The sequence below is a fragment of the Winogradskyella thalassocola genome (assembly GCF_900099995.1).
Classification (GTDB): Bacteria; Bacteroidota; Bacteroidia; order Flavobacteriales; family Flavobacteriaceae; genus Winogradskyella; species Winogradskyella thalassocola.
On the sequence record NZ_FNCZ01000001.1, the window covers coordinates 230,686 to 288,356 of the forward strand.

The 57,671-nt window shown below is 33.7% G+C and carries 51 protein-coding genes and 1 tRNA gene (2 of these 52 only partly in view); 36 read left to right on the forward strand and 16 right to left on the reverse strand.

The annotated features are described in order from the left end of the window. The 22 genes from BLT80_RS00950 to BLT80_RS01055 form a co-directional block, all read left to right on the forward strand. On the forward strand, nt 1–1,289 hold the 3' portion of the coding sequence (locus BLT80_RS00950) for a flexirubin biosynthesis tyrosine ammonia-lyase FlxA (protein ID WP_092465716.1). The gene continues 250 nt to the left of window position 1, outside the view; only the last 1,289 of its 1,539 coding nucleotides appear in the window; its start codon lies off the left edge, out of view; the stop codon is at nt 1,287–1,289. A gap of 24 nt (nt 1,290–1,313) precedes the next feature. Then, nucleotides 1,314–2,045, forward strand: coding sequence for a flexirubin biosynthesis SDR family reductase FlxB (gene fabG, locus BLT80_RS00955; RefSeq protein ID WP_092465717.1), 732 nt, complete (start codon nt 1,314–1,316; stop codon nt 2,043–2,045). 12 nt (nt 2,046–2,057) lie between these two features. After that, nucleotides 2,058–3,275, forward strand: a complete 1,218-nt coding sequence (locus tag BLT80_RS00960; RefSeq protein WP_092465718.1) for a beta-ketoacyl-[acyl-carrier-protein] synthase family protein — start codon at nt 2,058–2,060, stop codon at nt 3,273–3,275. Nucleotides 3,276–3,283: 8 nt separating this feature from the next. Next, nucleotides 3,284–3,526: an acyl carrier protein gene (locus BLT80_RS00965; protein ID WP_092465719.1), complete on the forward strand. Its 243-nt coding sequence runs from the start codon at nt 3,284–3,286 to the stop codon at nt 3,524–3,526. 16 nt (nt 3,527–3,542) lie between these two features. Continuing rightward, a complete protein-coding gene (locus tag BLT80_RS00970; protein WP_092465720.1) occupies nt 3,543–4,427 on the forward strand; it encodes an LpxL/LpxP family acyltransferase in 885 nt (294 codons plus the stop codon). 6 nt (nt 4,428–4,433) lie between these two features. After that, complete coding sequence (locus BLT80_RS00975; RefSeq protein ID WP_092465721.1) at nt 4,434–4,871, forward strand: hotdog family protein; 438 nt, start codon at nt 4,434–4,436, stop codon at nt 4,869–4,871. 7 nt (nt 4,872–4,878) lie between these two features. Continuing rightward, the gene (locus BLT80_RS00980; RefSeq protein WP_092465722.1) at nt 4,879–5,325 is read left to right on the forward strand and encodes an acyl-CoA thioesterase; all 447 of its coding nucleotides are present in this window, start codon (nt 4,879–4,881) and stop codon (nt 5,323–5,325) included. A gap of 6 nt (nt 5,326–5,331) precedes the next feature. Next, complete coding sequence (locus tag BLT80_RS00985) at nt 5,332–6,462, forward strand: beta-ketoacyl synthase N-terminal-like domain-containing protein (RefSeq protein ID WP_092465723.1); 1,131 nt, start codon at nt 5,332–5,334, stop codon at nt 6,460–6,462. Then, on the forward strand, nt 6,459–7,082 hold the full coding sequence (locus BLT80_RS00990; protein ID WP_092465724.1) for a 3-oxoacyl-ACP synthase: 624 nt from the start codon (nt 6,459–6,461) through the stop codon (nt 7,080–7,082). Before BLT80_RS00985 ends, BLT80_RS00990 begins: the two co-directional genes overlap by 4 nt. Next, complete coding sequence (locus tag BLT80_RS00995; RefSeq protein WP_092465725.1) at nt 7,082–7,339, forward strand: phosphopantetheine-binding protein; 258 nt, start codon at nt 7,082–7,084, stop codon at nt 7,337–7,339. Before BLT80_RS00990 ends, BLT80_RS00995 begins: the two co-directional genes overlap by 1 nt. 1 nt (nt 7,340) lies before the next feature. Continuing rightward, on the forward strand, nt 7,341–8,534 hold the full coding sequence (locus tag BLT80_RS01000) for a beta-ketoacyl-[acyl-carrier-protein] synthase family protein (protein ID WP_092465726.1): 1,194 nt from the start codon (nt 7,341–7,343) through the stop codon (nt 8,532–8,534). Beyond that, the gene (locus BLT80_RS01005) at nt 8,534–9,562 is read left to right on the forward strand and encodes a beta-ketoacyl synthase chain length factor (RefSeq protein WP_092465727.1); all 1,029 of its coding nucleotides are present in this window, start codon (nt 8,534–8,536) and stop codon (nt 9,560–9,562) included. Before BLT80_RS01000 ends, BLT80_RS01005 begins: the two co-directional genes overlap by 1 nt. After that, complete coding sequence (locus BLT80_RS01010) at nt 9,556–10,332, forward strand: polysaccharide deacetylase family protein (protein ID WP_092465728.1); 777 nt, start codon at nt 9,556–9,558, stop codon at nt 10,330–10,332. The genes BLT80_RS01005 and BLT80_RS01010 overlap by 7 nt, the downstream gene beginning before the upstream one ends. Beyond that, on the forward strand, nt 10,325–10,951 hold the full coding sequence (locus tag BLT80_RS01015) for a flexirubin biosynthesis/transport protein LolA2 (protein ID WP_092465729.1): 627 nt from the start codon (nt 10,325–10,327) through the stop codon (nt 10,949–10,951). Before BLT80_RS01010 ends, BLT80_RS01015 begins: the two co-directional genes overlap by 8 nt. Then, nucleotides 10,929–11,561, forward strand: coding sequence for a flexirubin biosynthesis protein LolB2 (locus BLT80_RS01020; RefSeq protein WP_092465730.1), 633 nt, complete (start codon nt 10,929–10,931; stop codon nt 11,559–11,561). Before BLT80_RS01015 ends, BLT80_RS01020 begins: the two co-directional genes overlap by 23 nt. 70 nt (nt 11,562–11,631) lie before the next feature. Then, the gene (locus BLT80_RS01025; protein WP_092465731.1) at nt 11,632–12,234 is read left to right on the forward strand and encodes a porin family protein; all 603 of its coding nucleotides are present in this window, start codon (nt 11,632–11,634) and stop codon (nt 12,232–12,234) included. A 4-nt stretch (nt 12,235–12,238) separates the two neighbouring features. Next, nucleotides 12,239–12,610, forward strand: coding sequence for an ApeI family dehydratase (locus BLT80_RS01030; protein ID WP_092465732.1), 372 nt, complete (start codon nt 12,239–12,241; stop codon nt 12,608–12,610). Between the two features lie 39 nt (nt 12,611–12,649). After that, nucleotides 12,650–13,846, forward strand: coding sequence for a DUF2062 domain-containing protein (locus BLT80_RS01035; RefSeq protein ID WP_092465733.1), 1,197 nt, complete (start codon nt 12,650–12,652; stop codon nt 13,844–13,846). Beyond that, entirely contained in the window at nt 13,839–17,519 is a 3,681-nt protein-coding gene (locus tag BLT80_RS01040; protein WP_092465734.1) for an MMPL family transporter, read from the forward strand. Before BLT80_RS01035 ends, BLT80_RS01040 begins: the two co-directional genes overlap by 8 nt. A 2-nt stretch (nt 17,520–17,521) precedes the next feature. Beyond that, a complete protein-coding gene (locus BLT80_RS01045; RefSeq protein WP_092465735.1) occupies nt 17,522–19,066 on the forward strand; it encodes a phytoene desaturase family protein in 1,545 nt (514 codons plus the stop codon). A gap of 5 nt (nt 19,067–19,071) precedes the next feature. Beyond that, nucleotides 19,072–20,739 carry a C45 family autoproteolytic acyltransferase/hydrolase gene (locus BLT80_RS01050; protein WP_092465736.1) on the forward strand — a complete coding sequence of 556 codons (1,668 nt, stop codon included), beginning with the start codon at nt 19,072–19,074 and terminating at the stop codon, nt 20,737–20,739. Further along, nucleotides 20,736–22,025, forward strand: coding sequence for a flexirubin biosynthesis putative acyl-CoA ligase FlxY (locus tag BLT80_RS01055; protein ID WP_092465737.1), 1,290 nt, complete (start codon nt 20,736–20,738; stop codon nt 22,023–22,025). The genes BLT80_RS01050 and BLT80_RS01055 overlap by 4 nt, the downstream gene beginning before the upstream one ends. Nucleotides 22,026–22,102: 77 nt before the next feature. Here BLT80_RS01055 and BLT80_RS01060 read toward each other — a convergent pair. Further along, nucleotides 22,103–22,184 (reverse strand) — tRNA-Leu (locus tag BLT80_RS01060). 143 nt (nt 22,185–22,327) lie between these two features. Between BLT80_RS01060 and BLT80_RS01065 the strand changes: the two genes are divergently transcribed. Then, nucleotides 22,328–23,269 (forward strand): ribose-phosphate pyrophosphokinase, encoded by a 942-nt coding sequence (locus BLT80_RS01065; RefSeq protein WP_092465738.1) that lies wholly within the window; start codon nt 22,328–22,330, stop codon nt 23,267–23,269. Between the two features lie 165 nt (nt 23,270–23,434). Beyond that, complete coding sequence (locus BLT80_RS01070) at nt 23,435–24,073, forward strand: 50S ribosomal protein L25/general stress protein Ctc (RefSeq protein ID WP_092465739.1); 639 nt, start codon at nt 23,435–23,437, stop codon at nt 24,071–24,073. 79 nt (nt 24,074–24,152) lie between these two features. Here BLT80_RS01070 and BLT80_RS01075 read toward each other — a convergent pair whose 3' ends face one another. Continuing rightward, nucleotides 24,153–26,390 carry a patatin-like phospholipase family protein gene (locus BLT80_RS01075; RefSeq protein ID WP_092465740.1) on the reverse strand — a complete coding sequence of 746 codons (2,238 nt, stop codon included), beginning with the start codon at nt 26,388–26,390 and terminating at the stop codon, nt 24,153–24,155. 24 nt (nt 26,391–26,414) lie between these two features. Continuing rightward, nucleotides 26,415–28,208 (reverse strand): excinuclease ABC subunit UvrC, encoded by a 1,794-nt coding sequence (gene uvrC, locus BLT80_RS01080; RefSeq protein ID WP_092465741.1) that lies wholly within the window; start codon nt 28,206–28,208, stop codon nt 26,415–26,417. A 90-nt stretch (nt 28,209–28,298) separates the two neighbouring features. Here uvrC and BLT80_RS01085 point away from each other — a divergent pair, with 90 nt between their 5' ends. The 4 genes from BLT80_RS01085 to BLT80_RS01100 are packed head-to-tail and all read left to right on the forward strand — an operon-like array spanning nt 28,299 to nt 31,131. Next, entirely contained in the window at nt 28,299–28,724 is a 426-nt protein-coding gene (locus BLT80_RS01085) for an ATP-dependent zinc protease family protein (RefSeq protein WP_092465742.1), read from the forward strand. After that, on the forward strand, nt 28,724–29,599 hold the full coding sequence (rimK, locus tag BLT80_RS01090; protein ID WP_092465743.1) for a 30S ribosomal protein S6--L-glutamate ligase: 876 nt from the start codon (nt 28,724–28,726) through the stop codon (nt 29,597–29,599). The genes BLT80_RS01085 and rimK overlap by 1 nt, the downstream gene beginning before the upstream one ends. Nucleotides 29,600–29,602: 3 nt before the next feature. Next, nucleotides 29,603–30,571, forward strand: a complete 969-nt coding sequence (locus BLT80_RS01095; RefSeq protein ID WP_092465744.1) for a succinylglutamate desuccinylase/aspartoacylase family protein — start codon at nt 29,603–29,605, stop codon at nt 30,569–30,571. Further along, nucleotides 30,568–31,131, forward strand: coding sequence for a 5-formyltetrahydrofolate cyclo-ligase (locus tag BLT80_RS01100; protein ID WP_092465745.1), 564 nt, complete (start codon nt 30,568–30,570; stop codon nt 31,129–31,131). The genes BLT80_RS01095 and BLT80_RS01100 overlap by 4 nt, the downstream gene beginning before the upstream one ends. Here BLT80_RS01100 and BLT80_RS01105 read toward each other — a convergent pair. The 11 genes from BLT80_RS01105 to panC all read right to left on the reverse strand — a co-directional run bounded on the left by BLT80_RS01105 (nt 31,085) and on the right by panC (nt 42,602). Next, nucleotides 31,085–31,750, reverse strand: coding sequence for a lipoprotein signal peptidase (locus BLT80_RS01105; RefSeq protein WP_092465746.1), 666 nt, complete (start codon nt 31,748–31,750; stop codon nt 31,085–31,087). The two genes, BLT80_RS01100 and BLT80_RS01105, sit on opposite strands and share 47 nt — an antisense overlap. Before the next feature lie 27 nt (nt 31,751–31,777). Then, nucleotides 31,778–32,386, reverse strand: a complete 609-nt coding sequence (locus BLT80_RS01110) for a hypothetical protein (RefSeq protein ID WP_092465747.1) — start codon at nt 32,384–32,386, stop codon at nt 31,778–31,780. Nucleotides 32,387–32,483: 97 nt separating this feature from the next. Further along, nucleotides 32,484–32,864, reverse strand: coding sequence for a TraR/DksA family transcriptional regulator (locus BLT80_RS01115; protein ID WP_092466847.1), 381 nt, complete (start codon nt 32,862–32,864; stop codon nt 32,484–32,486). 4 nt (nt 32,865–32,868) lie between these two features. Continuing rightward, a complete protein-coding gene (gene ileS / locus BLT80_RS01120) occupies nt 32,869–36,270 on the reverse strand; it encodes an isoleucine--tRNA ligase (RefSeq protein ID WP_092465748.1) in 3,402 nt (1,133 codons plus the stop codon). Between the two features lie 135 nt (nt 36,271–36,405). Then, nucleotides 36,406–37,764 (reverse strand): DNA repair protein RadA, encoded by a 1,359-nt coding sequence (gene radA / locus BLT80_RS01125; protein WP_092465749.1) that lies wholly within the window; start codon nt 37,762–37,764, stop codon nt 36,406–36,408. A 62-nt stretch (nt 37,765–37,826) separates the two neighbouring features. Next, the gene (locus tag BLT80_RS19950) at nt 37,827–37,982 is read right to left on the reverse strand and encodes a hypothetical protein (protein WP_175455519.1); all 156 of its coding nucleotides are present in this window, start codon (nt 37,980–37,982) and stop codon (nt 37,827–37,829) included. After that, nucleotides 37,966–39,153, reverse strand: coding sequence for an alpha/beta hydrolase (locus BLT80_RS01130; RefSeq protein WP_175455520.1), 1,188 nt, complete (start codon nt 39,151–39,153; stop codon nt 37,966–37,968). The genes BLT80_RS19950 and BLT80_RS01130 overlap by 17 nt, the downstream gene beginning before the upstream one ends. Nucleotides 39,154–39,229: 76 nt before the next feature. Continuing rightward, nucleotides 39,230–40,378, reverse strand: coding sequence for an alpha/beta hydrolase (locus BLT80_RS01135; RefSeq protein ID WP_092465751.1), 1,149 nt, complete (start codon nt 40,376–40,378; stop codon nt 39,230–39,232). Nucleotides 40,379–40,421: 43 nt separating this feature from the next. After that, nucleotides 40,422–41,381: a lysylphosphatidylglycerol synthase transmembrane domain-containing protein gene (locus BLT80_RS01140; protein ID WP_092465752.1), complete on the reverse strand. Its 960-nt coding sequence runs from the start codon at nt 41,379–41,381 to the stop codon at nt 40,422–40,424. A 5-nt stretch (nt 41,382–41,386) separates the two neighbouring features. Continuing rightward, the gene (panD, locus tag BLT80_RS01145; protein ID WP_092465753.1) at nt 41,387–41,737 is read right to left on the reverse strand and encodes an aspartate 1-decarboxylase; all 351 of its coding nucleotides are present in this window, start codon (nt 41,735–41,737) and stop codon (nt 41,387–41,389) included. A 13-nt stretch (nt 41,738–41,750) separates the two neighbouring features. Continuing rightward, the gene (panC, locus tag BLT80_RS01150; protein WP_092465754.1) at nt 41,751–42,602 is read right to left on the reverse strand and encodes a pantoate--beta-alanine ligase; all 852 of its coding nucleotides are present in this window, start codon (nt 42,600–42,602) and stop codon (nt 41,751–41,753) included. Between the two features lie 109 nt (nt 42,603–42,711). Here panC and BLT80_RS01155 point away from each other — a divergent pair, with 109 nt between their 5' ends. The 7 genes from BLT80_RS01155 (at nt 42,712) to BLT80_RS01185 (ending at nt 53,766) form a co-directional block, all read left to right on the forward strand. Next, the gene (locus BLT80_RS01155; RefSeq protein WP_092465755.1) at nt 42,712–43,524 is read left to right on the forward strand and encodes a glycogen/starch synthase; all 813 of its coding nucleotides are present in this window, start codon (nt 42,712–42,714) and stop codon (nt 43,522–43,524) included. Between the two features lie 8 nt (nt 43,525–43,532). Continuing rightward, a complete protein-coding gene (locus tag BLT80_RS01160; RefSeq protein WP_092465756.1) occupies nt 43,533–45,269 on the forward strand; it encodes a BamH family beta-barrel-assembly machinery protein in 1,737 nt (578 codons plus the stop codon). A 12-nt stretch (nt 45,270–45,281) separates the two neighbouring features. Continuing rightward, the gene (gene glmS, locus BLT80_RS01165; RefSeq protein WP_092465757.1) at nt 45,282–47,129 is read left to right on the forward strand and encodes a glutamine--fructose-6-phosphate transaminase (isomerizing); all 1,848 of its coding nucleotides are present in this window, start codon (nt 45,282–45,284) and stop codon (nt 47,127–47,129) included. A gap of 173 nt (nt 47,130–47,302) precedes the next feature. Next, nucleotides 47,303–50,065, forward strand: coding sequence for a TonB-dependent receptor (locus tag BLT80_RS01170; protein ID WP_092465758.1), 2,763 nt, complete (start codon nt 47,303–47,305; stop codon nt 50,063–50,065). A 12-nt stretch (nt 50,066–50,077) separates the two neighbouring features. Beyond that, on the forward strand, nt 50,078–51,730 hold the full coding sequence (locus BLT80_RS01175) for an SGNH/GDSL hydrolase family protein (protein WP_092465759.1): 1,653 nt from the start codon (nt 50,078–50,080) through the stop codon (nt 51,728–51,730). A gap of 180 nt (nt 51,731–51,910) precedes the next feature. After that, on the forward strand, nt 51,911–53,419 hold the full coding sequence (gene atpD / locus BLT80_RS01180; protein ID WP_092465760.1) for a F0F1 ATP synthase subunit beta: 1,509 nt from the start codon (nt 51,911–51,913) through the stop codon (nt 53,417–53,419). A gap of 68 nt (nt 53,420–53,487) precedes the next feature. Beyond that, a complete protein-coding gene (locus BLT80_RS01185; RefSeq protein ID WP_092465761.1) occupies nt 53,488–53,766 on the forward strand; it encodes a F0F1 ATP synthase subunit delta/epsilon in 279 nt (92 codons plus the stop codon). Between the two features lie 35 nt (nt 53,767–53,801). Here the strand turns inward: BLT80_RS01185 and BLT80_RS01190 are convergent, their stop codons facing one another. Next, entirely contained in the window at nt 53,802–54,797 is a 996-nt protein-coding gene (locus BLT80_RS01190) for a Gfo/Idh/MocA family protein (RefSeq protein WP_092465762.1), read from the reverse strand. A gap of 6 nt (nt 54,798–54,803) precedes the next feature. Continuing rightward, on the reverse strand, nt 54,804–55,571 hold the full coding sequence (locus BLT80_RS01195; RefSeq protein WP_092465763.1) for an XRE family transcriptional regulator: 768 nt from the start codon (nt 55,569–55,571) through the stop codon (nt 54,804–54,806). A gap of 259 nt (nt 55,572–55,830) precedes the next feature. Between BLT80_RS01195 and BLT80_RS01200 the strand changes: the two genes are divergently transcribed. Then, nucleotides 55,831–57,671, forward strand: the 5' portion of a protein-coding gene (locus BLT80_RS01200; RefSeq protein WP_092465764.1) for a DNA polymerase III subunit alpha. It continues 1,180 nt past the right edge of the window; 1,841 of the gene's 3,021 nt are visible here — the first part of the coding sequence; its start codon is at nt 55,831–55,833; its stop codon lies beyond the right edge, outside the window.

The window sequence follows — 57,671 nt, forward strand, 5'->3', positions numbered from 1 at the left end:
CAGGAAACCCAATTCACCCTTTATATGTAAAATCCGCGATGCTTGCAAGACTCAACACGCTGTCTTTAGGAAATTCTGGTGTACATAAATCGGTTATAGAACTTATGACTCAATTAATAAACCGTGATATCATTCCTTTAATTTATGAACATGGTGGTGTTGGTGCAAGTGGTGATTTAGTACAACTAGCACATTTAGCATTAGTATTAATTGGTGAAGGAGAAGTCTTTTATAAAAATGAATTAAGATCAACAAAAGAGGTTTTTGAAATTGAAAACTTAAAACCAATAACTGTAGTTTTAAGAGAAGGATTAGCTTTAATGAATGGCACTTCTGTAATGACAGGTATTGGCATTGTAAATACAATTAAAGCTAGACAGTTACTGAATTGGACTATTTTATGTTCCTCTGCTATTAATGAAATTGTAGAAGCTTACGACGATCACTTATCATCAGAATTAAACAACGCAAAAAGACATAAAGGTCAACGTGAAATCGCTAAGCAAATGCGAGCAAATTTAAGCGATAGCAAACTCACAAAAAAACGTGAAGATCACTTATACAACAAAGCGCAAGATGCTACTGTTTTTGAAGAAAAAGTACAAGAATATTACTCTTTACGATGCGTACCTCAAATCTTAGGACCTGTTTTAGATACTTTAGATAGCGTTGAAAACATTTTAATTGAAGAAGTAAACTCTGCAAATGACAATCCTATTGTTAATGTAGAAAAGCAGCATGTATATCATGGTGGGAATTTTCATGGAGACTATATATCCCTAGAAATGGATAAACTAAAATTAGTCGTTACAAAAATGAGTATGTTGGCAGAACGTCAATTAAATTATTTACTCAACCCTAGTCTTAATAATATCCTTCCTGCATTTGTTAACCTTGGTACATTAGGGTTAAATTTTGGTATGCAAGGTGTTCAGTTTACAGCGACCTCAACTACCGCCGAAAACCAAATGCTATCTAACCCAATGTATGTGCATAGCATTCCCAATAATAATGACAATCAAGATATTGTAAGTATGGGAACAAACGCGGCTTTAATCACAAAAAAAGTAATTGAAAATACATACGAGGTTGTTGCCATAGAAATGATTACTATTATACAAGCTATTGAATATCTCGAAATACAAGACAAGGTATCTTCAAAAACTAAAAAAATGTATGATGCTATTAGAAATATAGTTCCTGCTTTCAAAGACGATGTCGTAATGTATCCTTATGTGAATCAGGTAAAAGATTTCATTATGAATCATGACAACAACCTTTTAAAATAAATCTCAACTAAAAAATCGATATACATGAAGTGCGCACTAATAACAGGTGGCTCTAGAGGCATCGGAAAATCAATTTGCATACAACTTGCAACGGATTCAGATTATCATATTTTAATTAATTACCAAAGCAATAAAGCAGCTGCCTTAGAAACTTTACATGCAGTTGAGGAAGCTGGTGGAACTGGTGAGTTGTTACCATTCAATGTTGTAGACATAGAAGATGTACAATCTACATTAGATACATGGCAAGACAAAAATAAAGATGCTATTATTGAAGTCATAGTAAACAATGCCGGCATCACAAAAGATGGCTTGTTTATGTGGATGAAACCTGAGGATTGGAATAACGTTATCAATACAAGTCTTAATGGCTTTTTTAATGTTACTAACCACTTAATTCAGAAAATGCTAGTCCAAAAATATGGTCGAATTATAAACATCGTATCATTATCGGGTTTAAAAGGCACACCTGGACAGACCAATTACTCTGCAGCAAAAGGTGCCGTAATTGCTGCAACTAAAGCTTTGGCTCAAGAAATTGCAAAACGTAATATAACGGTCAATGCAGTTGCTCCTGGATTTATTAAAACGGACATGACAAGCGATTTAAACGAAAAAGAACTTAAAAAATTAGTACCTGCAAATCGCTTTGGAGATCCTGAAGAAGTCGCACATCTAGTCTCTTTTTTAGCATCAAAAAAAGCATCTTATATTACAGGTGAAGTTATTAATATTAATGGAGGTATTTACTCTTAAATAAATTACCAAATGGGAAGAGTTGTAATAACAGGTATGGGTATATATTCCTGCATAGGCGAAAATTTAGAAGAAGTCAAAACATCGCTATATAATGGAACGTCTGGAATTGTTTTCGATGAAAAACGCAAACCTTTTGGTTATCGCTCTTGCCTAACAGGCATGGTAAAAGAGCCGCAACTAAAAAAGCTTTTAACGAGAAGGCAGCGTATTAGCTTAGGAGAAGAAGGCACTTACGCCTACATGGCAACGATAGAAGCCTTAAAAAACGCTAACATTACACAAGAATTTTTAGACGTTAATGAAGTTGGTATTATTTACGGAAATGACAGTACTGCAAAATCTGTAATTGAAGCTGTTGATATTATCAGAGAGAAAAAAGATACCACATTAGTAGGTTCAGGATCTATTTTTAAAGGCATGAACTCTTCAATCACCATGAATCTCTCAACCATATTTAAACTTAAAGGTATTAATTTTACTATTAGCGCTGCTTGCGCAAGTGGGTCTCATGCTATTGGAATGGCCTATCAGCTTATAAAAAGCGGCCTTCAAGATTGTATAATCTGTGGTGGAGCACAAGAAATTAACGAATTAGCTATGGGAAGTTTCGATGGTTTGGGTGTGTTTTCAGCAAATGAAGCGCAACCCGGAAAAGCCTCTAAACCTTTTGACAAAAATCGTGATGGTCTTATTCCAAGTGGTGGTGGAGCCACACTTGTATTAGAGAGCTATGAATCTGCTGTAAAACGTGGAGCACCAATTTTAGGTGAAGTCATCGGTTATGGTTTTTCATCTAATGGAGAACATATTTCTACACCTAATGTAGATGGTCCGTCTAGAGCAATGAAAAAAGCAATAGAACAAGCTAATATTCCTCTTAGCAGTATAGATTACGTAAACGCACATGCTACCTCTACTCCCGTTGGAGATGCCAATGAGGCAAAAGCCATATTTGATGTTTTTGGAGAAAACGGACCCTATGTAAGTTCTACAAAATCCATGACTGGCCATGAGTGTTGGATGGCAGGAGCGAGTGAAGTTATCTATTCTATGTTAATGATGCAACATTCATTTATTGCACCAAATATCAATTTAGAAAACCCTGATGAAGATGCCATTAAATTAAATTTAGTCAGCAAAACTCTAGATAAAAAAATTGATGTATTTTTGTCCAATTCCTTCGGATTTGGAGGAACAAATTCAGCCCTAATAATAAAAAAATTATAGTCCCCATTATGAATAAAGAGGTTATTATTGAAAAAATAAACGACTTTCTTATAGACGAATTTGAAGTTGAAGCAGAAGATCTTTCACCTGAAGCTAATTTAAAAGAAGCACTAGAACTAGATAGTTTAGATTTTGTTGATTTGGTAGTTGCTGTTGAGGCTAATTTTGGTGTAAAACTAGTTGGTGAAGATTTCATTAATATCCTTACACTTCAAGATTTCTACGATCTTATCGAAAATAAATTAAGCTAAATTTTACTAAAATTGAATGGCTACGGAATGGGAAGGCAAGTCTAGAGGTTCAGTTTTAGGATATAAAATTTTTGTTTTTTGTATCAAAAAGCTTGGTTTACGAACTGCTTATTTTGTACTAATTTTTGTAGCTTTTTATTTCTGCTTTTTTGCTAAGAACAGCACAAAGTCTATTTATTATTATTTCCGAAAAAGACGTGAATATTCAAGATTTAAAAGCATTGTAAGTATCTATAAAAGTTATTTTGTTTTCGGACAAACGATTATAGATAAGATTGCTATTTCTTCAGGATTAAGAAATAAATTCACTTATAATTTTGATGGTATTGATCATTTAGACACGGTTTTAAAATCTAAAAATGGAGGTATTTTAATTAGTGCTCACGTTGGTAATTTTGAAATTGCTGAGTATTTTTTAAATGAATTGGAAGAAGATGTTACCATCAGTTTGTTAACAACAGATTCCGAACACGGAGACATTAAAGCTTATTTAGAAAGTGTTACAACAAAATCTAACATTAAATTTATAATCATTAAAGATGATTTATCGCATATCTTTGAAATAAACGCAGCCTTATCTCGAAATGAAATCATTTGCATTACTGGAGATCGTTACGTAAAGCCATCAAAATCATTATCACATAATTTATTTGGCCAAGAAGCACTATTTCCAGCAGGCCCTTTTCTTTTAGGATCACGACTAAAAGTACCAGTGATTTTTGTGTATGTAATGAAAGAAACCACAACACGTTATCACCTATACGCTAGAATAGCAGATGTAAAACAACGTGACCAAATGGCATTGCTAAAATCCTATACCGAAAGCTTAGAGTGGATGCTAAAAAAATATCCTTTGCAATGGTTTAATTATTTTGATTTCTGGAACGATTTAAAAGATTAACACATCATGAATTTACTTAAAGAGCCTATTACGGATCAAGATTTAATTTTAAAATTAATTCCGCAACGTGCACCTATTGTCATGGTAGATTCACTACTATATTTTGAAGAATCTAAAGTTATTTCTGGACTGACCGTGACTGAAGATAATATGTTTGTTCAGAATGGATTTTTAACAGAACCAGGACTTATAGAACACATAGCACAAACTGTAGCACTTTATACCGGTTATCATTTTTACATCAATAATATTCCTGCGCCAGAAGGCTATATTGGAGCTATAAAAAGTGTAACAATCGAGAAGCTTCCAAAAGTAAACATGCAAATAGAAACTGAAGTTGAAATATTACAAGAAATTATGGGCGTCACTTTAGTACAAGGCACAACGACATTAAATGGAGAAGTGATTGTAACAGCTCAAATGAAAACAGTTTTAAAAAATTAAGTCTATAATGGCCTCTAGAAAAAATGATAATACTTCTGAAACTACACTAAAGGTTTCTCACGACATTAGGGTACGTTTCAACGAAACCGATGCTTTAGGTATTGTTTGGCATGGCTATTATCTTCATTATTTTGAAGATGGACGTGAGGCTTTTGGAAGAAAACATGGCATTTCTTATTTAGACACTAAAGCGGAAGGTTATGTATCTCCTATTATAAAATCGAGCTGTGAGCACAAATTACCTTTGCAATATGGAGATATTGCAACTGTAGAAACCACTTATATAAATACACCTGCTGCAAAACTTATCTTTAGATATAAAATTTTAAACAAAGATGGAAAAACGGTTTGCACAGGTGAAACTATTCAAGTTTTTGTAGATGATAACAATGATTTATCACTAACGCTTCCCCCCTTTTTTGAAGCCTGGAAAGCAAAAAACAAGCTTTTATAAATTAATATGAAAGACGTCTTTATCACTGCAAATACAATAATTTCCCCTCTTGGGTTTGATTCTGAAGCTAATGTTTCGGCAATCGCTAATGAACAATCGGGGATTACTTTACATAACAACATTAGTACGTCACCGTGTTATGCTTCTATTATTGACCATAAAAAATTAGACGACGCATTTAGTAAAATAGGAGATTCTAAGATTTATACAAAATTAGAGAAAATGATGATTTTGTCCTTACAAGACACCATTTCTCAGGCTGCATTTTCAATTTCAGATAAAACGGCTTTAATCATTGCCACAACCAAAGGTAATATTGATGCTTTAAACAATAATTTTGAACCAGAACGCGCTTACTTACCTGCTTTAGGAAATAAAATTAAAGAATTTTTCGGATTTAAAACCGAACCTATCATCATATCCAATGCTTGTGTTTCGGGGATTTTAGCCATAGCAGTAGCAAAACGATTCCTTCAAAATGACTATTATGACAATGCTTTTGTTGTGGGTGGCGATATAGTTTCAGAATTTACCTTATCCGGATTCCAATCTTTTCAAGCCATTAGCAAAAATCCTTGTCAACCCTTTTCAAAACACAGAACTGGTATTTCCATAGGTGATGCTGCAGCTTCCGTTGCTATTACTACTAATACATCAGAAAGTGAAGCCATTCAAATTATAGGAGATGGCTCTTGTAATGATGCTAACCATATTTCAGGACCTAGCAGAACTGGAGAAGGCTTATATTTAAGTATCATTTCGGCATTAAAAGAGGCAAATATAAAACCAGAATCGATCGATTATATTTCGGCACACGGAACTGCTACGGCATTTAATGACGAGATGGAAGCGATTGCTTTTAACAGAGCAAAACTAGAAAAAACACCTTTAAATAGTTTAAAAGGGTATTACGGTCACACTTTGGGGGCTTCTGGTTTGTTAGAAGCCATTGTGGGAATTCATTCCTTAAAAAACAACATGCTATACAAATCTTTAGGCATGGATGAATTAGGAGTTACTATGCCTCTAAATATTATTGAAAACACCACTAAAAAAGAACTAAAGACCTTTATAAAAACTGCTTCTGGATTTGGAGGCTGCAATACTGCTGTAATTTTTAAAAAAGTGGAACAATGAAAAAGCAGTTAAAAATCATAGCATATTGCCGTATAAAGAATAATGCGATTTCTTTAAACGGAAAATCGATTATAACGAAAGATAAAGACCTCTCATTTTCTGATTTTGCAAAACAAATCTATAAAGAAAAGCAATTGGCTTATCCTAAGTTTTTTAAAATGGATAACCTATGTAAACTGGCTTTTTTGACTTCAGAATTTCTTTTTGAAGCAGCAAAACTTGATTCTGAAATTATAAAAAACACAGGTATTGTACTTTCCAATAAAGCTTCTAGTTTAGACACAGACAGAAAGCATCAGGATACCATTAACGACAAAGACAATTACTTCCCAAGTCCTGCTGTATTTGTTTATACCTTAGCCAATATTATGATTGGCGAAATTAGTATTCGGCATCAAATAAAAGGAGAAAATGCTTTTTTTGTTTCCGAAAAATTCAATGAAACACTTATAGAGCACTATGCCTCAAGCCTAATTATAAATAGAAAAAGTAGTCATATACTTTGTGGTTGGGTCGATGTGGACAACAATAATTATGATGCATTTATGTATCTTGTGGCAGAAGAAGGATCTTATAACTATTCAAAAGAAATTATTAAAAACATATATACTCAAAATTAATGGACGCATTAAAAAAAGAACTTAAAGAAAGTATTATTGAGCAATTAAACTTAGAAGATTTTACGGTTGAAGATATTGCGGATGATGATACATTATTTGGAGATGGTTTAGGATTGGATTCTATTGATGCTTTAGAACTTATTGTAATGTTAGATAAAGATTACGGTATTAAATTAACGGATCCAAACGAAGGTAAAGCTGTGTTTGTTTCTGTGGAAGTCTTAGCGACTTATATTGCAAAACACCGCACCAAATAAAATGCCTAAAAATCGTGTTGCCATAACAGGAATGGGAATTATATCTTCTATAGGAACTACTGTAGAAGCGAATTTGCATGCGCTTTTGAATTCTCAAAAAGGTATTGCACCTATTGTTAATATTAACACACGACATAAAAATGAAATTAAGGTTGGGGAAGTTTTACAAACCAATGCAGAACTTGCCAAAAGTCTTCATCTAAATGAAAATCACAACTATTCAAGAACAGCATTATTAGGTTGTATTGCGGCACAACAAGCTGTAAAACATGCTAATATTGATACTATTGACGCATTTAGAACAGGTTTAATATCCGCAACAAGTGTTGGTGGTATGGACTTAACGGAAAAACATTTCCAAAATTACAACGCGGAAAGTCTAAAATTAATAAACAGTCATCATGCTGCAGATAGTACCGAAAAAATAGCAGCACTTTTAGGCATCACCGATTTTACATCAACCATTAGTACTGCATGTTCCTCTGCCGCAAACGCTATAATGCTTGGTGCTCGACTCATAAAATCGGGACAATTAGACCGCGTAATTGTTGGCGGAACGGATGGTTTAGCCAAATTTACAATCAACGGATTTAAAACACTAATGATTTTATCGGATACCGATTGTACTCCTTTCGACGCCAACAGGAAAGGCTTAAATTTAGGGGAAGCTGCAGCGTATTTAGTACTAGAATCTGATGCTGTTGTTAAACAAGACAACAAAACTGTTTTAGGGTATTTAGCAGGTTATGGTAATGCAAATGATGCTTTTCATCAAACGGCTTCATCAGAAAATGGTGAAGGTGCTTTTTTAGCGATGTCTAAAGCTTTAAAGGTTGCAGAGCTAAATCCGGAAGACATCAATTATATTAACGCACACGGTACTGCTACACCTAACAACGATTTATCGGAAGGCAAAGCCATAAAACGTATCTATGGAGATTCAGTTCCTGATTTCAGTTCTACTAAAGCCTTTACGGGGCATACATTAGCTGCAGCAGGAGCGATAGAAGCTGTTTACTCTATTTTAGCCCTTCAGAATGACGTGATGTTCCCGAATCTCAATTTTAAAACAGCGATTCCTGAACTCAGTATGGTTCCCATAACCGAAGTCACAAAAAAACCTTTAAACTACGTTCTTTCTAATTCATTTGGTTTTGGTGGAAATTGTTCAACCCTTATATTTTCTAAAAACTAATGAAACCTTGTTATATAAATAGTGCGGTTTCAATTTCGGCACAAGACACCTTAGACAATTCTAACTTTTTAGAAAACACGATTTCTTTTGAAGGTCAACTAGCAAAAGCTATTCACCCTAATTATAAATTATTTATAAGCCCAATTGCGAGTAGACGTATGGCAACTGGTGTAAAGATGGGAATTGCTGCCGCAAAAAAAGCTTTAGAATTAGCAGAACTAGAAACACCCGACGCTATTATTACAGGCACAGGTATTGGTTGTATAGAAGATTCTGAAAAATTCCTAAATGCCATACTCGACAATGATGAAGAATTTTTAACACCAACATCGTTTATTCAATCGACACACAATACAGTTGGTGCTCAAATTGCATTAACTTTAAAATGTAAAGGCTATAATGTAACCTATGTGCAAGGTGCTGCCTCATTTGAATCCGCGGTTTTAGACGGACAACTCTTATTACATGAAAATGAAGCCAAAACGGTTTTAGTTGGCGGTACCGATGAATTAGGAAAATACCTCATTAACGATATCATACTTGCTGAAACAGCAGAAAAACAACCCATAACCACACCTTTTGGAGAAGGAGCTCATTTTTTTAGCTTATCCCAGTCCAAACAGAATAAGAGTTTTGCCGCTATAAAAGGGATTAAAATTTTCAATAAAGCAACAACTGAGACTATTAACATTAAAGTTGAAGATTTCTTAAAAGATCATGATTTAACAACCGAAGATATTGATGCCATAGTACTCGGAAAAAACGGGGATACTTTTGATGAATTATATCAAACACTTCAATATTCCAGTTTTAAATCCATACCTCAATTACACTATAAGCACCTTTGTGGTGAGTTTTTTACAGCTTCTGCCTTTGGCTTTTGGACTGCTGCTAATATTATAAAACACCAATATATTCCTGAAGTTTTAAAACTAAACACCATTAAAAAATCCAACTATAAAAACATTCTACTTTATAACCAACTAAAAGGGCAACAACATAGTTTTACCCTACTAACATCATGTTAAACTTTAAAAACATAAACCGTTTTACACTTGTGCTTTTTATTGGTTTACTAATAATTAGCACTTTTATTTCTATCTCTGTTTTCGTGTTTATTTTAGTTCTTCTATGCTGGTTAATCGTTACAATTATAGGTAGTTTTAATATCACTTGGAACTACCATCTAAACGCCTATAATTTCAATAAAACTTGTAATAAAAAGCAAGTCGCCATAACATTTGACGATGGTCCAAATGCTGAATTCACACCACAAATTTTAGACTTACTTAGAGCCTATCATGCAAAAGCTACTTTTTTCTGTATTGGTAAAAATGTAAAGCAACAACCAAAATTAGTGCAACAAATTATAGCAGAAGGGCACACCGTTGGAAATCACAGCTATTCCCATTCTAAAATTTTTGATTTCTACGGGAAACAAAAAGTGATTACTGAAATCGAAACCACCAATGCTTTGGTTGCGTCTATTATAAATAAAGAAATGGCATTGTTTCGTCCACCATATGGTGTTACAAATCCTGCAATTACAAAAGCCATAAAACACACTAAACACAAAATTATAGGCTGGAACATACGATCGTTAGATACGGTAAAAGATAACGAACAAAACATCTTAAACAGAATTACTAAAAACATCACACCAGGTGCTGTCATTTTATTGCACGACTCACAAAATATCACAGTGCGTGTTTTGGAACAATTGTTGTTATTTTTGCAAGAGAACAATTATCAATCTGTAACAGTAGATACTTTATTCAATATAGAAGCTTATGCGTAATATTTACTTTTTTCTTTTTTTAGGTATCGGAATTCAATTCTCTAGTGCACAAAACACACTAACTACAAACGAAATAAACACGTTTAAATCGGCGGTAGCAGAATTAGATCGTAATACAAAAACAATTGTTAGTGATTTTGTACAATACAAACATCTTAGTTTTTTAAGCAATGATGTTGAAACGCAAGGAAAACTGGCTTTTAAAGTTCCTGGTCTCATAAAATGGGAATATACATCACCATATAAATACAGTGTTATTTTTAAAGACGACAAGTTATTTATTGATGATGAAGGAGATAAAAGCAAAATAGATATTGGATCTAATAAAATGTTTAGAGGTCTAAATAACCTTATTACCAATAGCGTGAAGGGCAATATGTTTGATGATAACGCCTTTGATATTTCCTATTTTAAAGTGGATGATTATTATTTAATAAAATTTATTCCGAAGGATGAAAACATGCTTCAATTCATCGCTAAATTCGAATTAAAATTTGATATAAAAACCAGCGATGTCACTGAAGTAAAAATGATTGAGCCCTCTGAAGATTACACCAAAATTGTTTTTAAGAATAAAACTCGAAACACAACTTTAGATGAAGCGGTTTTTAATAATTAATCTATGTATTCTTTGTCTTTTTACCTCTTGTGCAATTCCAACCGTAAAAGGGCTTTCGGAATATGACGCTAAGGCTACAGCATTTTCAAATCCTTATTTTGCAAACACCAATACAGATTATGTTTATAAAGCTAAAATTAAAGCTTACAATAACGATTTTGGCGGTATTTTAATTATCAAAAAAATAAAAGAAAAGAATCACCGTATTGTATTTACCACCAATTTCGGTAATAAAATATTCGATTTTGAATTGATAAATAATGAGATGAAAACACATTTCATTATGAAAGAGTTAAATCGAAAAATCATAATCAACACGCTTAAAAGAGACTTTCAAACTTTAACACAAGAGCACAATACAATCAATAAAGCTTTCACGAATAATGATGGAAATACAATTTACCAATCGAAGACCCAAAAACGATTTAATCATTACCTAATCAATCAGCAATCACAGCAACTCACCAAAATTATAAACACTACACATTCCAAAGAAAAGATTATCATATCCTTTTCTAATGTAAAAAATACGATCGCAGAACATATTAAAATAGAGCATAAAACTGCACCAATTCAAATTGATTTAACTTATTTAAATCACAAAGAATAAATACTATATTCTTTTCTGTTTATAAGATATTTTCTCATTTTTGTGTCCTACCTAATCAATCTAAATCACTATGAAACACCTAACTATTATCTTAATCACATTATTGTCGTGTACCTTTATTAATGCGCAAGTAGAAATTAAACCAGGAATTAAAGCAGGTATGAACATTGCTGGATTAAGCAATCTCGAGGAGAATGGAGGTATCCGCAGCGAAAAAATAACCACATTTCATATAGGAGCTACCTTATCTTTTAAATTTGCACGTTTTTACACCCTTCAACCCGAAATACTATATTCTAAACAAGGAAGTGAGTACAAAAATTTTGGCTTTGATGGAACACAATCTATAGAACTCAATTATTTATCCATACCTGTAAACAACAAGTTTTATATTAGTAATAGTGGACTTAATTTTCAAATTGCACCTGTGATTGATATTTTATTAAGTCATAAAAATATAAATAATCCTCAAAAAGTTGATATTGCTATAGCTGGTGCCATAGGTTATGATATTGGCAATGGACTAGTAATGTCTATTGGTTACAAACAAGGTATAACAGATTTATTAGGTAGAAATGTAGATACGGGTAGCGGTTATGAAACTACAGACGTTAGTGACTTAATATTAAATAACGTTATTCAACTAAGTGTAGGTTATCAATTCAAATTATAAATCGATGCTAATTAAGGGTTTTTATACGGTATTAAAAACAACTGTTGTTGATACAGTCACAATTCATGTGACTATTAAACTGAATAAGGATCACGATGTTTTTAATGGTCACTTTCCAGGTAATCCAATAACACCTGGTGTGTGTATGATTCAAACCATTAAAGAAATTACTCAAGATCATGTTAATAGCTCTTTATTCTTACAGACAATATCTAACATAAAATTCACCGCTTTAATTAACCCAAATAGTAATGCCGAACTCATTTTAGAGCTTTCTATTATAGAAGATAACAACAGGGTTAAACTTAAAAATATCACTAAATTTACAGACGGTACTATTGCGTTAAAATACAATGGCACATTTATCAAAAACTAAGAATTAGCCTAATCTTAGACACAATTCTCAATAACAAAAATGAAGGATATTACCTCACATCATAAACTGAACAGCTTACAGTGTTGTGTAATTATACCAACCTTCAACAACCCTAAAACCTTAAAACGTGTTATTGAAGGCGTTTTAAATTATACCGAAAATATTATAGTTGTAAATGATGGTTCAACAGATACAACATCGAAAATTCTTGAAGACTATTCGCAACTAGAACAAATTCATTTTGAAGAAAACAAAGGTAAAGGTAAAGCTTTGCGTGTTGCATTTAAACATGCTGAAAGTTTAGGTTATGTATATGCAATAACTATAGATTCTGATGGGCAACATTTCCCTGAAGATATCCCTGTATTTATTGAGGCACTTGAAGCCTCTGAGGACAAAAACCTCTTACTTATTGGTGCCAGAAATATGAGCCAAAAAAGTGTTCCAAAGAAAAGTAGTTTTGGTAATAAATTTTCTAATTTTTGGTATTGGGCAGAAACCGGCATTAAACTACAAGACACTCAATCGGGTTTTAGACTCTACCCTATTCAGCACCTAAAAAACTTGAAATTCTATACTTCAAAATTCGAATTTGAAATAGAAGTCATTGTAAAAGCTGCTTGGTCTGGTACTGTTGTAAAAAACATTCCAATTGAAGTGTTATATGATGAAGATGAACGTGTATCTCACTTTAGACCCTTCAGAGATTTCACACGAATAAGCATATTAAACACCTGGCTCGTCATTCTAACTTTACTCTATATAAAACCTCGTGATTTTTTCAGGAAATTAAAAAAAAAAGGATTTAAGTGTTTTATAACCGAAGATATTATCGGTAGTAACGATTCCCCTCAAAAAAAAGCATTATCCATAGCTTTAGGTGTTTTTATAGGTATTTCTCCGCTTTGGGGTATTCAAACCATTACCGTTATTTTTTTAGCTTTGCTTTTTAAGTTGAATAAAACAATTGCTTTTGCTTTTTCAAACGTAAGCCTTCCTCCTTTTATTCCTTTTATTATTCTTACGAGTTTTCAATTAGGAAATTTTATATTGGGCGAAAATGTAACATTTGATATCAATGAAATCATAGCAGGTTTCGAGGTTTTAAAACATGTAAAATCTTATATAGTTGGAAGTTTTGCTTTAGCAACATTAGCTGCTTTATCCTCAGGAACATTTAGCTATTTTCTTTTTCTGCTTTTTAGAAAGAAAAATGTAACCGCAACCAATGCATAATATCTTTTATAACATATATCATTATTTTAATGCCAGAAAATGGTTTGGCTTTTGCATTTTAGGATTTTTACTATTGGGCTTAGTATTCATTGCTTCTAAAATTGAATTTGAAGAAGATATCACGAAACTAATTCCTACTAATGCAGAAAATGCGGAACTGCAGAAGGTTTTAAAAAACGCCAACTTTACCGATAAAATCATTGTAAATATTACCAAAGGCACCGATGGTTCTGTTGAAGATTTAACGCAATATGCATCACAGTTTATTGATAGCATCAACAATTCTTCTAGTCCTTATATAAAACAAATTCAAGGACAAATTGATGACCATGAAATTCAGAAAACAGCCAGTTTTATATATGATAATTTACCGCTTTTTCTAAATGAAGCAGATTATAGCACTATTGCTAACAAAATTCAAAAAGATAGTATTGCTGCCATTACTTTAAAAAATTACAAAACGTTAATTTCTCCTTCAGGTATTGTTACTAAAGATTTTATTCTAAAAGATCCTTTAGGCTTATCATTTATTGCTTTAAAAAAACTACAAGAGTTAAGTTTTGGTGAGGATTTCACCTTACAAAACGGCTTCTTAGTGAGTAAAGACAAACAGCATATTCTGTTATTTATCACACCTGCTTTAGGTTCTAATGAAACGGCTAAAAACACCCAATTTGTAAAAAACTTATACAATACCAACTCCAAACTAAACAATGCTTTTACAAATAAAGCAAGTGCCGAATATTTTGGCGGAACACTCATTGCTGTCGCTAATGCCAATCAAATAAAAAGCGACATTCAGCTTACTGTAGGTGTTGCGTTAACCGTACTTTTACTCATATTTATACTTTTCTATAAAAAATTAACGGTCCCAATTATATTATTTATACCAACCATTTTTGGTGGACTTTTAGCTATTGCACTGCTTTTTTTAATCCGCGAAAAAATATCAGCCATTTCTCTAGGGATTGGTTCGGTGTTATTAGGTGTTACACTCGATTATTCCTTACACATTCTCACACACATTAGAAGCAACACTAATGTAAAACACTTGTACCAAGAAATTTCGAAACCTATTTTAATGAGCAGTTTAACTACGGCTTTAGCATTTTTATGTTTATTATTTATCAACTCACCAGCTTTACAAGATTTAGGAATATTTGCTGCAGTTAGCGTTATTGGTTCTTCCTTTTTTGCTCTACTTTTTATTCCTCAAGTGTATAAAGAGCAAACAAAACCATCCAAAAAAAGTACCGCTTTAGACCAAATTGCTTCTTACAACATTCATAAAAACAAATGGGTTATTATTGGTTTATTTCTATTGTGTTTTGGTAGTTTCTTTACTTATAACACTGTTATTCTTAACAATGACCTAAGCGAGATGAATTACATGCCAAAAGACATTAAGGCAGCCGAATTACGCTTAGATAAACTAATTAATAGCACTTCAAAATCCATATACATTGCCGCCTACGGTGATTCGGAAGAAAGCACATTACAGGTTAATGATGCTATTTTAACCAAGCTTCAAAACTTAAAAGCAGAGAACAAACTCATTAACTTCAGTTCAATAAGCACTTTTGTCCATTCTAAAAAACAACAAACCCAACAAATTGAACGTTGGCAATCCTTTTGGACCGAAAACACCATTACAAACACAAAACAGAACATTACAGAAAGCGGAACAGCTATAGGATTTAAACCCGAAACCTTTAACCGTTTTTACACGCTTTTAAATACAACATTTAAACCCTTAGAAAGTAAAGATTACAAAGCCATAAGCACCTTTTCGGTGGACGATTATATGACGACTAAAGATGATTACACCACCATTACAACTTTAGTTAAAGTAGATGAAGCAAATGCCGTAATGAATGCTTTTAAAAAGGATTCTCATACTTTAGTGATTGATAGAAAACAAATGAACGAAACTTTTTTAGGTCATCTAAAAAACGATTTCAATAGTTTAATCGGCTATTCTTTAATTGTTGTTCTAATTATTCTATTCTTATTTTACAGAAGCTTATCGCTAACTTTAGTAACAGCCATTCCAATTTGTCTAACCTGGTTAGTAACCATTGGAATTATGGGATTATTTCATTTAGAATTCAACATTTTTAATATCATCATATCTACATTTATTTTTGGTTTAGGCATTGATTATGGCATTTTTATGACCAACGGGTTATTGCATGAATACCGAACAGGTGAAAAATCGTTAACCACACATAAAACGTCTATTTTACTTTCGGTAATCACCACTATTTTAGGGGTCGGAGTTTTAATTTTCGCAAAACACCCTGCATTATATTCCATATCTTTAGTATGCTTAATAGGTATAACCTCAGCAGTACTTATAGCTTTTACGGTTCAACCTTTACTTTTTAAATTGTTTATTGGTAGCAAAACTAAACGTCCAATATCATTAAGATTATTAATTTATTCCATTGTCTCATTTACTTATTTTGGCCTAGGCGGTATTCTATTATCCTTGTTTAGTGTTACCATTTTAAAAATCATTCCACTTCCGAAGAAAACAAAAATGAAATGGTTTCATATTATGATTTCCAAATTCATGAAATCAGTATTATACACCCATTTGTTTCTCGTTAAAAAAGTGATTAATGAACCTAAAGAAGATTTTAAAAAGCAAGCTATTATTATTGCAAATCACACATCGTTTTTAGATATTCTAGCCATTGGAATGCTACATCCAAAGATTATTTTCTTGGTGAATGATTGGGTTTACAACTCACCTGTATTTGGAAAAGCCGTACAATTGGCCGGATTTTATCCAGTATCAAGCGGTATAGAAAATGGACTAGACCATTTAAAGAAAAAAGTAGAACAAGGTTATACCCTAATGGCTTTCCCAGAAGGTACACGTTCTAAAACCAATAAAATAAAGCGTTTTCATAAAGGGGCTTTTTATTTAGCAGAACAATTTCATTTAGATATTATACCCGTACTTATTCATGGGAATTCTGAAATCATTCCTAAAGGGGAATCCATGATAAGAGATGGTCATATTACTTTAAAAATTCTGGATAGAATTACACCAGAAGATTCTCGTTTTAGTACCAATTACTCACAACGTGCCAAACAAATTGGGGCTTATTTTAGAACAGAATTTAGTGCTTTTAGAAAAGAAAGAGAAGGTGCAACCTATTTTCACAACATCCTTTTAGATGAGTATAGATACAAAGGTGATGCACTATACAAAACTGTAAAAAAGGATATTAACACTAACAAAGAGCTTTACAAAAAAATTATAGATACCGTTGGTAAAAAAGACACTATCATACATTTATCTGACGATGCTGGTCAACTTGATTTTTTATTAGCCTTAGATGCTGTAGATAGAAAAATCATTTCATATATTGAAAACACGGAATATAGAACACTTGTTAAAAACAGTTTTATCACCAATTCTCGTAACATAACTTGTGTAGATTCTTTTGAGGAAACATTGTCTTTTAAAACAAATGCCTTAATAATAAGTGCGACTAACATTACGGGAGCACAACTAAAACCAATGATCCAGTCAGACTTAAATCATATCATTTTCTTAAAAGAAAGTAAGCATTTGCTAGCGACAAATACACTCGATTTAGGCTTTGATTGTACCTACCAAACAGAAAATATGACTATCTTATCAAAACAGTTTAAATAAGCATGAAATCTCATTACGATGTTGTTATAATAGGAAGCGGTTTAGGTGGTTTAGTTTCTGCCAACATATTAGCCAAAGAAGGCTATAGTGTTTGTGTTTTAGAAAAAAACAATCAGTATGGTGGTAACTTACAAACCTTTGTTCGCGATAAAACTATTTTTGACACTGGAGTCCATTATATAGGAGGCTTAAATAAAGGCCAAAATCTTTATCAATATTTTAAGTACCTCGATATTATTGATGATTTAAATCTAAAAAAACTAGATGAAGATGGTTTTGATGTTATTACTTTCGATAACGATAATCGCGAATACAAACATGCGCAAGGCTATGATAGATTCATTAAAAATTTATTAATTGAATTTCCAGATGAAGAAAAAGCCATTATTACCTATTGTGATAAGTTAAAAGAAATCTGTGACCAATTTCCATTATATGGTTTAAAATATGGAAAACCTTATTATGAAAAGACCGATATTTTTAGTTTAAAAGCTAAAGACTATATTGATTCCATTACTGATAATAAAAAACTACAAGCTGTACTCGCTGGCACCAATTATCTATATGCAGGTGATGCAGATCGCACGCCTTTTTATGTACATGCCTTAACCATAAATTCTTATATAGAAAGTGCTTATCGTTGTGTAAATGGTGGTAGCCAAATTTCTAAATTATTAATCCGACGTTTAAAAGAAAATGATGGTGATGCTTTTAATCATCATGAGGTTGTTAAATTCGGGTTTGAAGACAAAAACATCAGTTCTGTTTTTACCAAAAATGGCAAAGAAATTAAGGCAGATTTATTCATTTCTAATATTGAACCAAAGCTTACCATAAAATTAGTTGGTGAAGATAAATTCAGAAAAGTTTACACCAAGCGCATCAATAACATTGAAAGTATTATCGCTGGATTTAGTCTGTATATTGTTTTAAAGCCGAACACCTTTAAATATCAAAACAAAAATATTTACCATATAAAAGACGCAAACAAAATTTGGGACGGACAAGACTACACTGCTGAAACTTGGCCCGAAGGTTATATGGCATCCATGGGCATCAACAAAAAAACAGATAAGTATGGCGAGAGCCTAACCGTAATGACTTATATGCGTTATGAAGAAGTGGAAGCCTGGGAAAACACGTTTAATACCGTAGCAAACAAAAATGATCGCGGACAAACCTATGTAGAATTTAAAGCTGAAAAAGCAGAAATACTCATTCAAGAATTAGAAAAAAAATATCCAAATATTAGAGATTGTATTCAAGAAATCTACACCTCAACACCATTATCTTATCGCGATTATATTGGTTCTCACAGAGGTTCTATTTATGGCTATGTTAAAGATGCTAATAACCCATTAGCTTCCTTTGTTTCTCCAAAGACTAAAATAAAAAACCTGCTTCTTACTGGACAAAGTTTAAATATGCATGGCATTTTAGGCGTTACTATAGGTGCTGTTCTTACGTGTTCAGAAATTGTAGGAATGGAACCTTTACTAAAAAAAATATTGGATGCTAATAAAACCGAAGAAAGCATCGAAAATTAAATGTCATGAAGATTAACTTAAGCATATATCACAAGCTTCTACTTCTTGTATTTATAAGTCTAACGTCATGTGGAATTTCAAAATCCTTACATGATGTTCCGGATGTAAGCGCTTATAATCCGGTAATTCCAGAGCGGGTTAAAACATCCGATTCTACATTCACCTTGGGCAACAACCATCTTAGTAAAAACAAACAAGGTTTGTGGGAACTTTATGTAGAAGGCAATCCGTATCACAGAGGTCTAATTACAGGGAGCCTTACAGAAGAGTTATTCCATAACCAAGAAGCTATTTTTGTATCTAAAATAGATAAATTTGTACCCTCTAAAACCAAACAAGCTGTATTAAGACGCTTTTTGGCTTGGTATAATCGAAAACTATATCTTAATGTGCCTTCTGAGTTCAAAACGGAAATCTACGGTCTTTCTAAATATGCTTCACCTAACTATAATTATATTGCCGAACCTTATTTAAGAGTCCTATATTTTCATGGTGCGCACGATATTGGTCACGCATTACAAGATTTAGCCTTAGTAGGCTGTTCTTCATTTGCCGCTTGGGATGACAAAACCGAGGACGGCAGTCTTATTATAGGTCGGAATTTAGATTTTTATGCTGGCGATGATTTTGCCCAAGAAAAAATTGTTTCATTTACAAACCCAACCGAAGGCTATAAATTTATGTCGGTAACTTGGGCCGGAATGTTAGGCGTACTTTCGGGTATGAATGAGCATGGTCTAACAGTAACCATAAATGCTGGGAAATCTAAAATTCCATTGGTAGCCAAAACACCTATTTCTATTTTAAATCGTGAAATTTTACAATACGCAACCACTATTGAAGAAGCTATTGCAATTGCTAAAAAACGCCAAGTATTTGTTTCTGAATCTATTTTAGTAGGGAGTGCAGCCGACAGAAAAGCGATATTAATTGAAGTCTCACCTCATAATTTTGGCGTTTATGACGTTGAAAATTCAAATCAACTTATCTGTTCCAATCATTTTCAGAGCGACGCTTATGCAAACGATAAAAATAATTTAAAGCATACTGAAGAAAGCCATTCGCAATACCGTTACGAACGGATGGAAGAACTTTTGTACCAGAACCCTAAATTAACTCCAAAGATTGCGGTTGATATTTTAAGAAATAAAGAAGGCTTAAACGACAAAGCTATTGGCTATGGTAACGAAAAAGCTCTAAATCAACTATTAGCACATCATGCTGTTGTTTTTAAACCAGAACAGCGTTTGGTTTGGGTCTCTTCTAACCCGTATCAATTGGGGGAATTTGTGGCGTATGATTTAAATGACATATTTAAAAATCCTACCAAAAAGTCTCTTGCAAATACAGAATTAAACATTGAAGAAGATCCATTTCAATATACAGAAGCTTATAAAAATTATCAAGCTTACAGGCAATTGAGACAAGAAGTACTATCAAAAATTGAAACCAAAAACGACATAGATTTAGAAACTCTTTCAAGATTAGAGAACTTAAATCCGAATTATTGGGAAGCCTATTATTTGGTTGGTAAATACTATTATAACAAAGGCTATTATACCGCAGCATTAAATACCTTTGAAATCGCTAAAACCAAAGAAATTACAACCGTTCCTGACGAAGAACAAGTGGATACTTATATTAAAAAATTAAAAAGAAAGTTAGATTTATGATTCCTGAGATAGAATACGCTTCCAAAGCCGAAATAAATAGCTTTCAAGTTGAAAAACTAAAAGATCTTTTACTGTATTTAAAGACCAACTCGGCGTTTTATAAGCGCTTATTCAGCACACATAAAATTGATATCTCAACTCTTAATTCGCTTGAAGATTTAACAACAATTCCTACCACATCTAAAGATGATTTACAACAGTATAACGACGATTTTATCTGCGTTCCTAAAAACAAAATTGTGGATTATGTTACCACATCAGGAACTTTAGGCGACCCTGTACTTTTTGGATTAACGGATAACGATTTAGACCGTTTGGCCTATAACGAAGCCATTTCGTTTGCCTGCGCTGGTATTGGTCCAGATGACGTCATTCAGCTTATGACTACCATAGACCGACGTTTTATGGCTGGGTTAGCTTATTTTTTAGGGGCAAGAAAACTTGGTGCTGGTATTATTAGAGTTGGTAATGGCATTCCCGAATTGCAATGGGATTCTATTTTAAAATTTAAACCAACCTATATTATTGCCGTTCCTTCTTTTTTGTTGAAACTAATTGAATATGCCAAACAGCATCATATTGATCTTAACACCTCAGGAATTAAAGGTGCTATTTGCATTGGGGAACCCTTAAGAGCACAAGATTTTTCATTAAACACCTTATCTAAAAAAATAAAGGAACATTGGAATATTGAATTGTATTCCACCTACGCTTCCACCGAAATGAATACGGCTTTTACCGAATGTGAACAGCAACAAGGTGGTCACCAACATCCGGAACTAATTATTACCGAAATATTAGATGATAACGATCAACCTGTAAGCGAAGGCGAATCTGGCGAACTTACCATAACTACCCTAGGTGTCGAAGGCATGCCGTTAATTAGATTTAAAACGGGTGATATTGTAAAAGCACATCATGAAAAATGTAATTGCGGCAGAAACACCATGCGATTAGGGCCTGTAATTGGCAGAAAAAAGCAAATGATAAAATATAAAGGCACGACTTTATACCCACCAGCAATGCATAATATTTTAAACGATTTTAACGAGGTAGAAGCTTATATTATCGAATTGTCCCACAACACTATTGGCACGGATGAAATCCTTATTAAAATAGCTGTAAACACCCCTACAGAAAGTTTATTAGTCAATATTAAAAATCATTTTAGAGCCAAGCTAAGAGTACTTCCTAAAATTGAATTTAGTGATAAAAAGGAAATACAGAATTTGCAGTTCCCAAAAATGAGTAGAAAACCAGTAATGGTTATTGATAAGCGAAAGTGATTTAAAAAATCAGTCTAAATAGCATTACTTAAAATATAAAAACAAAAAAGCCTCTATCTTTCGATAAAGGCTTTTCGTACTCAAGGCGGGAATCGAACCCGCACGTCTTGCGACATTGGATTTTGAATCCAACGTGTCTACCAATTCCACCACTTGAGCAATTTCGGATTGCAAAAATAGAAAAAATATTTTTGTGAATCTATTAAAATTAGTAGGTTTTATGCTTTTTGTAGCAAAATAATTTTCTAAATTTGAAGCAAAGTAAAAACCCATCGCTACACTAACTAAATAACTGATATCAAATGCCATACGAAATGCCAGAAGCAAAAATTTTTGCTTGTTCACAAAGCACCTACCTTGCAGAAAAAATAGCTAAGACCTATGGAGTTAAATTAGGCAAAGTAATTACATCTACTTATAGCGACGGAGAATTTCAGCCTTCTTATGAAGAATCAATTAGAGGCACACGAGTTTTCATTATAGGATCGACGCATCCTGGACCAAAAAATTTAATGGAAATGTTGTTGATGATAGATGCGGCTAAACGCGCTTCTGCCAGACACATAACCGCTGTTATGCCATATTTCGGTTGGGCAAGACAAGACAGAAAAGATAAGCCTAGAGTTCCTATTGCTGCAAAATTAGTTGCAAAAATGCTAGAAGCTGCCGGAGCAACAAGGATTATTACTATGGATTTACATGCCGATCAAATTCAAGGTTTTTTCGAAAAACCCGTAGATCATTTATTCGCCTCAACCATATTCTTACCCTATTTACAAAGCTTAAAATTAGATAACTTAACTATAGCTTCTCCAGATATGGGAGGTTCTAAACGTGCTTATGCTTATTCTAAAGCATTAAAAAGCGATGTTGTTATCTGTTACAAGCAGCGCGCTAAAGCTAATGTGATTTCACATATGGAACTTATTGGAGACGTTACTGGTAAAAATGTAGTTTTGGTCGATGATATGGTAGATACCGCTGGCACACTAACTAAAGCCGCAGACTTAATGATGGAACGTGGAGCATTAAGTGTAAGAGCTATTTGTACGCATCCTATTTTATCTGGAAATGCTTACGAAAGAATAGAAAATTCTAAACTCGAAGAACTAATTGTCACCAATTCTATTCCTTTAAAACTGGAAAGCAAAAAAATAAGAGTCTTAAGTTGTTCTGATTTATTTGCTGCTGTTATGCATAATGTACATCATAACGAGTCTATTAGCAATAAATTTGTAATGTAATTCACTGTAATAAGATTCACTTTTTTAAGGCTGAATTAAAAGCTATGTCTTAATAAAAAGGCTTGTATTAAAAAAGAGACTTATAACACTAATATTCTCATATAAAATTTATAAATTTGCAGCCCTCAAAATGAGGGAATTAAAAATTAACAAATATTTCAAAAAATGAAATCAATTACAATTAACGGATCTCAAAGAGAAAGCGTAGGCAAAAAGGCAACTAAAGCTTTACGTAATGCTGGTCAGGTTCCTTGCGTTATGTACGGAGGAGACAAAGCATTCCATTTCTCATCACCAGAATTAGCTTTCTCAAAACTCGTATACACACCTAACGCGCACACAGTTGTGATTGTCTTAGATAACGGTGAAGAATACAATGCAGTTATGCAAGACATTCAATTTCACCCAGTAACTGACAGAATTACACACGTAGATTTCTATCAAATTTTCGAAAACAAAGAAATTACTATGGAAATCCCTGTGAAAACAATAGGATCTTCTAAAGGTGTAATGAATGGTGGTAACTTAAGAATGCCTTACCGTAAACTTAGAGTTAAAGCTATTCCTTCAAAATTACCAGATTTTGTTGAAATCGATATTACTCCATTAAAAATTGGAAGCAAGTTCTACATTACTGAATTAGCAAACGAAGATTACAAATTCTTACACCCAGACAACACTGTTGTTTGTCAAGTAAGACGTAGTAGATTAGCTGTTGTAGATGCTGATGACGATGATGAAGAAGTTGAAGCAGGTGATGTTCCAGCAACTGAAACTGACGATACTGCTGCAGTACAAGAATAGATAAAACCTATTTCAAATATTAAAAAGAGACTACCTGAACAGATAGTCTCTTTTTTTGTATATCTAATTCATTGGCATACTAAAACCAAAATCCGAGATTAAAAAACCAATAACCATCACCAGTATCTGGCGAATAGGTGTATTTACCTTCTAGTGGACCCAAAAATGTTTCTAGAGAATACCCTAGTGCATAACCACTATACCTTGAAGCTGTAAAGAAGTCGCCAGACTCAAAAATACCATCACCTATATTGGCATAATTAGCCGCTAATAAAATATGATGCTTCTTATAAATTTCATAATCTAATGTAAACGTTCCTTTTACAAAGCTATCTCCTGTTAAGCTTAAATAATCATAACCATAAAATGAATAAAAATTATTTATAAAATTTACGCCATAGCCACCTATGGCAAAGCCTAACGCATTGGTGTTCTCATCACCTATTTTAAACCCTCCATTGGCTTCTGTTTTTAATGACAACTTATCACTAAAGCTAAAAGCATATCCAATATCCGCTTTAGCTATTGAAAAATTTAAAAACTCTTTATTAAAACCCGAAGCATCTAGATATAAATGAAAATTCCCATTAAAATAAAATCCATTTTTAGGAAAATGAAAATTGTCATAATTATCAAACTTTAAATTACCGAAAACACTGAAGTAATCTGTGTTTTCGAAAATAATATTATCTTCCTCATCTTCATCCAAAATTGTTTCCGATGTTATTTTAAGTCGCTTATGCTCTACACCTAACCTTAACGCAAAATCCTTCCTAAATATAGTCTGTATGTAAACTTGATTTGTAAAATCTGAAATTTCAGCATCTATTTTATTTAAACCCGAAAGTAAAGGTGAGTTCTCCTCTAAAGCTAACCTAGGGTTTACATTTTTATTAAAATGATTGAAACGTGATTTAACACCTAAACTGATATAAAATCCCTTATCAATAAAATAATCAAAATTATATCTGGGATTATCCCCTAAAATAATATCTAATGAAGCGATGTCATTATTAAACAATAGTTTCTTTTTTGTAAGGTTAGCCAATAATGCACTTTTATAAAGCCTATCGTAATGAATACCTAACCTAAGAAACGTAGTCGTTTCAGATTCCTTAATATTACCGATAAGATTAAATTCTGATTCGTTGTCCGTGGGTTCTAAATAATATCTAAGCGCATCAAAATTATTCGTTGCGATAAGATTGTTTATACCTTGTCTAAAGTCTGAATAACTTATTTTTTCATGGTCTTTAAGTTTTAATTTACCAATCATAAAAGCCCTGGTATAGCGATCATTTCCTTTAAAATTAACATTATTAATTCTTAGACTATCCAATAATTTTAATTCTATTCGCTCCTTATAGTTTGGTTGTTTTAATTTTATATCTTCTAGTTTAGAAAGCTGTTTTCTTGCAGCTATTTCACCATGTTCAATGATATCTTTTCCTTCATCAAACGAAATTACAGAATAGTCTGTAATGTCTGGTTTAATGTAAATATCTGTTAATTCCGATTTATTTTTCATGGCATTTATAGTCCGGAAATTATTAATCTGCATAAGAATGTCTGGTGCCGATTTTAGAGATTCGCGATCCTTTAAAGCATCCTGAACATCAACCCCTATTATAACATCCATACCTTTAGCTCGTAATTCTTCAACGGGGAAATTATTAGTAACACCTCCATCAATTAAAATATTACCATCAATATTTACAGGTTGAAACAAGGACGGCAATGCACCACTAGCTGTAACCACTTCCGCTAATCTACCCTTATCCATAATTAAAGATTCGCCAGTTTCTATATTGGTCGCTATACAGAAAAAGGGAATTGGTAGTTTGCTAAAATCTCTAATATTATTAACAGGAAGCATTAAGTGATATAATAAATTATAAACGTTTTGTCCACGAGATAAGGCTGATGGCAACGAGATTTTAAAATGCTCAAAGGGTAACGTAACGGCATATTTTTGTGCATTTTCTCGCTCGTAAAATGATTTTGAAGCTCTAGGAAAGGCATCATTAATTAACACATCAAAATCTTGTTCTCTGAACATTACTTCTAGTTGTTTTCCGGAATAACCTGAAGCATATAAGGATCCAATAATGGCGCCCATACTTGTGCCCGCAACATAATCTATTTTTATTTCTAAGCTATCAATGACCTTTAGCACTCCAATATGTGCGAAACCTTTCGCACCACCCCCACTCAAGACTAAACCTATTTTAGGTTCTGAATTGGTTGTATCATTTTGTGCCTTTATTGGAAAAAGCGTAATTATAAATACAATTATTAATATGTTTTTAAATTTCATTATAAACCTATTCGGTTTTTAAAATTATTCTTTATGGTAATAATTATATACTTTATTTGCTCTAGAAACCCCCACAACCGCTTCGAGTTCATCTAACTTGGCATTCGCTATTCGTTTAATGGTTTTAAATTGTTTCATTAAATCGACAATCGTTTGCTCACCTACGCCTGGAATATTTTCTAACTCCGTAGTCAAAGCACCTTTACTTCTTCGGTTTCTATGATGTTCTATCCCAAAGCGATGCGCTTCATTTCGTAGTTGTTGTATAATCTTTAAGGTCTCACTTTTTTTATCTAAATATAATGGAATTGGATCATCTGGATAGAATAATTCTTCTAAACGTTTTGCAATACCGATTATAGCTATTTTTCCACGTAACCCTAAGATATCTAAACTTTTTAAAGATGATGACAATTGCCCTTTTCCTCCATCTATGATTATGAGTTGAGGCAATAGCTGATCTTCGTCTAATAAACGTTTGTATCGTCTATAAACCACCTCTTCCATTGATGCAAAATCATCTGGACCTACAACAGTTTTAATATTAAAATGACGATAATCCTTTTTACTGGGTTTTCCATTTTTAAAAACCACACAAGCAGCCACTGGATTTGTTCCCTGAATGTTAGAATTATCAAAACACTCAATATGTCTTGGCTCTTCCGTTAAACGCAAATCGGCTTTCATTTGTGCCATTATTCTATTGGCATGCCGATCTGGATCTACAAGTTTTACCTGTTTAAATTTATCCATTCTAAAATACTTAGCATTTCTAATCGATAAATCTAGAATGTTCTTTTTGTCACCAAGTTTAGGTATCGTTACTTTAATATCCTCTCCCAAATTCACTTTAAAAGGTACATAAATTTCTTTTGAATTTGAATTGAAACGTTGCCTAATTTCGGTAATTGCAAGTTCTAATAATTGCAAATCCGTTTCTTGTAGTTTTTTCTTCAGCTCTAATGTATGAGACCTAATAATAGAGCCGTAACTTAACTGCAAAAAATTGACGTAAGCATACGTTTCATCACTAACTATTGAAAACACATCAACATTACTGATCTTAGGATTTACAATCGTAGACTTGGCTTGATAATTTTCTAAAACCTCTAATTTCTCTTTTATTTTCTGAGCATCTTCAAACTGCATGGCTTCTGCATGAATCCTCATTTGTATCCTAAATTGCTGTAAAGAATCTTTGAAATTTCCTTTTAAAATTTCTCTAATAGCAACAATATTAGCTTGATATTCCTCTTCGGTTTCATAACCTTCGCAAGGTCCTTTACAGTTTCCTAAATGATATTCTAAACAAACTTTATACTTACCAGCTTCAATCTTAGATTCAGACAAATCATAATTACAAGTTCGTAATTGGTACAACCCTTTTATGAGTCCTAAAAGCGTTTTTACCGTTTTCATACTTGTGTATGGCCCAAAATACTCTGAACCATCCTTAATAATACGACGTGTGGGAAACACTCTTGGAAAACGCTCCTTCTTAATACAAATCCATGGGTACGATTTATCATCTTTTAATAAGACGTTGTATTTAGGCTTATACTTTTTTATGAGGTTATTCTCAAGAAGTAAGGCATCATTCTCGGTTTCTACAACAATGTGTTTTACCGATGCAATGTTTTTTACTAAAACGCGTGTTTTACCATAGTCGTGATGCTTGGTAAAATAACTACTCACTCGTTTTTTTATATCTTTAGCTTTTCCGACGTAGATTAAATGTTCGTCTGCATCAAAATACTGGTAAACTCCAGGTTGATGAGGAAGCGTTTTTATCTGTATGTCTAGAGTAGATTCTGGCATTTAACCAAAGGTAATAATTCGTAAAAAGATATGTGTATAATTAATACACTTTATCATTACCTTGCACCTCTTTTTTATATATTTCAATTTATGACAAAAAAAGTTTTGGGACGCGTAGACAAAGTCAATTTTCCCGAATTAAAATTAAATAACATCGATGTTAAAATAGATACAGGGGCTTATACTTCTGCTATTCATTGCTCTAAAATTAGAGAAGAAGATGGCAAACTTTATTGCATTTTTGAAAGTAAAGGCCATCCTAACTTTAAAAGCGAAGAAATAGCTTTTAATACCTACACATATACAGATGTAAAAAGCAGCAATGGACATAAAGAAAACCGCTACAAAATTAAAACTACCGTAGTATTCTTTGGAAAAAGCTATAAGATTAACTTAACTTTAAGCACTAGAGACGATATGAGGTTCCCGGTGTTAATAGGCCGTCAATTTTTAAAACATAAATTTTTGGTCGATGTCGACTTAGAAAATCAATCCTTTAAACAAAACATAATTTAATGAACATAGTTATTCTTTCGCGTAACCCGGAACTCTATTCTACACAACGCCTTGTTGAAGAGGGGGAAAAAAGAGGTCATAAAATAGAAATCATTGACCCCTTAAAATGCGATATTATTATAGAGAAGGAGAAACCAACCATTTATTATAAAGATAGATACCTCGATTATGTAGATGCTGTTATTCCTAGAATTGGTGCTTCAATCACTTTTTACGGCTGTGCAGTTGTTCGTCAGTTTGAAGAGATGGGCGTTTTTACCATTGCTCCATCGGATGCTATAACGCGCTCTCGAGATAAGTTGAGAAGCTTACAACGCCTAAGTAAGGCTGGAATTGGGATGCCTAAAACGGTATTTACCAATTATTCTAGAGATGTAGAAGAAGTTATTAATTATGTTGGAGGAACACCTGTAATTATAAAATTACTCGAAGGCACCCAAGGATTAGGTGTGGTTTTGGCTGAAACAAAAAATGCAGCTGAATCTGTATTAGAAGCCTTTAATGGCTTACAGGCAAGAGTTATTGTGCAAGAGTTTATTAAAGAAGCTAAAGGCGCAGATTTAAGAGCTTTAGTTGTAGATGGCCAGGTTGTTGGCGCTATGAAACGCCAAGGAAAAGAAGGAGAATTTAGATCTAATTTACATCGTGGTGGTTCTGCTAATATCATAAAATTAGATGAAGACGAACTAAAGTTAGCAATGAGAGCCGCTAAAGTTCTAAAGCTTCCTGTTTGTGGTGTAGATATGTTACAGTCTGCGAGAGGTCCTTTATTATTAGAGGTAAACTCTACTCCAGGGCTCGAAGGTATTGAAGGTGCAACTCAAAAAAATATTGCTAAAGCTATTATTACTTTTATCGAAAGAAACAGAAAATAAAACATGCCAAAAGATATTTTAAATATTTTAGGAGTCGAAGTAGCTCCTGGTAAAAGTGTTACTGCAACTTTTGAAGTTGCAAAGTTACATACCAGAAATACATTAGAAGTTCCTATTATAATTGAACGATCTAAAAAACCTGGCCCAACTGTTTTAATGACTGCTGGGATCCATGGTGATGAAATTAATGGTGTAGAAATTATAAGGCAAATTATCGCCAAGGGTATTAACGTTCCAAAGACCGGTACCATTATTTGTGTTCCAGTAATTAACGTTTTTGGCTTTTTGAATATGGATCGCCTATTTCCAGATGGACGAGATTTAAATCGTTCTTTTCCTGGAAGTGCTAATGGTTCTCTTGCAAGTAGAGTCGCTCATTTTGTAATGACAGAATTAGTGCCTCACGTCGATTTTGCTATGGATTTCCATACAGGCGGTGCGGGACGATTTAATGCTGCTCAAATACGAATTGTAAGAGACAATGAACAACTTACAGAATTAGCACATGTTTTTGGTGCTCCTTTTATATACTATTCTCAAAACTTAAATAAATCTTATAGAAATGCTTGTGATAAAGCAGGCATACCAATGTTATTATTTGAAGGCGGCAAATCATTTAATATTGATACTAATATTACCAATACAGGTGTTAATGGTGCCAAACGTGTCTTGCACCATTTAGGCATGCTAAGAACTAAATTTAAAGTCTCTAGACCTAAAGTTAGTGCAGTAATCATTGAAGAAAGTAAATGGCTAAGAGCTAAATATTCTGGAATGTTCAAAGCCACTGCAACCATAAATTCAAAAGTCACTAAAGGACAAGTTCTAGGTAATATTACGGATCCTTACGGTAGCTTTAATTATTTTGTAAAAGCACCAAATGATGGTTATATATTTAACGTCAATGAATCGCCAATAATCTATCAAGGTGATGCTATTTTCCATATTTCAACTGAGATTAAAAACTCATGAAAAAGCCTTTATTAAGAAAAAAATATAAAAATTTACGTCAACAATTATCTCATACTCAGGTTGACGATTACAGTATAGAAATTGCGAATCAGTTGTTAAAGCTAGATATTTGGGATAAATCCTTTTACCATGTTTTTTTAACTATTGAAGAGCAAAAAGAAATCAACACGGATTACATCCTTAATATTTTAGCCGGAAAGGATAAAAATATCATCATTTCTAAAAGTCATATTGAAGACTACAGCATGACGCATTTTCTGTTAACGGATAATACAACGCTTAAAAAAAGCAAGTATAATGTTCCCGAACCTATTGATGGTATTGAAATACAACCAGCGCAATTAGAGGTCGTATTTATTCCACTTTTAGCATTCGATCAAATAGGAAACAGGGTTGGTTACGGAAAAGGATTTTACGATCGATTTTTAGCACATTGTAAACCAGAAACTTTAAAAATTGGTTTGTCTTTTTTTGAAGCTGAGGATGAAACTATTGAAGCTTTCGAAGATGATATTAAACTAGATTATTGTGTGACTCCGAATCGGATATTTCAATTTTAATAGGCTCTTCAAAAGCCTTCTTGTTGAACACAATTAAAATCCCAATCCCTGTGCTTATAGCCATATCGGCGACATTAAAAACAGGATCAAAAAACGAAAAATATTTGCCTCCAATTAAAGGTAGGTTGTCTGGCATTACACCACTCCAAATCGGAAAGTGAAGCATATCTACAACATTTCCATGAAACACCTTCGCATAACCACCTTCTTCTGGTAAAAATGATGCAACCTGCATTATGCTATCGTTAAACAACACTCCATAGAACACAGAATCTATAATATTACCTAAAGCACCTGCGAAAATAATAGAAATAGCAAAAATTAAGATTTTAGATTTCTTCTTTTTTGTGACATCTAATAACCAAAATGCAATACCTGTAACCGCAACAATTCTAAATAAAGTTAATACTAATTTAGCTGTTTCATCTGAAATAAAACTTACAAAATCGCTCAGTTTTGTTCCCCAAGCCATGCCGTCATTTTCGATAAAGGCAATTTTAAACCAAGAAAAAACGGTAACATCCTCACCTAATTGAAAATGGGTTTTTATATAAATTTTACTGATTTGATCAATCAATAGAATAACAACAATAATAAGTGTGGCTTTCTTTAAAGACATCAAAAGGTTTTAAACAAAAATAATGGATTAATCTGGCTTTACAACTGTAATATTTCCCTTAATAGATTTCAAGTTCCAAATTGAAATTGCATCAGAAAAGTCATCTAGTGTGATTTTTCCATGATTAGAATTAGCAACAACTTCAGCATGTTTAGTGACAACATTAATATCACCATCAAAAGTATTTATCATGGCTGTTTTCGCATCACCTTCAATATAACACTGCCCTTGTAACAATTGAATATACAGCGAATTAAAATCTCCTTTTAGATCTACTGAACCAATATCACTTACAATATTTAAAGCGAGATCTTCCGGGATTTCCAAATGCAAGGTTGCTGCAATAACTTTGTGTGCATTTCGCTTATCATCTGGTATGTCATTAAATGATAAATGCTCTAAACTCAATTTCAGCATGTGATTATTTTCACTTAATACCACTTGAAATTCATTTTGATATTCACCATCTAAAGTCGATCTTATTTTAATTTTATCTGTCTTAGATGTTGAAACTGAAATTCTAAAAATTTGATTGGCATTGATTGAAATGGTATCTATTTTTTCAGCAGTAATATTCTTTTCTAAAACATTTTGAGCTTTTAAGCTGATACCACTAGAAAATAAAATAAGAAGCATAAAAAAAGCCTTGAAATTAAAATTCAAAGGCTTTATGATCTTGTTTTTATTCAAAATAGAATCTCAATATAATGAGAATCCTGCTTTCGCAGGAATATTATTGCATATTCTTAGCTTCAATGCTCAAGGTTGCATGCGGCACTAACTTTAAACGTTCTTTGTTTATGAGTTTTCCTGTAACACGACACACTCCATACGTTTTATTCTCGATGCGGATAATAGCATTTTTTAAATCGCGAATAAACTTTTCTTGACGAATAGCTAATGCTGAATTCGCTTCTTTACTCATGGTTGCACTTCCTTCTTCAAAAGCTTTAAACGTTGGTGATGTATCATCAGTACCGTTATCAAAGTCATTCATATAAGCACTTTTTATAAGCTCTAAATCATGCTCAGCTTTTTTTATTTTTTCTTGAAGTATAGCTTTAAATTCTGCTAAATCTTTATCAGCATATCTATTGTTAGTTTCCGTATTCATAATGTTAATGTTTTTGAATAAATAATTTGGTATTGACATCGTCAAATACAATTTCTATACCATTATTTATAGTGTCCATAATTTGTAATTCTTCGGTTAAGGTTTCAGATTTAATATACGCCTCATTTGAAGAAATAGCTTCCACTATCTGGTCATCTTTTTGAAGTTGTACGTCAATTCTGTCCGTAACCTCAAATCCTGAATCTTTACGCAAGTTCTGGATTCTATTTACGAGCTCTCTAGCAATCCCTTCTTTACGTAATTCTTCACTGATGGTAACATCTAAAGCTACTGTTAAAGCACCTTCATTAGCTACAAGCCATCCTTCAATATCTTGCGATGTAATCTCTACATCTTCCAACTCTAAGGTAATAGTTTTTTCGTTAATAACTAATTCTAAATTACCTTTTTGTTCAATAGTTTTAATGTCGTCTGCAGACAATCCGTTAATGGCATTTGCGATCAACTTCATGTCTTTTCCAAATCGTGGTCCAAGGGCCTTAAAATTCGGTTTTATTTGTTTTACCAAGATATCTGAAGCATCTTCTAAAAGCTCAATTTCTTTGATATTAACTTCGTGTTTAATTAAATCTGCAACGGCTTCAATCTCTTCCTTTTGCTGTTTATTATCAACAGGAATCATTATTTTCTGTAACGGTTGACGCACTTTAATCTTCTCCTTAGCTCTCAACGATAATACTAACGAACATATGGTTTGTGCACTCTCCATTTTGTGTTCCAAAACTTTATCTATAGCGCTTTCATTTACTTCCGGAAAATCAGCTAAATGCACACTTTCAAAAGTTTCCTTTTTAGTCACAGCATTTAAATCTAAATACAAACGGTCCATAAAGAAAGGTGCAATTGGCGCTCCTAACTTGGCAATGGTTTCCATACAGGTATAAAGTGTTTGATATGCCGAAATTTTATCGGTTTGGTAATCACCTTTCCAAAAACGTCTTCTACTTAAACGTACGTACCAGTTACTTAAATAATCTTGTGTGAAATCTGAAATTGCTCTTGCAGCTCTCGTTGGTTCGTAGTCTTCGTAAAATTTATCAACTTTCTGAATTAAGGTATTTAATTCTGACAAAATCCAACGGTCAATTTCTGGTCTTTCGTTTAATGGAATATCAGCTTCACTATAATCGAAACCATCAATATTGGTATAAAGCGTGAAGAATGAATAGGTATTATAAAGTGTTCCGAAGAATTTACGACTTACCTCAGCAATACCTTCACTATCAAATTTTAAGTTATCCCATGGATTTGCATTACTAATCATGTACCAACGCGTCGCATCAGCTCCATACTTTGATAAGGTTTCAAAAGGATCCACTGCATTTCCTAAACGTTTGGACATTTTCTGTCCGTTTTTATCTAAAACTAATCCGTTCGAAACGACATTTTTATATGCAACATCATCAAAAATCATGGTGGCTATGGCGTGAAGCGTATAAAACCAACCTCTTGTTTGGTCAACACCTTCAGCAATGAAATCTGCTTTTCTCCACGTATCATCAACCTTTGCTTTGTTTTCAAAAGGGTAATGCCATTGTGCGTAAGGCATAGAACCAGAGTCAAACCACACATCTATTAAATCACTTTCACGATTCATCGGTTGTCCTGATGCAGAAACCAACACAATTTTATCCACTACGTTTTTATGCAAATCGATAGTATCGTAATTTTCTTCAGACATATTATCAACTTCAAAATCTTTGAAGATATCTTCCGTCATAAAACCAGCTTCAACCGACTTAGCCATCTCTGACTTTAATTCTTTTACGGATCCGATGCAAATTACTTCTTTACCATCTTCGGTTCTCCAGATTGGTAATGGAATTCCCCAAAAACGCGAACGTGATAAATTCCAATCGTTTGCATTAGCTAACCAATTACCAAAACGACCTTCTCCAGTTGATTTTGGTTTCCAGTTAATTCCGGTATTTAGCTCATGCATTCTTCCTTTTACATCTGTGATTTTAATAAACCACGAATCTAATGGGTAGTATAAAATTGGCTTGTCTGTTCTCCAGCAATTTGGGTAACTGTGCTTATATTTTTCTACCTTAAAGGCTTTATTTTCTGTTTTTAATTGAATAGCAAGCTCAACATCTATAGAACGTTCTGGTGCTTCTCCATCATCGTAATATTCGTTTTTTACATATTTACCTGCATACTCAGCCATTTCTGGTCTAAACTTTCCTTGTAAATCTACCAATGGCACTAAATTGCCATTCTCATCCTTAACTAAAAGTGGTGGTACTTCTGGTGAAGCTTGTTTTGCTACCAAAGCATCATCGGCTCCAAAAGTTGGTGCTGTATGGACAATTCCTGTTCCATCTTCAACCGTTACGAAATCACCAGAAATAATTCTAAAGGCGTTTTCAGGATTGTCATTTGGAAGTGCATATGGTAATAATTGCTCGTAAGTAATACCTACTAAATCTTTCCCTATGAATTCTTTAACGACGTAATAAGGGATTTTTTTATCTCCTTCTTTGTACTCAATTAATTCTGGTTTAGTTTCAACACGTTTAAATTTACCATCAAATTGCTTGTTGACTAAATTCTTAGCCAATACCACATTCATAGGTTTAAATGTGTATTGGTTATAAGTTTCAACTAAAACATAGTCAATTTTTGGTCCAACCGTCAAGGCTGTATTACTTGGCAATGTCCAAGGTGTTGTTGTCCAAGCTAAAAAGAAAATATCGCCTTCATTTTTAAGAAAATCTGGTAACGACTCTTCATTAGCTTTAAACTGAGCCACAACCGTTGTATCAGTAACATCTTGATACGTTCCTGGCTGATTAAGCTCGTGCGAACTTAAACCAGTTCCTGCTTTTGGAGAATACGGCTGAATTGTATAGCCTTTGTATATTAGATCTTTCTCGTAAATCTGCTTCAATAACCACCAAACCGTTTCCATGTATTTGGATTTGTAGGTAATGTACGGATCGTCCATATCTACCCAATACCCCATTTTCTTGGTAAGGTCATTCCAGATTCCGGTATAACGCATTACAGCAGTTTTACACGCTTCGTTGTATTCTTCGACTGTAATTTTTTTACCAATATCTTCTTTGGTAATACCGAGTTCTTTTTCTACACCAAGCTCAACTGGTAAACCGTGTGTATCCCAACCTGCTTTACGTTTCACCTGAAAACCTTTCATGGTTTTATAACGTGGAAAAATATCTTTAATCGCACGTGCTAAAACGTGGTGTACACCAGGCAAACCGTTTGCAGAAGGTGGTCCTTCAAAAAACACAAAAGGTGGTTTTCCTTCTCTTGTTGTAACACTTTTATCGAAGATGTCGTTAGCTTCCCAATAGTTGCCGATTTCCTCAGCAACGTTTGACAAGTTAAGTCCTTTATATTCAGGGAACTTTGTACTCATTATTCTGTTTTCTTTTCGAGCAGCGAAATTACAGAATTTTGTGGAAATATTATAAGATATTAAATGGTAAACATAACGAGACCTCACAGATTTTTAAAACCTATGAGGTCTATGAATAAAATGACTTCATTTTTCTTAAACCAAAAACCCAACTAAATCTTCAATCTTAGAAATCAATTGAATTTTAATTACCGTATTCTTCAAAGCAATTTTATTGTATTTAGATACGAAAATGGTTGAGAAACCTAATTTTTCGGCTTCTAAAATACGTTGCTCTACACGCTGTACTGGTCTTATTTCGCCAGACAGACCGACTTCGGCAGCAAAACAGAAATCACTTTGTAAAGCCACATCTTCATTAGATGAAAGTATCGCAGCAACAACAGCCAAATCTATTGCAGGATCATCAACTGTGATACCTCCTGTAATATTTAAAAACACATCCTTTGCTCCTAATCTGAAACCCGCCCGTTTTTCTAAAACAGCCAATAACATATTTAATCGTTTTGCATTAAAACCTGTAGCTGAACGCTGTGGTGTTCCGTAAACTGCAGTACTGACTAAGGCCTGCACTTCTATCATTAATGGTCGCAAGCCTTCTAAAGTCGCAGCAACTGCATTACCTGAAAGTTCTCCATCTTTCTCAGAAATTAATATTTCGGATGGGTTAGAGACTTCTCGCAATCCTGAACCTTGCATTTCGTATATCCCTAATTCATTTGTTGAACCGAATCGGTTTTTGTTAGCTCTTAGAATTCTAAATACATGATTTCGGTCTCCTTCAAATTGAAGAACCGTATCGACCATGTGTTCTAAAATTTTTGGACCAGCAATGTTACCATCTTTTGTGATATGCCCTATTAACAAAACTGGAGTGGCTGTTTCTTTGGCGAATTTAATAAGTTCAGATGTGCATTCCTTTACTTGAGAAATACTCCCGGCAGATGACTCTATATAATCGCTATGCAAAGTTTGAATAGAATCGATAACCACAATATCTGGTTCTAAAGCTTCAATCTGCTTAAAGATATTCTGAGTTTTGGTTTCGGTTAGAATATAGCAGTTGTTACTATTAGGCTGAATACGTTCTGCACGCATTTTTATTTGTTTCTGACTTTCTTCACCTGAAACATAAAGCGTTTTGTATTCTAAATTTAATGCAATTTGAAGTAAAAGTGTACTTTTTCCAATGCCTGGTTCTCCACCTAATAAGGTTAAAGATCCATGCACCATTCCACCACCTAATACACGATTAAATTCTCCATCGCGCATATCTAAACGTGCTTCTTTAGAGGTATCAATTTCGTTAATCAATAGTGGTTTTGAAACCCGCTTTGAAGCTGTGGTTGGTGTTTTCCAATCACTCTTTTCAGGTTTTTGAATTACTTCTTCAGTAATGGTATTCCACTCCTTACAAGAGGTACATTGTCCTTGCCATTTAGCATATTGACTACCACAATTCTGACAAAAAAAAGTTGTTTTTACTTTAGCCATGTTCACGTCCTGTGCCAACAGGAATCTGTTTTTAAATTTGAAACAGCTAAATTATAACAATTTTAATTGATGTCTCTAAACCAACCCATAATAGCTAAAACTTTAAGTGTTGCTATTTTTGCAGGTAAATCTGAGAACATATAAACTTTTGCCTTGTCGTACAATGATTCAAAGAAGTAATCTGTGGACAATCTGTGTTTTCTAGTTCTCTTCATCATCGTCTTCATTATCATCAATATCCTCATCTAAATCTACTACAGTTAACTCATCAATCTTAGAGAAAATATAATCTCTATTAATATGGCTCACGTCATTTAATGTTAAGGCAGATTCATATAATTTCTTTGCTTTTTTCGTCTTACCTAGTTTTTCTGCAGATTGCGCTAAATAATACGTACCCATTAAAGATTCTGGATGAAGTTTATTCGCTAACGTTCCTAGTTTACCGAGTGATTTTATATCGTCGCGTTGTTCTGCAATTTTAATTACTTTTTCTATTTCGTCTTCACTAATTTCTTTTTTAATACCAAATAGTTTTTCTATTCTTTTGTATCGATCCGTTAAGTAATTATCTAAAGTACCCTCATAAGGCAATACTTTTTCTTCAAGTTCTTTTTCTCTCAACGGATTGTAGATATCGAAAATCTTTTCAAAAGACCTTGCCAAAGCACTTGTTACCAAAGTGTAATGATTTTCATCTTTAAAATCATCAAAATAATACGTTAGGCTTTGGTTTTCAACCGCCTTTATTTGTGCATTTGTAGAAAGGATATTTTCCCGTAGTTGCGGTATATCTTTTTCTGCAGTTGCTAAATAATAGAATATATCATCTTTAAAAAGGGATAAGCGTTTTGGAATAAAGTTATTTAACGATCCTATAAAATCTGGACTAATACAAACGTAAGCCTGAAAATCGAGCTCATCTTTAAATAAATACGAGTTAATTAAATTGCCCATGTTATCATGACCAACAGCAACTCTAAACTTGCTAGTATTGTATTTTTTATCTATATATGGTAATAATTCGTCGGAAACAAAATTATGGAATCTAAGCCCCGATTCTGTTGGCAACCCTGTAGCTGGATCATAATAACCATCATAGAAACGGTTATCTCCTTGCATAATACCAACAACGATTGAACCTGGCATGTTGTCAAAATACGTTTGAAAATCGACTTGACCTGTAACAGGTTCAAACAAATAATCCCCATCAAAAACAATAATTACAGGATACTTTTCGTCAGCATCGGCATCATAATTCTTTGGTAGTTTAACTTTTAGTTTCCGTACGGCATTAAGTTTTGCCGAGGATATTTCCTGGTAGGTTGTTTGCGCAAATGAAGATGCACAAATTAGACATGCAAGAACTACAAAAATAGTTTTTCTCATGATAAGTAGGTTTAGATTTGGGATTCCAAACATACACAATTATCGCTAAGTTGTCAATTTTTTTCGATGAAATGCATCACTGTTTCATCTTGTCCTGAATTTCGTACATCTTATCGAGCATCATTTCTTTATCTACAGATTGCGATGGTTCTAATAATAGGCCGGATTTATAACGCTGTAAAGCTCTTTTTAAATTGCCTTCTTTTTCATTACACATACCTGAGTAATAAGCACTTAACATAGACTTAGGAAAGTTCTTATTAATTAATTTAGATAATTTCTCTAACGACTCTAAGTCTTCCTTCTTATTACTTGCAGCTGCAATAGCTCTAATATCGTTTTCAATTAATTTTTTTTCAAAACCATAAAAATGTTCTATGTCTTCATACTTTTTAACTAAATAATCGTAGGGTGATCCTTCAAAAGTGAGGACTTTTTCAGAATATTCTTTAGCGTTTATAGGTTTAAAAAGTGTAAAAATTTGATTTAATGCTTTTGGAATTCCTCTCCCAACTAACGAATAATGATTGGCATCTTCAAAATCATCAAACTTATATAGGAATTTTTCATTTTCTATGGTAGAAATAATAGAGTCACTTTCTAAAACTGAAGCTCTAATAGCTTTTATATCAGCATCAGCAGTGGCCATATAATAAAACGTTTCTTGCTTTAAAATAGACAATCGCTGTTTTAATCTATACATCATTTCTGGTGCAAAATCAGGACTTAAAGCGACATAAGCCCTAAATAAAGGTTCGTCTTTAAATAAATAATAATTTATAAAATTAGCACCCAAATCGTGTCCAACGATTATTCTAAAATTAGAAGCATTGTAATTATCTTCAATAAATGGTAATAGCTCGGCTGCCATAAACTCATAAAATGAAGCCCCATCATGTGACGGAAAAAATGATTCATTATCATAAAAGAAATCATCTGTTCTAGTAGTGGCCTGGTTAATCCCTACAACAATGCAATCTGGAATATCTTCCCAATACGATTGATAATCTATATTACCCGCAATTGGCTCAAATAAATAATCACCATCTAAAACAATAATTAAGGGATAAGACCTTTTTTCATCAGGATTATAGTTTCTTGGTAATTGAATTTTTAATTCACGTTTTCCTTCAAGCTTATAAGAATCAATAGTTTTATAAATTGCTTGAGACTGAACATTTAGACCTATAAAAAGAGCTATAAGAAGTAGGTAAAAATTCTTCATAATATGCATAAATTAAAAATTTAAAGTAAGGTAAAAAATATTTTTATAATCTTGTTTTCTTTCTGTTATAAATAGGTAAATATAACAATGACAAACCACCAATAACAATAATAACCAATGTTTGGGTTGACCAAACTATCCACCCGAACGCTCTACTCGGATCTTCAGCCATACCAAATAACGAAAAAGCAATGACTACTGCTTCTGGAAATGAGCCAATCCCTCCATTTGTAGCGGCTATACTAAAACTAGACAAAATAAATCCGATGAGAATTGCTGCTAATGTTATGTTCTCTAATTCAGGCAAAGCAAATGTAGTAACATAAAACATAAGTACATACATTACCCAAATAAATAAAGTATGCCCTATAAAAGCCCATTTTTTCTTCATTTTAAAAATGCTGAGTGCTCCTTCTAACAGACCAACTATAAATGCTTTTACTTTTAATGCAAACTTGGATTTACCCTTCTTTATAAATAAAAATAACACTAATGCTCCTAAAAGCAATAGTGAACCTCCAAATAATAAAGAGGTTGAATTAAATCGCTCTTCAAAAAATTTAAAGATAAATTCAAATTCTAAAAAAAAGGCTACTGCTATTATTGAAAGCAACATAATGGTATCGGCTATTCGTTCTGCAACTATAGTTCCAAAACCTTTATCGAACGGAATTTCTTCATAATTCTTTAAAATCGTAGCTCTAGCAACTTCCCCAGCACGTGGAATAGTAAAATTAATGAGATAAGCCGAATATACAGCCATTAAGCTATTCCCAAATTTTGGTTTAAACCCTAATGGTTCTACCATAAATAGCCAACGATACGCTCTAGACATATGACTAAGAACACCTAGACAAACACCAAGAACAATCCAAGTATAATCAGCATCTTTAAAATACTGAACTAACGTAGGAATAGAAATTTTAGATAAAGAATACCATACCAATCCAACTCCTAAGAGTAATGGTAAAACAACTTTTAGAATGGATTTAGCTTTGGCCACCTAGTTTACTTTAGGAGATTCGTAGCCTCGTCTGGAAACACCAATGAAGGTTTAAATACCTTAGCTTTCTCAATATCCATAAATGCATAAGTGATAAGAATAAGCGTATCTCCAACAGCCACTTTACGTGCTGCCGCTCCATTAAGTGTGATTTCACCACTATTTCGAGGTCCCGGAATACAATAGGTTTCTAACCGTTCACCATTGTCATTATTAACAATCTGAACTTTTTCACCTTGTATAATATTAGCCGCTTCCATTAAGTCTTCGTCAATAGTAATACTACCAATATAATTAAGTTTGGCTCCTGTAACCCTTACACGATGAATTTTCGATTTTACAACTTGTATTTGCATACCACAAAGATAATTAATTTAAAGCGATATTATCTATCAATCTTATATCGCCTGCATATACAGCTATAAATGCTCTATATGACTTTTTTGTTGATTTTCGTTTTACCGGTTTTAAGGTTGCTATATCGGCAATTATAAAATACTCTAACTCTAAGAGTCCTTGTTTTTTAAATTGTGAATTAACCCATTCCGTTACATTCTGAGCACTTTTTGTGCCAAACTTTGTTTTGGCAGCTATTAGTGTTTTATAAATAAATGGTGAAGCAGCTCTATGTTCTATTGACAGTCTTGCATTTCTAGAGCTCATAGCCAAACCATCCTCTGCTCTGTGAATTGGACAGCCAATAATCTCAACTGGCAAATGATGTAGTTCTACAAGTTTTCTAATAATCTGTAATTGCTGAAAATCTTTTTCGCCAAAATATGCACGATTTGGCTTAACAATTTCAAACAAACGCTTAACAATGGTACCGACACCATCAAAATGCCCTTTTCTAAAAGCACCTTCCATCTCATGCTCTAAACCATCAAAAGTAAATGCCTGAGATTGCACATCACCACCGTAAATATCTCCATTAGAAGGAGCATAAATAATGATACGATCTTCATCCACCGTTTTTAAAAGTGCAATATCTGCTTCTAGTGTTCTTGGGTAATTAACTAGGTCCTCCTCGTTATTAAATTGGGTGGGATTAACAAAAATACTGACAACAACAACGTCGTTTTCTCTTAATCCATTATTAACCAATGACAAATGCCCCTGATGTAATGCTCCCATTGTTGGTACAAATCCAATAGTACTACCATTGCCTTTTAGGGTACCGATATAACCTGATAATTTAGTTTTATTTTGAAAGTTTTTCAATGCTGTAACAAAATTTTAACGCATGCAAACATAATATAATACTAGCAATCTGCCCAAATTTTTGTAATTTTGCATGTTTTTTACTATTAATTTCAAAAGCAGCAGATTTATGAAAGATAAACGAATATTGTATGTGTCCTCGGAAGTTGTTCCATATTTACCAGAAACTGAGATTTCTTCAATGTCATTTGAAGCGCCAAGAATGGTAAACAAACAAGGAGGTCAGATTAGAATATTTATGCCTCGCTTTGGAAATATTAATGAGAGAAGACATCAATTGCACGAAGTTATTAGACTTTCTGGTATTAACTTAGTGATTAACGATTTAGACATGCCTTTGATTATTAAGGTAGCATCTATTCCTAAAGAACGTATCCAGGTTTACTTTATAGATAATGAAGATTATTTTAAAAGAAAAGCAACCTTAACAGATGAAGACGGAAAATTATTTTCAGATAACGACGAACGTGCCATTTTCTTTGCAAAAGGTGTTATAGAAACGGTTAAAAAACTGAATTGGGCTCCAGATATTATTCATGTTAATGGTTGGTTGGCGTCATTACTTCCATTGTACTTAAAAGAGTTTTATAAAACGGAACCTTTATTTACTGAAAGTAAAATTGTAACCTCTGTTTACAATCAAAGCTTTGAAGGGACGTTAGATAAAGACATGATATCTAAAGTAAATTTTGATGGTTTGGATGCAGAAACAACAGAACTATTAAAGCAACCAGATTATATTAATTTAATGAAAGTTGCGATTGATAATTCTGACGCCGTTATTAGAGGTTCTCAAGAGTTACCTGAAGAATTAGATACGTATTTAAACGATTTAACAAAACCTGTATTAGACTATTATTCAATTGATGAATTTGCAGATCCATACACAGAGTTTTATAACAACGCTGTATTAAATAGTTAATATTACCTATGAAAAAAAATAAAATTGCCCTACAGATCCTATCAATTGGCCTAATTGTTCTAAGTTTTAGTGCCTGTGATGATGATTTTGTATCCCTAGAGTCTGATCTTATAAATAGTGGTGTTGCAACAAATTTTGATATTGATTCAGATAAATACGATGTCGTAGCATATACCAAGGCTTTAGCACCAGTACAAACGAATCGTCTTGGACTAACCACATTAGGCATATATGATGATGCCTATGGTAGAACAACTTCAAGTTTTGTAACACAGTTAACACCAATTACGTACAATCCAACTTTTGGAGACGAAGCAAAGATTGATTCTGTTGTGGTTACCCTCCCCTATTTTAGCACTGCAACAGGTATTGACGATGATGGTAACATTACTTACACACTAGATTCAGTGATCTCTAAAGGAGAAAATTACAATAACATAAAATTGAGAATTTTTGAAAATAATTATTTTATAAGAGATTTTGATCCTAGCGCTGGTTTTAATGAAGAGCAAGCTTATTATTCAGACCAAACGGCTTCGTCGTCAGAGACAATATCAACTACGGCTTTAGAGGGTGCAGAACTTACTTTTGTAGATTATGACAACGACACAGGTAGTATTATGACTGTAGTTAACAATGAGATTGACATAAACGACAAAGGCTATAGCTTAAAAGACGTTAATGAATTAGATGAAAATGGAGATAAAACTCTATTACTAAACCAATCTCCAGGAATAAGAATTATGTTAGAACCTTCTTTTTGGGAAGATAAAATACTAGCTAAAGAGGGAGATCCTGTTTTAAGTAACTTAAATAATTTTACAGAGTATTTTAGAGGTCTTTATTTTAAAGCTGAAGCAGTAAACGATGATGGCAGTTTTCTTGTTTTAAACACAGGAAGCACAAATAATGCTAACATCACAATTTATTACTCAAAATTAACAGCATCAACTACAGATGGAGCAGATATAAGAGATAACTCAACTTACGTTCTTAACTTTGGCTCTAATAAAATTAATTTTCTTGTAAACGATTTTACATTACCTATTGATAATGGAGATTCAGATGCTGGAGATAGTAGAATCTACTTAAAAGGAGGACAAGGTGCTATTGCCGGGATAAAATTATTTGATGGCTACGATGACGAAGCTGGTATGACTAAATTTGACAAATTCAGAAATGATTTTGTTAACTTAAACCCAGAAGATGATACATTTGAGAGTTCTAAACGCCTAGTAAACGAAGCAAATCTTGTTTTTTATGTTGATAGAGATCAACTAGACTTATTAAATGAAGATCCAGAAAATGAACCTAATCGCTTGTATCTGTATGATGTACCAAATAAAACGCCGTTAATCGATTATTATTTAGATGTTACTAATACCGCTCTACCTTCGTTTTCTAAGATTAGACATCTTGGCGCTTTACAACGTGTAGACGATGAGCCAAGTAGTAAAGGTGTAAAATACAAATTGAAAATTACGGAACATATCAACAATTTATTATTAAGAGATTCTACAAATGTTGAACTTGGTTTAGCTGTTTCTCTAAACGTAAATATCGAAGACCCTAGTGTTAGCTTTTCACAGAATAAAGTGCAAACCGTTGATGATTTAGATTTAACAGTTCCTGTAAGCTCAATCCTAACACCAAGAGGAACTATATTGTATGGTAACAATACACCTGAATCGGATCAAAGTAAGCGTGTTTACTTAGAAATATATTATACAGAACCAAATTACTAAAAAAAATAACCTATGTGTGGAATTGTTGGATACATTGGCCATCGAGAGGCTTATCCTATTATTATTAAAGGACTTCAAAGACTAGAATACAGAGGCTATGATAGTGCTGGTATTGCCTTATACGACGGAAATGCAATTAAACTATCAAAGACTAAAGGCAAAGTTTCTGACCTCAAAAATAAAATAGAGAACGAAATTTCTACAGATGGAACTTTAGGTATTGGACATACACGTTGGGCTACTCATGGTGTACCAAACGATGTAAATTCTCACCCGCACTACTCTAATTCTGGAGACTTAGTCATTATTCATAATGGAATCATTGAGAATTACGATTCCTTAAAAAAAGAATTAATTAAACGTGGTTACACGTTTCATTCAGATACAGATACCGAAGTATTGGTTAATCTTATTGAAGAGGTACAAAAAAACGATAACCTAAAACTAGGTAAAGCCGTTCAAGTTGCTTTAAACCAAGTTGTAGGTGCTTATGCTATTGCAGTTTTTGACAAGAATAAACCTAATGAAATTGTTGTAGCAAAACTCGGTAGCCCATTAGCAATAGGTATTGGTGATGATGAGTTTTTCATAGCAAGTGACGCTTCTCCTTTTATAGAATATACTAAGAACGCTATTTATCTTGAAGATGAAGAAATGGCCATTATTAGAAGAGGTAAAAAAATAAAAGTCCGAAAAATTAAGAATGACGTTTTAGTAGATCCTTATGTACAAGAACTTCAACTTAATTTAGAACAAATCGAAAAAGGTGGTTACGACCATTTTATGCTTAAAGAGATTTATGAGCAACCTAGTGCTATTTTAGACACCTTTAGAGGTCGTTTACTAAGTAATGAAGGCATGATTAAATTAGCTGGTGTTGAGGATAATATGAAAAAATTCTTAGCAGCTGACCGTATCATCATCGTAGCATGTGGTACATCTTGGCATGCTGGCTTAGTTGCAGAATATATATTTGAAGATTTAGCGAGAATTCCTGTTGAAGTAGAGTATGCTTCAGAATTTAGATATAGAAATCCTGTAATTACAGAAAAAGATATTGTTATCGCTATTTCTCAATCTGGTGAAACCGCAGATACTTTAGCTGCTATAAAATTAGCAAAATCCAAAGGAGCTTTTGTTTTTGGAGTGTGTAATGTTGTTGGATCAACGATAGCAAGAGAAACAGACGCAGGTGCTTATACGCATGCTGGCCCAGAAATTGGAGTAGCATCAACTAAAGCTTTTACTACACAGATTACTGTATTAACCTTAATGGCATTACGTCTTGCGAGAGCTAAAGGTACCATGTCGAGTTCAGAATTTAGACATCACCTTATTGAGCTTGAAACCATCCCTGGAAAAGTTGAAGAAGCTTTAAAATCGGATGCTTACGTAAAAACTGTTGCAGAAATTTATAAAGATTCTAAAAACTGTTTATATCTAGGTCGTGGATTTAATTTCCCTGTCGCTTTAGAAGGAGCTTTAAAACTTAAAGAGATTTCTTATATTCATGCTGAAGGATATCCTGCCGCAGAAATGAAACATGGTCCTATTGCTCTTATTGATGAGCATATGCCAGTTATCGTTATTGCAACTAAAATGGGACATTATGATAAAGTGGTGAGTAACATTCAAGAAATTAAAGCTCGAAAAGGTAAAATTATAGGTATTGTTACAAAAGGCGATACAAGTGTTAAGGAACTTGCAGATCATGTGATTGAAGTACCTGAAACATTAGAGTGCTTAACTCCTTTATTAACCACTATTCCTTTACAGTTATTATCATATCATATTGCTGTAATGTTAGAAAAAAATGTGGATCAGCCTAGAAACCTAGCTAAATCTGTTACTGTAGAATAAGCAAGAACAGTTATCAAAATCATATTTCAGAGCCTAAAAATTGAAACATTCTCAATTTTTAGGCTTTATTTTTACAACAAAATGCTATGCGTGCATAATTTTATGAGAATTTCTTATTGAATTTTCATATATTTAATTAAATTGCTCATCTAATTAATTAACTAATCTCTAACATGAAGACAATCTTAAAGCTTTTCACTATGCTTTTTTGTGTGGCATCTTTTGCTCAAACCACTATAAAAGGTAAAATTATTGACAATACTGGGTTACCATTACCTGGTGCAAACATTGTAATAGTAGGAACTAGTACAGGTACAGTATCTGACTTTGACGGAAACTATACCCTAACAGCTACTCAAGAACTACCCTTTTCAATTCGTGTAAGTTACGCTGGTTTTGAACCTCAAACTATCGAGATTACTTCCAACAATCAAGTCGTAGACGTAACATTAGCTGAGGGCAACTCATTTGATGAAGTTGTAATTTCTGCATCACGTACCCCTGAACGAATTTTCGAATCACCAGTAACTGTAGAACGTTTCGGCTTAAAAGAAATTAAAAATACAGCTTCCGCAAGTTTCTATGAAGGACTAGAAAACCTTAAAGGTGTTGACGTCAACACAAATAGTTTAACCTTCAAATCTATAAACACTAGAGGTTTTGCAACATTCGCAAACACACGTTTTATGCAGTTAGTAGATGGTATGGATAATTCTGCACCAGCATTAAACTTTCCTATTGGAAATTTGGTAGGAATGAACGAAACTGATGTATTTAGTGTTGAGTTATTACCTGGAGCGGCATCTGCACTATATGGAGCAAATGCTTTTAATGGTATCTTATTTATGCGTAGCAAGAGTCCTTTTGACTTTCAAGGTATAAGCGGTTACCACAAACAAGGTATAACATCACAAGATGCAGGTGGAGACAATACTTATAGAGATTCTGGTATTAGAATGGCTTATAAATTTAGCGAAAAATTTGCAGCCAAAGTGAACTTTGGATGGTTAAAAGGAACTGACTGGACTGCTAATAACTATAACGGTAAACCAGGAACAGGTGACACAAGAGAAAGTGTAGGTTATGACGGAATCAACGTATACGGTGATTTAGTTTCTACCAATATTAGAACAGCATCAGGTTTAGGTATTATTCCAGATGTAGTAGTAAGTAGAACAGGTTACGAAGAAAGACACCTAACAGACTATAATGCGGAAAGTATTAAAGCCGATTGGGGATTATACTTTAGACCTTGGGAAAACGATTTTGAAATTCAATATATCGGAAAATATGGTACAGGTAATACGATATACCAAGGTAGTAACAGGTACAATATTGCCGGTTTCTCTCAACAACAACATAAAATTGAAGTGAGAAATGATAATTTCTTCGTTAGAGGTTATGTAGTTTCTGATGACGCTGGAGATTCTTATGATATGGTCTTTACAGGTGTTAACATTCTGAATGCTTGGAAACCTCACGCACAATGGTTTCAAGAATACATTGGAGCATATGCAGGTGCAACATTAGGGGGTGCTACAGACACTCAAGCACATGTTGCCGCAAGAGCAGCTGCAGAAACAGGTAGATTCGAACCAGGTACTCCAGAATTTGATGCTGCATTTGAAAGAAGTATCAATGACCCTAGCTTACTTACCGGATCAAAATTTCAAGATCAATCAAAATACTATCATAGTGATGCTAATTACAACTTTAGTCATTTATGGGATGCCGTAGATGTTCAAGTAGGTGGTTCTTACAGAAAATACAGTTTAAATTCTTCTGGAACAATTTACACGGATTTTGATGGCCCTATCGATTATTCTGAATATGGAATCTATACGCAACTTCAAAAAGAATTAGAGTTAAATGAAGATATGACATTAAAACTTACAGCTTCTGCACGTTATGATAAGTCAGAATTTTTTGATGGCTTTCTTTCTCCAAGAATCTCTGCTGGTTTAACGGTAAACAGAAATCATAATATTAGAGCGTCGTTACAAACAGGTTTTAGAAACCCAACCACGCAAGATTTATTTATTGGTCTTGACGCTGGAGCAAGAGTCTTAGTTGGTTCTGCACCTACAAATTTAGATCGTTATGAAAGAACTCACAACGTTAATCCAGGTGGTATTGCTTTAGGTCAGCCAGCTACGATTACTCAAACAGGTCGTGCGGCTTATGAAAATTCATACTTAAATTCGTCTGTAATAGCTTATTTGGCGAGTGGTAATACCGTAGGGACTAGAGATGCTAGCTTATTAGAAGTAGGTAATTCTGATATCGTTACACCTGAAAAAATTACGTCTATGGAAGTTGGATATAGAGGTAAATTAGATAAGGTAATCATAGATATGAGTATTTACTATAACAAATACCAAGACTTTATTTCTGGAGAAATTGTTAGTGCACCTTTATATGGAACGGCTGGAACCAACGATATTTCTGTGGATGCAATTTCAAATCGCGATTACAAAGATTACCAAACCTACAGTAATTCAGAAGCAGATGTTAATTCATATGGTGGATCTATAGGTTTAGATGTAAAAGTTTTAGGCGGTTTTGATTTAGGTGGAAGTTATACTTATACGAAACAAGATTTTGATCAAGCTGCGTTCCCTGATTTTATCACAAGTTTTAATACTCCAGAACACAAGACTAAACTTAGTTTTGGAAATACAGAGGTCGTTAAAAATATCGGATTTAATCTTGCTTGGAGATGGAGTGATAACTATTATTGGCAAGCAACCTTCGGTAACGGAGACATCCCAGCCTATCATGTTTTAGATGCTCAAGTGAATTTCAAAATACCTGCGCTAAAGTCCTCATTAAAACTAGGTGCTACAAACTTACTTGGAGATGAATACTTTACTGCTATTGGAGTAGGAAGTATTGGCTCTATGTATTATGCATCTTGGACTATTAATAACTTATAAAATTGATATAAAATGAAAAAGTTTAAATATATATTTCTTTCAGCGGTCCTTATAGGGTTTACAGCTTGTAGTGAAGACGACTACGATTATTCACCAACCGCTGAACCTTTACCAGAATTAACAACGGGATCCTTAGATTTTTCAAAATATGTTGCCGTTGGGGCATCTTTCACCGCCGGCTTCACAGATAATGCCTTATTTATTAATGCGCAAGAAAACTCATTCCCAAATATACTATCACAACAGTTTGCTTTTAGTAATGGTGGCAGCTTCACACAACCTTTAATGAGTGATAATATTGGTGGGCTATTATATAGCGGAAACGTTATAACCAATCCAAGATTATTTTTTAATGGTTCTGGACCTGTAGGTTTACCTGCAACGCCTACAACCGAAACTACAAGTGTTTTATCAGGACCTTTTAATAATATGGGAGTACCTGGCGCAAAAAGTTTTCACCTTATAGCACCTGGCTATGGTAATCTTGCAGGAGTTCCTGTGGGAGCTGCCAATCCGTATTACGCTAGAATGGCTTCATCCCCAAACGCAACTATTATTGGTGATGCTGTGGCTCAAAGCCCAACGTTTTTCACACTTTCTGAAGTAGGCGGAAACGATGTATTGGCCTATGCAACCTCTGGAGGAACAGGTGTTGATCAAACAGGGAATTTAGATCCATCTACATATGGAGGAAACGATATTACAGATCCTAACGTATTTGCCCAAGTTTTTTCAGGTCTAGTAGATGGTTTAACTGCAAACGGGGCAAAAGGAGCTCTTGCGAATGTACCTTACATCACAAACTTATCGCATTTTACAACGGTACCTCATAATCCATTAAGTCCTGCGAATCCTAGTTTCGGACCGTTAATTCCAACATTAAATGGGGTTTTTGGACAATTAAATCAAGTATATGCTTATTTACAATCTGTTGGTGCAATTAGTAATGCCGCAGAACGCTCTGTAGTTTTTTCATCGACCGAAGCAAGTGCTGTTGTCATAAAAGATGAAACATTAACAGATATCTCGGCTCAAATGATTGGGGTTTTAAATGCGAGTCCAACGTTTCCTGCTTTTGTAGAATCGTTTGGATTGCCTGCAGCAGCAGCTCCATTAGTTGCCAACCTATTAGGTAGCATTTACGGACAAACAAGACAAGCAACTTCTGCCGAATTATTAGTACTACCGAGTAGTTCTATTATTGGGACAGTAAACACAACAACCTTTGCTTATTTACAATCACAAGGTTTACCAGAAAGTCTTGCAGGCCAATTTTCAGTGGAAGGTGTTACAAATCCTCTAGCTGATAAATGGGTGTTATTACCGAGTGAACAACTTGCTATTAAAAACGCAACTGATGCTTATAATATGACTATTGATGCCGTAGCAGCATCTAAAGGATTAGCAGTCGTAGATTTTAAAGGTATTTTAGAAGAAGCTTCAGCTACGGGGATCTCTGATAGTGATTTTACCTTAACAACCGATTTGGTAACTGGAGGTCTTGTCAGTTTAGATGGTGTTCATTTAACCGCGAGAGGTTATGCTGTAATGGCTAATAAATTTTTAGAAGCGATAGATATGACCTATGGATCTAATTTTATAGCTGCAGGTGTTAAAGCAAATACAGGAGATTATCCTACTAACTATTCGCCAACACTTCAATAAACACACATATATTTTTATAACAAAAACACGCTCAAAACGAGCGTGTTTTTTTATTCAAAAAATACTGTTATTTTTTTAAATAAAACCATATCTTTGCAGCGCGAAAAACACACGTACTCAACTTGATTGAGAAAGCTGTTTTTCACATTTAAACTATTGCAAAACAAAAACATATAAGTAATGTCAAAAGTTACAGGTAAAGTTGCACAGATCGTAGGCCCAGTTATCGATGTAGAATTCGCTGCTGGTTCAGAGCTTCCAAAGATCTATGATTCGTTAGAAATTAACAACCAAGATGGTTCAAAATTAGTATTAGAAGTACAATCTCACATTGGTGAAGATACCGTACGTACTATTGCTATGGATTCTTCTGATGGTTTAAGTAGAGGAACAGAAGTTATTGCAACTGGTGCTCCAATTCAAATGCCAATTGGCGAAGATGTTTACGGACGTCTTTTTAACGTTATTGGTGATGCTATTGATGGATTAGGAAATTTACCTAAGGCTGGTGATGCGGGTTTACCTATTCACAGACAAGCTCCAAAATTTGAAGACTTATCAACGTCTACTGAAGTTTTATTCACAGGTATTAAAGTAATCGATTTAATTGAGCCTTATGCAAAAGGTGGTAAAATTGGATTGTTTGGTGGTGCTGGTGTTGGTAAAACAGTATTAATTCAGGAGTTGATTAACAATATTGCAAAAGGTCACGGTGGACTTTCTGTATTCGCAGGTGTTGGTGAAAGAACACGTGAAGGAAACGATTTACTTCGTGAAATGTTAGAGTCAGGTATTATTAAATATGGTGATGACTTTATGCATTCTATGGAAGAAGGCGGATGGGATTTATCTAAAGTTGATAAATCTGGAATGAAAGAATCTAAAGCAACTTTCGTATTCGGACAAATGAATGAGCCTCCTGGAGCTCGTGCTCGTGTAGCACTTTCAGGATTAACTATAGCAGAATATTTCCGTGATGGTGCTGGTGAAGGACAAGGAAAAGATGTATTATTTTTCGTAGATAATATCTTCCGTTTTACACAAGCTGGTTCTGAGGTATCTGCATTATTAGGTCGTATGCCTTCAGCAGTAGGTTACCAACCAACATTAGCAACCGAAATGGGTGCAATGCAAGAACGTATTACGTCAACAAAAAGAGGATCTATTACATCTGTACAAGCGGTATACGTACCTGCAGATGATTTAACGGATCCAGCTCCAGCAACTACGTTTGCTCACTTGGATGCAACAACAGTATTATCTCGTAAAATTGCAGAGTTAGGTATTTACCCAGCGGTAGATCCATTAGATTCTACATCTAGAATTTTAACGGCTGATATTTTAGGTGATGAGCATTATAACTGTGCACAACGTGTAAAAGAGTTATTACAACGCTATAAAGAATTACAAGATATTATTGCTATCCTTGGTATGGAAGAATTATCTGAAGAAGATAAAATGGCTGTAGGTAGAGCAAGACGTGTACAACGTTTCTTATCACAACCTTTCCACGTAGCTGAGCAATTTACAGGACTTAAAGGTGTTTTAGTAGACATTAAAGAAACAATTAAAGGTTTTAATATGATTATGGATGGTGAGTTAGATCACTTACCAGAAGCAGCATTTAACCTTAAAGGTTCTATTGAAGAAGCTGTTGAAGCAGGAGAAAAAATGTTAGCAGAAGCTTAATTGGTTTATAGTTGTTGGTTGCTAGTTTTTCCAACAACCATCTACTAACAACAAACAACTAAAAGAATATGTATTTAGAAATTGTATCACCAGAAGCCACATTATTTAGCGGAGAAGTTACTTCGGTAACCGTTCCAGGAATAAATGGTGAATTTCAAATGTTGAATAATCACGCTCCTATTGTCTCTATTCTTAAAGAAGGACATGTGAAAGTTGATGGAAATAATATTCAATTAGAAAAAGAGGTTGAAGCTAAATTTACAAAATCAGATAAAGGGTTTTGGTTAGCTATCAATTCTGGAACACTTGAAATGAAAGATAATAAGCTAATTATTTTAGCGGATTAACACATATCATCATAAAATAAAAAAGCGCGAAATAATTATTTCGCGCTTTTTTTTGTTTTACAACTTACCAATATCTTATCCATAACCCAAGCCGTATGCAATCCATTCTGCCCTGTGGAAGGATGTTTCTCTACTCCATCGAGATGCTTTTTCATAGACTTTACATGATAAAATTGTATATGTTTAGGATTCTCAATTGTAAAAGTATTTGTATTATTTTTAGTGATTAACACTATAGGATCGTCTCCAAATACAGAAAACTGTATTTCACCTTCACTACCTACAATTCTAACATTGTCTTCTCTCTTATAAGCTCCAAAATTCCAACATGCCGCCCCTATAACTCCAGAACGGTGTAACCAAGATCCAGATATAGCATCCTTTGCTGTATATAAGTCTTGTTGATTTAAGCTGACTCCACTAGCCTCTTTTATATCCCCTAATAAATGGATAAACAAATCCAAACCATGGCTCGCCAAATCATCAAAATAGCCAGCAGGTGCTATTTTAGCATCGGTACGCCAATTATAATCGTCAGATAAATCTATTGGGCTTGGTGTACGCAATAAATTCCAATGGACATATCTTATGTTGCCAATAGATTTCGTATTTATCAATGTTTTTACTTTATCAAACCGTGGTAACGATCTACGGTAATACGCTATAAATAGGGGCAACTTTAGTTCTTCAAACGCATTATAGATGTCAAGACATTCCTTATAGCTCGGTGCCATTGGCTTTTCTATACAGCAAATTTTACCCGCTTCTGCCACTTTTAAGGCATACAAATGATGGCTATCTGGAGGAGTTGCAATATAGACTGCATCAACCTCTTTATCACTGATAAGTGCATCGGCATTATCGTAATACTTTTCTACATGATGGCGTTCTGCATAATCTTTAGCCAATGCTAATGTTCTACGCATTACAGCCACAAGTTTAAACCCATCAACCAAACGATAAGCGGGCCCACTTTTAACTTCTGTAACATTACCACAGCCTATAATTCCCCATTTGATATCCTGTTTCATAATGCCTTACATTCGTTTTACCGCCTCTAATTCAACCTTCAATTCTTGAAATAGCATCATAATACTACTCAATTTCAATTCTTTTTCATCGTATTCTTGGGTATTAATACAACAAGTAAATTCCCATATTTCTAAAATGTTTTCACGAGGAATTAAATAGGGCTGATAGGTTTTATTATCGGAACTTAACATCAAATTAGCCTGATCGCCTTCAGGAATATAAACCCGTTTATACACCAAACCATCATCCTTAGTTAAGATAATATACGTACGTCCGTTTTTAACATCCCTAATATCGTCCACAAATTTTGCGACTATAAACGCACCATCTTTTACAGGTAACATAGAATCTCCTTTAATAGGAAATGCTCTGTGTGTGCCTGTTGGTAAAAACGGTAATTTAATCTTTTGAAGTTGTTCTATATATTCCGGATCATCGTAACCCGACAAATAACCAGCGGATGCTTTTGCTGGGATAATTTCAATTAAATCTTCGTTATCTTCATTGACGGTTACAGGAAATAATACACGCTTGTTCCCGACTTCAATAAACGAGGTGTTTTTTGCTTTACGCAAATCGTTTTTAACCAAAATATCAATAGGGATATCAAAGAAGTTAGATAAGTCTATTAAGCGGTCTATTGGCGGCTCTGAACGCCCTTCTTCATAAGAACCCACCATTGAGCGACTCCAGCTTAATTCATCGGCAAAGCGCTCTTGAGAAAGCTTTTTTAAAGATCGTAAATGTTTTATATTGGCCTGAATCGGTTTCATCTATAATTTTATTTTTATTAGTCATGTATTAAAAAAAGCGACATGTTGGAAGCATAAATTCTCATTTCTTGTGCTAAAATTGTCTCGAAAATCTCAGAATTAAATCATTTCAAACCATCAAGTTTTACAATAACGCTTCACTCTTCACTCTTAACTCTTCACTTTTCATTCTTAACTTTTCACTTTTTTAAATATTACTACAAATGTAAGCAATAAAAACTACACTTAGTAGCTAAATTTACAATCTAGATTTTTAGTTATGTATTTAAATTGTCACACCTATTACAGCCTTCGTTATGGTACTATAAAACCAGAACAACTCCTTGCTATTGCTTCAGAAAATGGTGTACAAACCCTTGCGCTAACCGATATTAATAGTACATCTGCATGTTTAGATGTTATGCGTTTATCAAAAAAATACAAAATAAAACCCGTGCTTGGTGTCGATTTTAGAAATGGTGTGCAACAGCAATTCATTCTTATTGCAAAAAACAATCAAGGGTTTCAAAACATCAATGCCTACCTCTCTAAATTTCTTCACAATCACGATTTACAAATCCCAGAACAACCAGATGAAAACCTAGAGGATTGCTTCGTGATTTATCCCTATAAAAATGATAATCATTTCGAGTTAAAACCCAATGAGTTTTTAGGCATTACCCCTCAAGATCTCAATACCTTAAAATTCTCCAAATGGAATGAATTCAAACATAAACTCGTGGTTTTAAAAACGGTGTCCTTTCAGAATAAAAAAGGATTTAACACCCATCGTTTATTACGTGCTATTGATAATAACACCCTATTGAGTAAGCTTCCAAAGTCGCAAGAAGGTCATGAAAATGATATGATGCTACCGTATAACGACCTCTGTGAGACCTATTCAGAATTTCCAAAACTCATCAGTAATACAGAGCAACTTTTAGAAACCTGCACCACTACTTTTGATTTTGAAAACACCACTCCCAAAAACCAAAAATGTCTAACTGAAAATAAAACTTCAGATTATGAGTTACTGAAACAATTGACTTATGATGGCATTAATTATCGTTACGGCACCGACGTTGAGCAGAAGGTGTATGAGCGTATTGAAAAAGAGCTTCATATCATTAAAAAAAAAGGCTTCGTCTCCTATTTTCTCATCAATTGGAAAATCCTAGAATACGCCCGAAGTAAAAATTATTACTACGTTGGTCGTGGTAGTGGTGCCAATAGTATTATTGCGTATTTACTAAGAATCACTGATGTGGATCCTATTGAACTCGATTTATATTTTGAACGTTTTATTAACCTATTCCGACAAAACCCACCAGACTTCGATCTCGATTTTTCATGGAGAGACAGAGATGATATTACCAACTATATTTTCAACACCTTTAAACACACAGCACTTATTGCGGTTTACAACACCTTTAAATTTAGAGCGTCTATCCGCGAATTAGGAAAAGTGTTTGGCTTACCGAAGTCCGAAATGGATAAACTAACCCGAGGAAAATATAATCGTAATGAACTCGATCAATTATCGCAACTCGTTATTAAATACAGCACCTATATTGAAGGATTTCCTAATTATTTAGGCATTCATGCTGGCGGCATTTTAATTTCAGAACAACCCATTCATTCGTATTGTGCCACATTTATGCCTCCAAAAGGTTTTGCGACGACACAATTTGATATGGTGGTTGCTGAAGATATTGGACTTTATAAATTCGACATTCTGAGTCAACGTGGTTTAGGAAAAATAAAAGAAGCGGTAGAAATTATTGACGAAAATTACAGCGACCAACCTCCTATTGATATTCATGATATAAAAGGGTTTAAAAAAGACGAACGCATTAAAGATTTATTGCGTAACGCTAAAGCCATTGGTTGTTTCTATGTAGAATCGCCAGCCATGCGTATGCTATTAAAAAAATTACAAGTCGATAATTATCTAGGCTTAGTCGCTGCCAGTTCAATCATTAGACCTGGCGTTGCAAAAAGTGGTATGATGCGACAATATATTTTACGCTACCGTTATCCCGAAAAACGAAAAGAAGCACATCCTGTGTTGCAAAAAATTATGCCCGAAACCTACGGTATTATGGTCTATCAAGAAGATGT

Excerpts from the sequence above, each read along its gene's own strand:
- BLT80_RS01155 (WP_092465755.1), top strand. The coding sequence starts at position 42,712 with ATGAAAGATAAACGAATATTGTATGTGTCCTCGGAAGTTGTTCCATAT.
- BLT80_RS01070 (WP_092465739.1), top strand. The coding sequence starts at position 23,435 with ATGAAATCAATTACAATTAACGGATCTCAAAGAGAAAGCGTAGGCAAA.
- BLT80_RS01190 (WP_092465762.1), bottom strand. The coding sequence starts at position 54,797 with ATGAAACAGGATATCAAATGGGGAATTATAGGCTGTGGTAATGTTACA.
- BLT80_RS01045 (WP_092465735.1), top strand. The coding sequence starts at position 17,522 with ATGAAATCTCATTACGATGTTGTTATAATAGGAAGCGGTTTAGGTGGT.
- BLT80_RS01195 (WP_092465763.1), bottom strand. The coding sequence starts at position 55,571 with ATGAAACCGATTCAGGCCAATATAAAACATTTACGATCTTTAAAAAAG.
- BLT80_RS01115 (WP_092466847.1), bottom strand. The coding sequence starts at position 32,864 with ATGAATACGGAAACTAACAATAGATATGCTGATAAAGATTTAGCAGAA.
- BLT80_RS00980 (WP_092465722.1), top strand. The coding sequence starts at position 4,879 with ATGGCCTCTAGAAAAAATGATAATACTTCTGAAACTACACTAAAGGTT.
- BLT80_RS00970 (WP_092465720.1), top strand. The coding sequence starts at position 3,543 with ATGGCTACGGAATGGGAAGGCAAGTCTAGAGGTTCAGTTTTAGGATAT.
- BLT80_RS00990 (WP_092465724.1), top strand. The coding sequence starts at position 6,459 with ATGAAAAAGCAGTTAAAAATCATAGCATATTGCCGTATAAAGAATAAT.
- rimK (WP_092465743.1), top strand. The coding sequence starts at position 28,724 with ATGAACATAGTTATTCTTTCGCGTAACCCGGAACTCTATTCTACACAA.
- BLT80_RS01010 (WP_092465728.1), top strand. The coding sequence starts at position 9,556 with ATGTTAAACTTTAAAAACATAAACCGTTTTACACTTGTGCTTTTTATT.
- uvrC (WP_092465741.1), bottom strand. The coding sequence starts at position 28,208 with ATGCCAGAATCTACTCTAGACATACAGATAAAAACGCTTCCTCATCAA.
- BLT80_RS01100 (WP_092465745.1), top strand. The coding sequence starts at position 30,568 with ATGAAAAAGCCTTTATTAAGAAAAAAATATAAAAATTTACGTCAACAA.
- BLT80_RS01035 (WP_092465733.1), top strand. The coding sequence starts at position 12,650 with ATGAAGGATATTACCTCACATCATAAACTGAACAGCTTACAGTGTTGT.
- BLT80_RS01135 (WP_092465751.1), bottom strand. The coding sequence starts at position 40,378 with ATGAAGAATTTTTACCTACTTCTTATAGCTCTTTTTATAGGTCTAAAT.
- BLT80_RS01110 (WP_092465747.1), bottom strand. The coding sequence starts at position 32,386 with ATGCTTCTTATTTTATTTTCTAGTGGTATCAGCTTAAAAGCTCAAAAT.
- BLT80_RS01040 (WP_092465734.1), top strand. The coding sequence starts at position 13,839 with ATGCATAATATCTTTTATAACATATATCATTATTTTAATGCCAGAAAA.
- BLT80_RS01065 (WP_092465738.1), top strand. The coding sequence starts at position 22,328 with ATGCCATACGAAATGCCAGAAGCAAAAATTTTTGCTTGTTCACAAAGC.
- BLT80_RS01005 (WP_092465727.1), top strand. The coding sequence starts at position 8,534 with ATGAAACCTTGTTATATAAATAGTGCGGTTTCAATTTCGGCACAAGAC.
- BLT80_RS01015 (WP_092465729.1), top strand. The coding sequence starts at position 10,325 with ATGCGTAATATTTACTTTTTTCTTTTTTTAGGTATCGGAATTCAATTC.
- BLT80_RS01050 (WP_092465736.1), top strand. The coding sequence starts at position 19,072 with ATGAAGATTAACTTAAGCATATATCACAAGCTTCTACTTCTTGTATTT.
- BLT80_RS01075 (WP_092465740.1), bottom strand. The coding sequence starts at position 26,390 with ATGAAATTTAAAAACATATTAATAATTGTATTTATAATTACGCTTTTT.
- glmS (WP_092465757.1), top strand. The coding sequence starts at position 45,282 with ATGTGTGGAATTGTTGGATACATTGGCCATCGAGAGGCTTATCCTATT.
- BLT80_RS01160 (WP_092465756.1), top strand. The coding sequence starts at position 43,533 with ATGAAAAAAAATAAAATTGCCCTACAGATCCTATCAATTGGCCTAATT.
- BLT80_RS01130 (WP_175455520.1), bottom strand. The coding sequence starts at position 39,153 with ATGAGAAAAACTATTTTTGTAGTTCTTGCATGTCTAATTTGTGCATCT.
- BLT80_RS01055 (WP_092465737.1), top strand. The coding sequence starts at position 20,736 with ATGATTCCTGAGATAGAATACGCTTCCAAAGCCGAAATAAATAGCTTT.
- BLT80_RS01000 (WP_092465726.1), top strand. The coding sequence starts at position 7,341 with ATGCCTAAAAATCGTGTTGCCATAACAGGAATGGGAATTATATCTTCT.
- BLT80_RS01175 (WP_092465759.1), top strand. The coding sequence starts at position 50,078 with ATGAAAAAGTTTAAATATATATTTCTTTCAGCGGTCCTTATAGGGTTT.
- BLT80_RS00985 (WP_092465723.1), top strand. The coding sequence starts at position 5,332 with ATGAAAGACGTCTTTATCACTGCAAATACAATAATTTCCCCTCTTGGG.
- BLT80_RS19950 (WP_175455519.1), bottom strand. The coding sequence starts at position 37,982 with ATGATGAAGAGAACTAGAAAACACAGATTGTCCACAGATTACTTCTTT.
- BLT80_RS01170 (WP_092465758.1), top strand. The coding sequence starts at position 47,303 with ATGAAGACAATCTTAAAGCTTTTCACTATGCTTTTTTGTGTGGCATCT.
- BLT80_RS01025 (WP_092465731.1), top strand. The coding sequence starts at position 11,632 with ATGAAACACCTAACTATTATCTTAATCACATTATTGTCGTGTACCTTT.
- fabG (WP_092465717.1), top strand. The coding sequence starts at position 1,314 with ATGAAGTGCGCACTAATAACAGGTGGCTCTAGAGGCATCGGAAAATCA.
- BLT80_RS01085 (WP_092465742.1), top strand. The coding sequence starts at position 28,299 with ATGACAAAAAAAGTTTTGGGACGCGTAGACAAAGTCAATTTTCCCGAA.
- ileS (WP_092465748.1), bottom strand. The coding sequence starts at position 36,270 with ATGAGTACAAAGTTCCCTGAATATAAAGGACTTAACTTGTCAAACGTT.
- BLT80_RS01185 (WP_092465761.1), top strand. The coding sequence starts at position 53,488 with ATGTATTTAGAAATTGTATCACCAGAAGCCACATTATTTAGCGGAGAA.
- BLT80_RS01030 (WP_092465732.1), top strand. The coding sequence starts at position 12,239 with ATGCTAATTAAGGGTTTTTATACGGTATTAAAAACAACTGTTGTTGAT.
- BLT80_RS00960 (WP_092465718.1), top strand. The coding sequence starts at position 2,058 with ATGGGAAGAGTTGTAATAACAGGTATGGGTATATATTCCTGCATAGGC.
- BLT80_RS01020 (WP_092465730.1), top strand. The coding sequence starts at position 10,929 with ATGAAGCGGTTTTTAATAATTAATCTATGTATTCTTTGTCTTTTTACC.
- BLT80_RS00965 (WP_092465719.1), top strand. The coding sequence starts at position 3,284 with ATGAATAAAGAGGTTATTATTGAAAAAATAAACGACTTTCTTATAGAC.
- atpD (WP_092465760.1), top strand. The coding sequence starts at position 51,911 with ATGTCAAAAGTTACAGGTAAAGTTGCACAGATCGTAGGCCCAGTTATC.
- BLT80_RS01105 (WP_092465746.1), bottom strand. The coding sequence starts at position 31,750 with ATGTCTTTAAAGAAAGCCACACTTATTATTGTTGTTATTCTATTGATT.
- radA (WP_092465749.1), bottom strand. The coding sequence starts at position 37,764 with ATGGCTAAAGTAAAAACAACTTTTTTTTGTCAGAATTGTGGTAGTCAA.
- BLT80_RS00995 (WP_092465725.1), top strand. The coding sequence starts at position 7,082 with ATGGACGCATTAAAAAAAGAACTTAAAGAAAGTATTATTGAGCAATTA.
- BLT80_RS01095 (WP_092465744.1), top strand. The coding sequence starts at position 29,603 with ATGCCAAAAGATATTTTAAATATTTTAGGAGTCGAAGTAGCTCCTGGT.
- panD (WP_092465753.1), bottom strand. The coding sequence starts at position 41,737 with ATGCAAATACAAGTTGTAAAATCGAAAATTCATCGTGTAAGGGTTACA.
- BLT80_RS00975 (WP_092465721.1), top strand. The coding sequence starts at position 4,434 with ATGAATTTACTTAAAGAGCCTATTACGGATCAAGATTTAATTTTAAAA.